Origin of the sequence: Lentzea sp. CC55 (genome assembly GCF_021056325.1) — a bacterium.
Taxonomy (GTDB): domain Bacteria; phylum Actinomycetota; class Actinomycetes; order Mycobacteriales; family Pseudonocardiaceae; genus Lentzea; species Lentzea jiangxiensis.
In genome coordinates, this window is sequence record NZ_JAJCXE010000033.1 from 1 (window position 1) to 57671 (window position 57671).

General features: G+C 70.7%; 42 protein-coding genes and 1 pseudogene. 19 read left to right on the plus strand and 24 right to left on the minus strand.

Going from position 1 to position 57671, the window contains the following annotated elements; translation table 11 throughout:
* Positions 1-173: 173 nt before the first annotated feature.
* Both L6E10_RS25370 and L6E10_RS25375 read right to left on the minus strand, forming a co-directional pair.
* Positions 174-1085 (minus strand): DNA-3-methyladenine glycosylase, encoded by a 912-nt coding sequence (locus L6E10_RS25370; RefSeq protein WP_236222080.1) that lies wholly within the window; start codon positions 1083-1085, stop codon positions 174-176.
* A 95-nt stretch (positions 1086-1180) separates the two neighbouring features.
* The gene (locus L6E10_RS25375) at positions 1181-1894 is read right to left on the minus strand and encodes a response regulator transcription factor (protein WP_236222082.1); all 714 of its coding nucleotides are present in this window, start codon (positions 1892-1894) and stop codon (positions 1181-1183) included.
* A 204-nt stretch (positions 1895-2098) separates the two neighbouring features.
* Between L6E10_RS25375 and L6E10_RS25380 the strand changes: the two genes are divergently transcribed.
* Positions 2099-4507: an AAA family ATPase gene (locus L6E10_RS25380; protein WP_236222084.1), complete on the plus strand. Its 2409-nt coding sequence runs from the start codon at positions 2099-2101 to the stop codon at positions 4505-4507.
* On the opposite strand, the gene L6E10_RS25385 is transcribed toward L6E10_RS25380, so the two are convergent.
* Positions 4497-5030, minus strand: coding sequence for an HAD family phosphatase (locus tag L6E10_RS25385; RefSeq protein WP_236222085.1), 534 nt, complete (start codon positions 5028-5030; stop codon positions 4497-4499). The two genes, L6E10_RS25380 and L6E10_RS25385, sit on opposite strands and share 11 nt — an antisense overlap.
* A gap of 281 nt (positions 5031-5311) precedes the next feature.
* Here L6E10_RS25385 and L6E10_RS25390 point away from each other — a divergent pair, with 281 nt between their 5' ends.
* The gene (locus tag L6E10_RS25390; protein ID WP_236222086.1) at positions 5312-6940 is read left to right on the plus strand and encodes a glycosyl hydrolase family 18 protein; all 1629 of its coding nucleotides are present in this window, start codon (positions 5312-5314) and stop codon (positions 6938-6940) included.
* A gap of 74 nt (positions 6941-7014) precedes the next feature.
* On the opposite strand, the gene L6E10_RS25395 is transcribed toward L6E10_RS25390, so the two are convergent.
* The 4 genes from L6E10_RS25395 to L6E10_RS25410 form a co-directional block, all read right to left on the minus strand.
* A complete protein-coding gene (locus L6E10_RS25395) occupies positions 7015-8106 on the minus strand; it encodes a serine hydrolase (RefSeq protein WP_236222088.1) in 1092 nt (363 codons plus the stop codon).
* Positions 8107-8187: 81 nt separating this feature from the next.
* Positions 8188-9267: a serine hydrolase gene (locus L6E10_RS25400; protein WP_236222090.1), complete on the minus strand. Its 1080-nt coding sequence runs from the start codon at positions 9265-9267 to the stop codon at positions 8188-8190.
* 14 nt (positions 9268-9281) lie between these two features.
* Positions 9282-10562, minus strand: a complete 1281-nt coding sequence (locus L6E10_RS25405) for a M14 family zinc carboxypeptidase (protein WP_236222092.1) — start codon at positions 10560-10562, stop codon at positions 9282-9284.
* Between the two features lie 347 nt (positions 10563-10909).
* Positions 10910-13081, minus strand: a complete 2172-nt coding sequence (locus L6E10_RS25410) for an ATP-dependent RecD-like DNA helicase (protein ID WP_236222094.1) — start codon at positions 13079-13081, stop codon at positions 10910-10912.
* Between the two features lie 83 nt (positions 13082-13164).
* Here L6E10_RS25410 and L6E10_RS25415 point away from each other — a divergent pair, with 83 nt between their 5' ends.
* The 5 genes from L6E10_RS25415 to L6E10_RS25435 all read left to right on the plus strand — a co-directional run bounded on the left by L6E10_RS25415 (position 13165) and on the right by L6E10_RS25435 (position 22541).
* Positions 13165-13854, plus strand: a complete 690-nt coding sequence (locus L6E10_RS25415) for a response regulator transcription factor (RefSeq protein ID WP_236222096.1) — start codon at positions 13165-13167, stop codon at positions 13852-13854.
* 23 nt (positions 13855-13877) lie between these two features.
* Positions 13878-14849 carry a HAMP domain-containing sensor histidine kinase gene (locus L6E10_RS25420; RefSeq protein WP_236222173.1) on the plus strand — a complete coding sequence of 324 codons (972 nt, stop codon included), beginning with the start codon at positions 13878-13880 and terminating at the stop codon, positions 14847-14849.
* 86 nt (positions 14850-14935) lie between these two features.
* A complete protein-coding gene (locus L6E10_RS25425) occupies positions 14936-17509 on the plus strand; it encodes a DUF4153 domain-containing protein (protein WP_236222098.1) in 2574 nt (857 codons plus the stop codon).
* Between the two features lie 101 nt (positions 17510-17610).
* Entirely contained in the window at positions 17611-21348 is a 3738-nt protein-coding gene (locus L6E10_RS25430) for a Pls/PosA family non-ribosomal peptide synthetase (protein ID WP_236222100.1), read from the plus strand.
* Positions 21345-22541 (plus strand): M1 family metallopeptidase, encoded by a 1197-nt coding sequence (locus tag L6E10_RS25435; RefSeq protein ID WP_236222101.1) that lies wholly within the window; start codon positions 21345-21347, stop codon positions 22539-22541. Before L6E10_RS25430 ends, L6E10_RS25435 begins: the two co-directional genes overlap by 4 nt.
* Here the strand turns inward: L6E10_RS25435 and L6E10_RS25440 are convergent.
* The 4 genes from L6E10_RS25440 to L6E10_RS25455 are packed head-to-tail and all read right to left on the minus strand — an operon-like array spanning position 22538 to position 26342.
* Positions 22538-23167, minus strand: coding sequence for an NUDIX hydrolase (locus L6E10_RS25440; RefSeq protein WP_236222103.1), 630 nt, complete (start codon positions 23165-23167; stop codon positions 22538-22540). The two genes, L6E10_RS25435 and L6E10_RS25440, sit on opposite strands and share 4 nt — an antisense overlap.
* Positions 23118-24350 (minus strand): adenylosuccinate synthetase, encoded by a 1233-nt coding sequence (locus L6E10_RS25445; protein ID WP_236222104.1) that lies wholly within the window; start codon positions 24348-24350, stop codon positions 23118-23120. Before L6E10_RS25445 ends, L6E10_RS25440 begins: the two co-directional genes overlap by 50 nt.
* Position 24351: 1 nt before the next feature.
* Complete coding sequence (locus L6E10_RS25450) at positions 24352-25332, minus strand: hypothetical protein (RefSeq protein ID WP_236222106.1); 981 nt, start codon at positions 25330-25332, stop codon at positions 24352-24354.
* A gap of 2 nt (positions 25333-25334) precedes the next feature.
* Positions 25335-26342, minus strand: coding sequence for an adenylate cyclase (locus tag L6E10_RS25455; RefSeq protein WP_236222107.1), 1008 nt, complete (start codon positions 26340-26342; stop codon positions 25335-25337).
* A 115-nt stretch (positions 26343-26457) separates the two neighbouring features.
* Here L6E10_RS25455 and L6E10_RS25460 point away from each other — a divergent pair, with 115 nt between their 5' ends.
* Positions 26458-27540 (plus strand): mechanosensitive ion channel family protein, encoded by a 1083-nt coding sequence (locus tag L6E10_RS25460; RefSeq protein WP_236222109.1) that lies wholly within the window; start codon positions 26458-26460, stop codon positions 27538-27540.
* A 156-nt stretch (positions 27541-27696) separates the two neighbouring features.
* Complete coding sequence (locus L6E10_RS25465; RefSeq protein ID WP_143022508.1) at positions 27697-27972, plus strand: hypothetical protein; 276 nt, start codon at positions 27697-27699, stop codon at positions 27970-27972.
* Positions 27973-28023: 51 nt separating this feature from the next.
* On the opposite strand, the gene L6E10_RS25470 is transcribed toward L6E10_RS25465, so the two are convergent.
* Positions 28024-31257: a S8 family serine peptidase gene (locus L6E10_RS25470; protein ID WP_236222111.1), complete on the minus strand. Its 3234-nt coding sequence runs from the start codon at positions 31255-31257 to the stop codon at positions 28024-28026.
* Between the two features lie 251 nt (positions 31258-31508).
* Complete coding sequence (locus tag L6E10_RS25475) at positions 31509-32051, minus strand: hypothetical protein (RefSeq protein WP_236222113.1); 543 nt, start codon at positions 32049-32051, stop codon at positions 31509-31511.
* Positions 32052-32163: 112 nt separating this feature from the next.
* On the opposite strand from L6E10_RS25475, the gene L6E10_RS25480 reads away from it, so the two are divergent.
* On the plus strand, positions 32164-32853 hold the full coding sequence (locus L6E10_RS25480; RefSeq protein WP_236222115.1) for a hypothetical protein: 690 nt from the start codon (positions 32164-32166) through the stop codon (positions 32851-32853).
* Here L6E10_RS25480 and L6E10_RS25485 read toward each other — a convergent pair.
* Positions 32837-33280, minus strand: a complete 444-nt coding sequence (locus L6E10_RS25485; protein ID WP_236222116.1) for a DUF6098 family protein — start codon at positions 33278-33280, stop codon at positions 32837-32839. The genes L6E10_RS25480 and L6E10_RS25485 overlap by 17 nt on opposite strands.
* Positions 33281-33796: 516 nt before the next feature.
* Here L6E10_RS25485 and L6E10_RS25490 point away from each other — a divergent pair.
* From L6E10_RS25490 to L6E10_RS25500, 3 genes and pseudogenes are all read left to right on the plus strand, one after another.
* Positions 33797-35452 carry an FAD-binding dehydrogenase gene (locus tag L6E10_RS25490; protein ID WP_236222118.1) on the plus strand — a complete coding sequence of 552 codons (1656 nt, stop codon included), beginning with the start codon at positions 33797-33799 and terminating at the stop codon, positions 35450-35452.
* A gap of 43 nt (positions 35453-35495) precedes the next feature.
* The gene (locus L6E10_RS40440) at positions 35496-36008 is read left to right on the plus strand and encodes an NADPH-dependent FMN reductase (protein ID WP_275677030.1); all 513 of its coding nucleotides are present in this window, start codon (positions 35496-35498) and stop codon (positions 36006-36008) included.
* A pseudogene (locus L6E10_RS25500) lies at positions 35981-36382 on the plus strand (flavin reductase family protein); the annotation flags it as partial. The gene L6E10_RS40440 and the pseudogene L6E10_RS25500, both read left to right, overlap by 28 nt.
* A 54-nt stretch (positions 36383-36436) precedes the next feature.
* Here the strand turns inward: L6E10_RS25500 and L6E10_RS25505 are convergent.
* Complete coding sequence (locus L6E10_RS25505; protein ID WP_236222122.1) at positions 36437-38131, minus strand: FAD/NAD(P)-binding domain-containing protein; 1695 nt, start codon at positions 38129-38131, stop codon at positions 36437-36439.
* Positions 38132-38321: 190 nt separating this feature from the next.
* On the opposite strand from L6E10_RS25505, the gene L6E10_RS25510 reads away from it, so the two are divergent.
* The 4 genes from L6E10_RS25510 to L6E10_RS25525 all read left to right on the plus strand — a co-directional run bounded on the left by L6E10_RS25510 (position 38322) and on the right by L6E10_RS25525 (position 42962).
* Positions 38322-39422 (plus strand): LLM class flavin-dependent oxidoreductase, encoded by a 1101-nt coding sequence (locus tag L6E10_RS25510; protein ID WP_236222124.1) that lies wholly within the window; start codon positions 38322-38324, stop codon positions 39420-39422.
* Complete coding sequence (locus L6E10_RS25515) at positions 39419-39886, plus strand: GNAT family N-acetyltransferase (protein ID WP_236222125.1); 468 nt, start codon at positions 39419-39421, stop codon at positions 39884-39886. The genes L6E10_RS25510 and L6E10_RS25515 overlap by 4 nt, the downstream gene beginning before the upstream one ends.
* Positions 39887-40034: 148 nt before the next feature.
* Positions 40035-42068 (plus strand): EAL domain-containing protein, encoded by a 2034-nt coding sequence (locus L6E10_RS25520; RefSeq protein ID WP_236222127.1) that lies wholly within the window; start codon positions 40035-40037, stop codon positions 42066-42068.
* A gap of 66 nt (positions 42069-42134) precedes the next feature.
* Complete coding sequence (locus L6E10_RS25525) at positions 42135-42962, plus strand: S1C family serine protease (protein ID WP_236222129.1); 828 nt, start codon at positions 42135-42137, stop codon at positions 42960-42962.
* A gap of 15 nt (positions 42963-42977) precedes the next feature.
* Here L6E10_RS25525 and L6E10_RS25530 read toward each other — a convergent pair whose 3' ends face one another.
* The 4 genes from L6E10_RS25530 to L6E10_RS25545 form a co-directional block, all read right to left on the minus strand.
* The gene (locus L6E10_RS25530; protein ID WP_236222130.1) at positions 42978-43379 is read right to left on the minus strand and encodes a type II toxin-antitoxin system VapC family toxin; all 402 of its coding nucleotides are present in this window, start codon (positions 43377-43379) and stop codon (positions 42978-42980) included.
* A complete protein-coding gene (locus L6E10_RS25535; protein WP_236222131.1) occupies positions 43376-43597 on the minus strand; it encodes a type II toxin-antitoxin system HicB family antitoxin in 222 nt (73 codons plus the stop codon). Before L6E10_RS25535 ends, L6E10_RS25530 begins: the two co-directional genes overlap by 4 nt.
* Before the next feature lie 125 nt (positions 43598-43722).
* On the minus strand, positions 43723-44955 hold the full coding sequence (locus L6E10_RS25540) for a cyclopropane-fatty-acyl-phospholipid synthase family protein (RefSeq protein ID WP_236222133.1): 1233 nt from the start codon (positions 44953-44955) through the stop codon (positions 43723-43725).
* A complete protein-coding gene (locus tag L6E10_RS25545) occupies positions 44956-46206 on the minus strand; it encodes an FAD-binding oxidoreductase (protein ID WP_236222175.1) in 1251 nt (416 codons plus the stop codon).
* Between the two features lie 170 nt (positions 46207-46376).
* On the opposite strand from L6E10_RS25545, the gene L6E10_RS25550 reads away from it, so the two are divergent.
* Positions 46377-47912 (plus strand): acyl-CoA dehydrogenase family protein, encoded by a 1536-nt coding sequence (locus L6E10_RS25550; RefSeq protein ID WP_236222135.1) that lies wholly within the window; start codon positions 46377-46379, stop codon positions 47910-47912.
* Here the strand turns inward: L6E10_RS25550 and L6E10_RS25555 are convergent.
* The 5 genes from L6E10_RS25555 to L6E10_RS25575 all read right to left on the minus strand — a co-directional run bounded on the left by L6E10_RS25555 (position 47909) and on the right by L6E10_RS25575 (position 56357).
* Positions 47909-50557 (minus strand): hypothetical protein, encoded by a 2649-nt coding sequence (locus tag L6E10_RS25555; protein WP_236222136.1) that lies wholly within the window; start codon positions 50555-50557, stop codon positions 47909-47911. The two genes, L6E10_RS25550 and L6E10_RS25555, sit on opposite strands and share 4 nt — an antisense overlap.
* Before the next feature lie 206 nt (positions 50558-50763).
* The gene (locus L6E10_RS25560; RefSeq protein ID WP_236222176.1) at positions 50764-51918 is read right to left on the minus strand and encodes an acyl-CoA dehydrogenase family protein; all 1155 of its coding nucleotides are present in this window, start codon (positions 51916-51918) and stop codon (positions 50764-50766) included.
* Between the two features lie 5 nt (positions 51919-51923).
* Positions 51924-53837 (minus strand): acetyl/propionyl/methylcrotonyl-CoA carboxylase subunit alpha, encoded by a 1914-nt coding sequence (locus L6E10_RS25565; protein ID WP_240011316.1) that lies wholly within the window; start codon positions 53835-53837, stop codon positions 51924-51926.
* A 2-nt stretch (positions 53838-53839) separates the two neighbouring features.
* Positions 53840-55432, minus strand: a complete 1593-nt coding sequence (locus L6E10_RS25570) for a carboxyl transferase domain-containing protein (protein WP_236222140.1) — start codon at positions 55430-55432, stop codon at positions 53840-53842.
* 139 nt (positions 55433-55571) lie between these two features.
* Entirely contained in the window at positions 55572-56357 is a 786-nt protein-coding gene (locus L6E10_RS25575; RefSeq protein WP_236222142.1) for an SGNH/GDSL hydrolase family protein, read from the minus strand.
* A 485-nt stretch (positions 56358-56842) separates the two neighbouring features.
* Between L6E10_RS25575 and L6E10_RS25580 the strand changes: the two genes are divergently transcribed.
* Positions 56843-57415, plus strand: a complete 573-nt coding sequence (locus L6E10_RS25580; protein ID WP_090095041.1) for a TetR/AcrR family transcriptional regulator — start codon at positions 56843-56845, stop codon at positions 57413-57415.
* Positions 57416-57671 lie beyond the last annotated feature (256 nt).

The following is a 57671-nucleotide window of genomic DNA, read 5'->3' on the forward strand; positions in this document are numbered from 1 at the left end:
GCGACGCGGTCAACCGGTGTGCGGAGGCGGGCTGGAGTCGGCCCGAACGCCACGATCAGATCCGGCTGCGACGAGCGGGCGCTGCGAAAGCGATCAACGCCGAGCAGTCAGCGAACCGGTGCGCCACAACAGTTGTCAACGCCGGCCTCGACCACACCACCAACCTCGCCAAGTCACGCCGGAATGCGGTTCACCTCGTGATCCCCGGTGGCCCACAGGTGCTGCACGACGTAAGACCGCCAAGGCCGCCACGCCTCCGACCGCCGCACCAGGGCGGCGGGGGTGGTCGGCAGTCCCAGAGCCTCCGCCGCCACCCTGATCCCCAGGTCCGTCGGCAGGAACGCGTCCGGGTCCCCCAGCGCGCGCATCAGGATCGTCTCCACCGTCCAGGGACCGAAGCCCGGCAGGGACGAGAGCCAGGAACGCGCGGCTGAGCGGTCGGCGTGAGGGGACAGGTCGAGGCCCTCGTCCAGGGCGGCGAGCAGGGCGGCCATCGTGCGGCGGCGCGACTGCGGGACGGCGAGGGTTGCCGGGTCGAAGGAGTGCGGGAACAGGTACAGGTCGCCCACCGGGGTGCCGTGGGCGGCGACCAGGCGGGCGGCGTGGGTTCGGGCCGCCTTCGTCGAGACCTGCTGGCCCAGGACCGCCCGGATGGCGAACTCGGCGCCGTCGGTCGTGCGCGGGACACGGCGGCCCGGGGCGGCGGAAACCAACGGGGCCAAAAGGGGGTCTTCGGACAAAGCCTCATCCACTGTCAATGGATTGGTGTCGAGGTCGAGAAGGAAGCGGCAAAGGTCTAGAGCAGTGTTCGAATCGCGGGAGTCGGACAGTTCCAGGGTGCAGGCGACGTGGTCCGGGAACGGGCGCAAAGCCGCGATGCCGAATCCGTGCGGAAGGCGCAGGGTTCGTCGGTAGACGCCGTCGCGCCACTCCTCCACTCCCGGTACGGCGGTGGCGATGAGGTGGCCGAACAGGTTGTCGGGGTACAGAGGTGATTGAAAGTGCAACCGTTCCGAGAACGTGTTCAACCGCATACCGCCAAGCATGACGCCATTCCAACCGAGACGCTGGCGGGAAAGCGACATCATTCCGGACGGGGCCAACCGGGTGACCTGCTTCGCGGCGGGAAAATCCGTGGCTAGGCTGGTTGGTGCGCCGCTGCAGGAGTTGTTGTGGGTTTTCAGCAGGGAAGGGCGGCGTCGCGTGCGATGAGGGCGGCTTGGACGCGGTTGTCGCAGCGGAGTTTCGTCAGCAGTCGGCTGACGTGGGCCTTGATCGCCCCTTCCGAGAGGTACATGAGCCTTGCGATGCGCGCGTTAGCCATGCCCTGCGCCAGGTACACCAGCACCTCCTGCTCGCGTCGCGTGAGCAGGCTGATGCGGCTGCGCGCGGCGTCGCGGCGTTCCGAGTCGGCGCCGGTGAAGTGGTCGACCAGCGCTCGGGTGGCGGACGGCGACAGGATCGCTTCGCCGGCGGCGACGGCGCGCACGGCGGTCACGAGGGTGTCGGCCTCGCCGTTCTTGAACAGGAACCCCGCCGCGCCGGCGCGCAGGGCCGGGAAGAGCATCTCCTCGGTCCGCGGCGTGCACAGCACGACCACCTGGGTGCCGGGGACGCTCCTGCGCACCATGCGGACGGCGGCGAGGCCTTCCATGCCGGGCATCGAGGCGTCCATGAGCAGCACCTGGGGGCGGTGGCGGCGCACCATCTCGACGGCACCGGAGCCGTCGCCCGCCTCGCCGATGACGACGATGCCGCCGGAGCGCTCCAGCACGCCGCGCACTCCCGTGCGGACCAGGACCTGGTCGTCGGCGATGCCGACGGTGATCGTGCGCGGCTTGTTCACCAGCTGCAGACCTCCGCTCGCCCACGAGGTGCTCGTCGTCAACGCCATGACTTCTCCCTGTCAGACCGGACCAGTCACCAGTTTGTTCCCGAACGAGCACCACGGGAAGGCAGGCATAACGACCAGGTTGCGCACCGTCTCGCGCGCACGCAGGTGTAACGGGTTGCACGGCGACGCCCACCACCCACCACCTGCGGGAACGTTTGAACGAGACGGGGACGGCCTGCCGTTACGGCTTGAGGAGAAGGACTCATGACCAGCACCGGACGTTGTGCTTCGTGCGACGGCGCGCTGCCTCCCGCCACCTCCGAGCAACGCAGGTCCTACTGCTCCAACGCGTGCCGTCAACGGGCGTACCGCCGCCGGGTCACCGTGACGACGGCGGCGCCCGCGACCAGGCAGAACCTGCGCGTGCTGTCGAACCTGCCCGCCGCGCGCGACACGTTCGTCGGCCGCCAGCAGGAGCTGTCGAAGCTCGACCAGCTGTTGCGCCGGCATCGTCTCGTCACGCTCGTGGGCAGTGCGGGTGCGGGCAAGACGCGTCTCGCGCTGGAGAGCGCGGGCCGGTTGCGGCGCGGCCGGACCGACAGGGTCGTGCTCGTCGAGCTCGGCGCCGTCACCGCCCCGGCGGACGTCCTGCCCGCCCTCGCCCGGGCGCTGGAGGTGGCTGAGCGGCCGGACGAGCCGTTGCGCGACACCGTCGTCGAGACGCTCGTGAACATGAAGGTCGTCGTGGTCCTCGACAACTGCGAGCACCTCCTCGACACGTGTGCCGAGCTCACCGACATGTTGCTGAGCCGCTGTCCCGGCGTGCGGGTGCTGGCGACGTCCCGCGAGGCGCTGTGGATCACCGGGGAGGTCAGCTTCCACGTCGAGGGGCTGCCGGTGTCCTCGACGGACCGGGACCTGGTCACGACGGCGGCGCCGCGGTCGGAGGCGGTGAAGCTGTTCGTGGACAGGGCCCGCGAGCGCAAGCCCGACTTCCGGCTGACGGCCGGGAACACCGCCGCGGTCGCGTTGTTGTGCGCACGGCTGGAGGGCATGCCGCTCGCCATCGAGCTCGCGGCGCGCTGGGTGCAGCTGCTGCCGGTCACGGACATCTGCGACCGCATGGACGAGCCGCTCGAACTGCTGACGCTCGGCTGCCGGAAGTCGCCGTCGCGCCAGAGCTCGCTGCGCGAGGCCATCGACTGGAGCTACCGGCTGCTGCGGCCGGACGAGCAGTTCGCGCTGCGCAGGCTGAGCGTGTTCGACGGCGGCTTCGACCTGGCGGCGGCCACGGAGGTGTGCTCGTCGGAGCGGTCGGCGGAACCGGTGCTCGACGTGCTGTCGCGGCTGCAGGCGAAGTCGTTGCTGGCGGCCATCCCCGGCACGACCCGGTTCCGGCAGCTGGAGACCGTCCGCCTGCACGCCAGGGAGAAGCTGCTGGCCGCGGGCGAGGCCGACATCGCCTACGAGGCGCTCGCCCGGTGGTTCACGGACCTCTCGGACGTGCTGATCACCTCGCCGCTGTCGGTGCCCGCGCAGGTGCAGCACAAGCTCGACGACCACGTCGACAGCCTGCTCGGCACGGTCGAGTGGGCGGCAGGCCGCGGCGACGAACGGTTGCTGCTCCTCACCTCCGCGCTGGCCGACTGCGCCGCGCGGCGCGGACGGCTCGGCCAGGCGCGGGTGATGCTGCGCGACGCGTTGCGGCGACCGTCCCCCCGCGACGACTACCGGTGCGTGGCCCTGAGCCACGCCGCCCGGTTCGCGGCCGAGCAGGGCGATCACGACGAGGCCGCCGGCCTGTCCCGCGAGGCCCTGCGCCTGGCGGCGGCCAGCGGGCTGCCGGCGCTGGTCATGAGCTGCCGCAGCACGCTGGCGGCGGTGCAGCAGTCGTCCGGCGAGTGGGAGGCGTCGGACCAGAACGGCACCGAGTGCCTGCGCGTCGCGGAGCTCTTGGGCGAGCCTCTCGCCCGTGCGGCGTGCTTGGTCGATCTCGCGCGCACGGCGTTGTCGCTCGGCAAGCACGAACGTGCCGAGAAGAACGTCATGAAGGCGTTGCCCATCTCGCGCACGTCGGGCGTTCCCGCGCGCATCGCCTCCGCTCTGAACACACGCGGCGCGGTCGCGTTGGTGCAGGACGAGCTCGACGAGGCCACGCACGCGTTCCAGGAGGCGTTGCGGATGGACGGCCTCAACCCGCTGACCGCACCGGACGCCCTGGAGGGCTTGGCCGTGGTCGCCGTGACGCGGGGTCAGGCCGAGCGCGCGCTACGGCTGGAAGCCACTGGACGGGCCATGCGCCGGTCCGTCGGCGTGGTGCCGAACCCGTTCTGGAGGGAGAAGGTCGCCGGCGCGATGCGCACCGCACGGCTGATGCTGCCCGTTGCGCGCGCAGACGCCGCTGCCACGCCGTTGACCGCTGCCGAAACCGAGGCGGTCATCCACGACGAGGTGTGGCTGGACCGCACGGAGGCGGCCTTCGACGCGCTGGACGACCACGAACGGCGCGTGATCGCGCTGCTCGCGACAGGGCTGACGAACCAGCAAATCGCGAACCGGCTGAACGTGTCGCTGCGGACTGTCGCATCGCGGCTGCACCGGCTGCGGGACAAGCTCGGCCTGCGCAGCCGGGAGGACATCGCCGCCTGGGGCGCGGAACGGGCTATCGGCTGAGCGCGTAGACGTCGACCCACAGCCGGCACATCGCCTTGGCGGCGGCCCGCGGGTCGGCGGCCCGGCAGGCGGCCAGCCCGAGCGCGTCGAGGTCGGCGGAGGCGCCGGGGATCGCGAGCACCGTCATCCCGGCCGCGTGGGCCGAGCGGATGCCGGGACCGGAGTCCTCGACCGCGAGGCACTGCGCGGGGCCGAGGCCCAGCCTGCGCGCGGCGGCCAGGTAGGGGTCCGGCGCCGGTTTGCCGTTCGCCACGTCCTCGCCGCTCACGACGACCTGCACGTGCCGCAGGATGCCGGACGCCGAGGCGGCGGCCCGCACGTACCGGCGCGGTGCCTCCGACACCAGCCCGACGGCTCCGAGCTCCCCCGCCAGGGCGACGAGGTCCGCCGCACCCGGCCGCAGCCCGAACGTGCCACGTGCGATCGCGTCGGCCATGCCGTCCACGCACTCCGACAGCACGCGCGTCGCCGCGCTGTCCACGAGGGCGCCGTCGAGGTCGAAGACGGTGGCGAGGAGCGTCATGTCGATCATGGTCGGGGCACCGCCGCCGGGTACGCGCGGCAGAGGGACGGGTGTGACCCGATGGTGCGAACTCGGCCGTGGGAAAGCTTTGGTCTTGAACGAGATGGAGGGCTCCGTCTCGTGGGCCCACCGCGCGTTCGCCTACCGGACAGAAATCGGTCAACCAGCATCTCGGAACCGTTTTCGGACTGCTCCGTTCGAGTGACGGAAGAGGTCTAGACCTTGACCTTCGAGTGGTCTGGACCACATCGTTCCGGTACCCCCTGCAACTGAGGAGACCGATGTCCAAGTTCCGATGGCATCTAGCTGCTCTCTTCGCGGCAGTCGCCGCGATGGTCCTCGGAATCGTCGTCGTGCCCGCTGCCAGCGGCGCCGGTGGCGTTTCCGCCACGTTCTCCAAGGGTTCGGACTGGGGAACGGGCTTCGAGGGCAAGTACACGATCACGAACAACAGCGCGGCGGCCCTGACGTCGTGGACCGTCGAGTTCACGCTCCCGGCGAACCACCGCGTCACGTCGCTGTGGGACGGCTCCTACACGACGAGCGGCCAGACCGTCACGGTCAAGAACACCTGGAACGGCAACATCGGTGTCGGCGGGTCGGTGAGCTTCGGCTTCAACGGCTCGTACACCGGCACGTTCGGTGCGCCGACCAACTGCAAGCTCAACGGCGGCTCGTGCGAGGCGGGCGGGACCAACCCGACCACCACGACCACGACGTCGACGACCACCACCACCACGACGACCACGACGACGACCACGACGACGACCACCACCGGTCCGCCGCCGCCTCCCGGGAAGATCAACCTGGGCTACTTCGCCGAGTGGGGTGTGTACCCGGCGCGCAACTACCAGGTGAAGAACATCGACACCTCGGGTTCGGCGTCGAAGCTCACGCACATCAACTACTCGTTCGGCAACGTGGTCGGCGGCAAGTGCACCATCGGTGAGGCCTTCCCCGCGATCGAGAAGGCGATGACCGCGGCGGAGAGCGTCGACGGCGTCGCGGACACGTGGGACGCGCCGGTGCGCGGCAACTTCAACCAGCTGCTCAAGCTGAAGAAGAAGTACCCGCACATCAAGGTGCTGTACTCGTTCGGTGGCTGGACCTGGTCCGGCGGCTTCGGAGAGGCGTCGCGGAACCTGCCCGCGTTCGTCGACTCCTGCTACAACCTGCTCAAGGACCCGCGCTGGGCCGGCCTGTTCGACGGCATCGACATCGACTGGGAGTACCCGAACGCGTGTGGCCTGTCGTGCGACACGAGCGGCCCGGCGGCGTTCAAGAACATGGCGCAGGCGCTGCGCACCAAGTTCGGCCAGAACTTCCTCGTCACCGCTGCGATCACCGCTGACGGCTCCGCCGGCGGCAAGATCGACGCGGCCGACTACGGCGGCGCGTCGCAGTACCTCGACTGGTACAACGTCATGACGTACGACTACTTCGGTGCGTGGGCGGCTCAGGGCCCGACGGCTCCGCACTCCCCGCTGACGTCGTACCCCGGCATCCCGACCGCCGGCTTCAACTCCGAGGCCGCGATCTCGAAGCTGCGCGGCAAGGGCGTTCCGGCGAGCAAGCTCCTGCTCGGCATCGGCTTCTACGGCCGCGGCTGGACGGGCGTCACGCAGGCCGCCCCCGGCGGTACCGCGACGGGTCCGGCTCCCGGCACGTTCGAGCAGGGCATCGAGGACTACAAGGTCCTGAAGACGAAGTGCCCCGCCACCGGCACCATCGCCGGCACGGCCTACGCGTTCTGCAACGGCCAGTGGTGGAGCTACGACACCCCGCAGACGATCACCAGCAAGATCCAGTGGGCACGCAGCCAGGGTCTCGGCGGCGCGTTCTTCTGGGAGCTCACGGGTGACACCGCGAACGGAGAGTTGATCACCGCGATGAAGAACGCCCTCGGGTAGTCCACCCGGGTCGTCCTTCATGAACGCCGGGAGGGGAGCTGGTCAGCCCAGCTCCCCTTTCGTTCGCCCGAAAATCAGCAGAAAACCTCGTTCAGGATCTTGCCCAACGCGTCACCGGGATCGCCCGGGGTGGGCGTGCTCGTGGCCGAGAGCTCCAGGCGCTTCTTGGTGTCCGGCGTCGACAGCAGCTCCGTCGAGTAGCCGGGGATGCCGCCGCCGTGGCCCCAGACCTTCGTGCCGCACGGCGCGGTCTGCACGGCCAGGCCGAGACCGTAGTTCGGGCTGACCTCGGTGGTCTTGGCGATCTCCTGCTGCTGCGCCGGCTTGAGCAGCTTCCCGCTCGACAGCGCGACGATGAACGTGTCCAGGTCGCGGGTCGTCGAGATCATCTCACCGGCCGCCCACGCGACGGACGGGTTGATGCGGGTGATGTCGGACGGCTTGCCGTTCGCCGTCCAGTAGCCGTGCGCGTGCGGGCCCTTGATGGTCGGCCTGTCGCCCGGGACCTCGGTGTCGCCGAGGCGCAACGGCTTGATGATCCGCTGTTCGACCGCCTTCTCGTACGGCTTGCCCGTCAGCTCCTCGACGAGCAGGCCCGCGACGACGTAGTTGGTGTTGGAGTAGTTCCACTTCGTGCCCGGCTCGAAGTCGAGCGGCTTGGCCGTGGCGATCGCGAGCAGCTCCTGCGGCGACCAGTGCTTGTAGCGGATCTTCTCGAACTCGTCCGGGCTGAGCGGCAACGCCTCGGTGTAGTTGTAGAGGCCGCTCGTGTGCTGCAGGACCTGCCGGACGGTGATGCGCCCGTCGACCAGGCCGGGCAGGTAGCGCACGACCGGTGCGTCCAGGTCGACCCTGCCCTCGCCCGCGAGCTGCAGCAGCACGGTCGAGACGAACGTCTTGGTGATGCTGCCGACCCGGAACCGGCCGTCGAGCGGAACCGGTTTGTCGCTGCCGAGCTCGGCCTTGCCCGCACGGGCGGTGAAGTGCTGCCGCCCGTTCGTCACGCGCGCCTGCACGCCGAGGGCTCCCCCGCCCTGGGCGATCTGGTCCAGGGCCTGCTGGACGACCTCGCGGTCGGTGCCCGTGGTGTCCGCCGAAGCGACCCCCGCGGTGGTCAGGGCCAGCAGGCTCGTTGCGGTAACCGTTGCTACCAGTCGAATCCCCATGCCCCCACCATGCCGGGAAAGGTGGGCGCCCGCATCCACCCCAGGTCGCGCGGCGTCTCAGGGTTTGCCCTGGTGTCCCGATCAACAGAAGATCTCGTCGAGCACGCGGAAGTAGGCCTCGGTCGGGTCGCCGGTGCCCAGGCCCGTGGTGCCGGAGAACTCCGCCCGGACCTTCCGGTCCGGGCTCGAGTAGGCGTAGCTCGAGAAGCCCGGCACGCTGCCGGTGTGGCCGATGATCGTCGCGCCGCACGAGACCTCGTCGAGGAACAGTCCGAGGCCGTAGCCGGGGCTCACGGCCGTGGTCCGCGTCAGCTCGCGCTGCTGCTCGGGCTCGAGGAGGGCACCGCCCAGCAGGGCGTTGTAGAAGGTGTCGAGGTCCTTCGTGGTCGAGACGACGTCACCGGCGGCCCAGAAGACCGTGGTGTTCCACCGGGTCGTGTCGGCCGGCCGGCCGTCGACCAGGCCGTACGAGCGGGCGTGGGGGCCGTGGATGTCCGGGCTGTCGCCGGGGAACGTCGTGTCGACGAGGCGCAACGGCCTCAGGACGCGCTGCGAGACGGCCTCCGCGTAGTCCTGACCGGTGATCTTCTCGATCAGCAGGCCGAGGACGACGTAGCCGGTGTTGCCGTACCGCCACCTCGTGCCGGGTTCGGACTCCAGCGGACGGCTCGTGGCCAGCGCGACGAGCTCCTCCGGCTCCCAGTGCCGGTACCGGATCGGCTCGAAGCCCGGGGGGTCGAAGTCGAGGGCGTCCGTGTAGTTGAACAGCCCGCTCGTGTGCTGCAGCAGCTGGCGCACGGTGATCCGGTCGTCGACGAGGCCCGGCAGGTGACGGGTGACGGGCGCGTCCAGGTCGACCTCGCCCTCCCCGGCGAGCTGGAGCACGACGGCGGAGGTGAACGACTTGGTGGTGCTGCCCGCGCGGAACCGCCCGTTCGCCGGGACCGGACGCGGGTCGCGGAGTCCCGCGGTGCCGGACCGCGCGGTGAAGCGGGTCCGGCCGTCCGTCACGCGCAGCTGGACGCCCTGCGCGGCGGTGCGGACGATCTCGTCCAGCCCCTCCTGGACGATCTCGCGGTCGATCCTCGGGGTGTCGGCGGCGGCGGTGCCGGTGAAGAGCAGCGTGCAGGCGGTGGCGATGGCCAGTGATCGTGTCCCCATGCCTCCCCAACGCCTCAATACGGGCGCTTCGCTGCCTTCATGGCCGAAACGAGCATGGGACGCACTTTCGGCCAGTGCACCTCCTGCTGGCACGAGAACGGCGGCAGGAAGCCCCCGCACCGGCCGGAGCTCGCGCCGATCTCCCACACGAAGCTCGGCACGCCCAGGTCGCCGTACACCCAGTCGTCCGTGGCGCCGGAGGCGTTGTAGAGGAGCTCTCCCGGCTGGCCGGCGCGGAAACCCGACAGGGCGGCCATGTCCTGCGCCATCTTGCGCAACGCGGCGTCGTTGCCGGTCTTCTGCGTGCTCCAGCCCCACGGGAACAGCACGTAGTCGCCGTAGCTGTGCATGGAGATCACGGCGCCGGTGGTGTCCTGCGTGGCGGCCTCGGTGTCGCCGGGTGCACGGGTGTCGCGGTAGAGCTTGCGCCACAACGACTCCAGCGCCTGCACCTCCACCTCGGAGTCGGCGCGCGTGCCGCGGTACACCTCGCTGCACTGGTTCGCGGACGAGCCGGCCTCGCCCCAGTGCGAGCCCGCGTTGCGGTTGAGGTCGACGCCGCGCGAGCCGGAGGCGCAGGTGCCGTTGGCGTTCTTGCGCTGCAGCACCGGGGTGTCGCCGCCGGACTCGACGATGTCGACGCCGTCCGGGTTGGCGATCGGGACGACCCACACCTCCAGCTCGTCGAGCAGCGCGGTGAGGTCGGCCGATCCGACCAGGTCGTCGATGAACCGCCACGCCATGTCGCCGGTGGTGATCTCGCGGGCGTGGAGCTGCCCCATCACGAACAGGCGCGGCTTGGGGGCGGTCGGCGTCAACTCGCAGTCGCCGGGCTTCTTCCGGGTGATGCAGACGGCTTTCAGGTCGTGACCACCGCTGCCCCGCGTCTTGCGCCAGGAATCGCCGTAGTCGACGACCGTCGCGAGTCCGGGGTGCGCGGCCGAGACCTGGTCGAGGTGGGCCAGGTGTGCCGTGACGGTCCGATAGCCGCCGTAATAGGTCGTGTCCCCGGCAGAGCGCGGCGCTCGGCGGGACGGGGGCAGGACCGTCTCGACAGCCGGCCGGTAGCCGTCCGCGCGGAGCTCGTCCGCGGTGGTCCGGTCGCCCGTGACGAACAGGTCGTCGCCGTCGCGCTGCTCCAGCACGTCGTAGCCGAGTCCCAGCAGGCGTTGCGCGGAGTCCCCCAGCGGGGCGGGCACACGCAGCACGTACGTCGCTTGTGGACCGTCCGCGGGAGCCGGTGCGGGGCTCAGGAGGAAGGCCAGGCAGGCGATCAGGGCGACGGCGGTCCGCATGGTCGACGATCATGGGCCGTTCGGCCGATCACCGCCACTCCGTTCGACCGACCGGATGATTACCGTCCGGTGCTTGAGACGCCGAAAGGCGCCACTTGGCACGATGTGACGAAAATCAATATCATCAGGCTCAGCACCGCAGCGGTTATTGCGCAGTGAAGCCGAAACCGACTCGACGGACAGCGAGGTTCGCCCACCACCAGTCTCAGGAAGAAGCGGGAGAGCATGCCATGGACCACCTCTACGACGACGGTGTCGCCGAGATCTCCTTCCCCTGGCGCGGCTCTCTCACCGACGACGACGAGGGACTGGAACCGACCATCGTGCGCAGCGTCGACTGACGAAACTCAGAGCGCCTGCGCGGTCCTCAGGCGGTGAGCCAGCGCCGTGTGGCGACGGCCCGCCCCCACCGTGCGCACGGCCTGGCCGATGGCCCGCTTGCTGCCCACGAGCACGACGAGCTTCTTCGCCCGCGTGACGGCGGTGTAGAGCAGGTTGCGCTGCAGCATCATCCACGCGCTGGTCGTGATCGGGATGACCACGCACGGGTACTCGCTGCCCTGGGAGCGGTGGATGGTCATCGCGTAGGCGTGGCTGAGCTCGTCGAGCTCGGAGAACTCGTAGTCGACCTCTTCGTCCTCGTCGGTGCGGATGGTCAGCTTCTGCTCGACGGTGTCCAGGCCGATGACGACGCCGAGAGTGCCGTTGAAGACGCCGTTGCGGCCCTTGTCGTAGTTGTTGCGGATCTGGGTGACCTTGTCGCCGAGCTTGAACACCCTGCCGCCGAAGCGCTTCTCGGGCAGGTTGTCGCGCGACGGCGTGAGGGCTTCCTGCAGCACCGCGTTGAGCGCGCCGGCGCCGGCCGGGCCGCGGTGCATCGGCGCGAGGACCTGGATGTCCTTGCGCGGGTCGAGGCGGAACTTGCGCGGGATGCGGTTCGCGACGACGTCCACGGTCAGCGCCGCCGCGTCCTCGGCCTCGTCGGCGCTGAAGAGGAAGAAGTCGGGCATCCCCTGCACGATCGGGTAGTCGCCGCTGTTGATGCGGTGGGCGTTCGTGACGACGCCGGACTCCTGGGCCTGCCGGAAGATGTGCGTGAGCCGGACGTTCGGGATCGGGCTGCCCTGCGCCAGCACGTCGCGGAGCACCTCCCCCGCCCCGACGCTCGGCAGCTGGTCGACGTCGCCGACGAGCAGCAGGTGGGCACCCGGCGGGACGGCCTTCACGAGCTTGTTGGCCAGCAGCAGGTCGAGCATCGAGGCCTCGTCGACGACCACGAGGTCGGCGTCGAGCGGGTGGTCGCGGTCGTAGGCCGCGTCGCCGCCGGGCCGCAGCTCCAGCAACCGGTGGACCGTGCGGGCCTCGTGGCCGGTCAGCTCGGTGAGGCGCTTCGCGGCACGCCCGGTCGGCGCGGCGAGGACGATCTTGGCGCGCTTGGCCTGGGCGAGGCGGACGATCGAGCGCACGGTGAAGCTCTTGCCGCAGCCGGGGCCGCCGGTCAGCACCGCGACCTTCTGCGTGAGGGCCAGTCTGACCGCCTCGGCCTGGTGCTGTTCGAGCTCGGTGCCGAGCCACGCGAACGCCTTGTCCCAGTCGACGGCGGCGAAGCTCGGCATGCGGTCGGTGTCGGCGTGCAGCAGGCGTTTGAGCTGCGCGGCCATCGAGATCTCGGCGCGGTGGAACGGGACCAGGTAGATCGCGATCTCGTCGTCCGGCAGCTCCTCGCGGACGACGCCCTCCTCCTCGACGAGCTCCGCGAGGCAGTCGATGACGAGGCCCGTGTCGACCTGGAGGATCTTGATCGCCTCGGCGATCAGCGCCTGTTCCGGCAGGTAGCAGTTGCCGTCGGTGGTGGCCTCGGACAGCGTGAACTGCAGGCCGGCCTTCACGCGCTGGGGGCTGTCGTGCGGGATGCCGACGGCCTTCGCGATGACGTCGGCGGTCTTGAAGCCGATGCCCCAGACGTCGCTCGCCAGCCGGTACGGCTCCTCCCTCACCACGTCGATGGCCTTGTCCGCGTACTGCTTGTAGACGCGGACGGCGAGGCTGGTGGAGACGCCGACGCCCTGCAGGAAGACCATGACCTCCTTGATGGCCTTCTGCTCCTCCCAGGCGTCCGCGATGAGCTTGGTGCGCTTCGGGCCGAGCTTCGGGACCTCGACCAGCCGCTCGGGCGTGTGCTCGATGACGTCGAGGGCGTCGACGCCGAAGTGCGTGACGATCTTGTCGGCGAGCACCGGGCCGATGCCCTTGATCAGGCCGGAACCGAGGTAGCGGCGGATGCCCTGGATCGTCGCGGGCAGGACGGTCGTGTAGTCGTCGACGTGGAACTGCTTGCCGTACTGCGGGTGCGAACCCCAGTGGCCGCGCATGCGGATCGACTCGCCGGGCTGCGCGCCGAGCAACGCGCCGACGACCGTGACCAGGTCACCTCTGCCGGTGTCGACCTTGGCGACGGTGTAGCCGTTGTCCTCGTTGGCGTAGGTGATCCTCTCCAGGACCGCTTCGAGGACGTTCATGCCCCGAACCTACCCGCAGGTCTGCACACGATCTTCACAACTCGTCCCGGTGTCCTCCACGACATGCCCATAGAGTCGCCGCCATGACAGGTCAGCGCCGGGTGCTCGTCGTGGAGGACGACATCACGATCGCCGAGTCCGTGGCCGCGCGGCTGCGGGCGGAGGGGTTCGTGGTGTCGGTGGCCCACGACGGGCCGTCGGGGGTTGCGCAGGCGGCGTCGTTCCTGCCCGACCTGGTGGTTCTGGACGTGATGCTGCCGGGGTTCGACGGCCTCGAGGTGTGCCGGCGGATCCAGGCGTCGCGGTCGGTGCCGGTGCTGATGCTGACCGCGCGGGGGGACGAGACCGACCTGCTGGTCGGGCTCGCCGTGGGGGCCGACGACTACCTGACGAAGCCGTTCTCGATGCGCGAGCTGGCGGCACGGGTGCACGTGCTGCTGCGGCGCGTGTCGCGGGCGGTGTCGTCGCGGTCGCTGGAGCTCGGGGACCTGGTGATCGACCTCGCCGCCCGCCGGGTTCGCCGCGCGGGTGTCGAGGCGCACCTGACGCCCACCGAGTACGACCTGCTGGTGTTCCTCGCGGAACGCCCCTCCGCCGTGCAGGCGCGGGAGCGCCTGCTGGCGGAGGCGTGCGGGTGGCACGAGGGGGCGTCGTCGCGGACGGTCGACAGCCACGTGAAGGCGCTGCGGCGCAAGCTCGGCGCCGACCTGATCAGGACCGTGCACGGGGTGGGGTACGCGCTGGAGGTCCCCCGCCAGGAGGTGTCTCCGTGAAAACGGTCCTGGGCTGGCTCGACATGCTGCCGCGCCCGCTCGACTCGGTGCGGTCGATCAAGCTCAAGCTCGGGATCGTGATCGTGGTGTCGGGGTGCGTGTCGTTCGCGTACTTCCGCTACGTGACGGGGTGGCTGCCGCCGCGGACCACCCTGATCGCACTGGGGCTGGGCCTGCTGACGTCGCAACTGCTCGCGCACGGCATGACGTCGCCGTTGCGGGAGATGACGTCGGCGGCCCGCTCGATGGCGTCCGGCGACTACACGCGCTCGGTGCGCGCCACGTCGTCGGACGAGGTGGGCCAGCTGGCGGAGGCGTTCACGGTCATGGCCGCCGACCTCGCCGCCGCCGACCGGCAACGACGCGAGCTGATCGCGAACGTGTCGCACGAGCTGCGGACGCCGATCTCGGCGCTGCAGGCCGTGCTGGAGAACGTGGTCGACGGCGTGGCGGTCGCCGACGCCGCGACCATGAGGACAGCTCTGGCGCAGACCGAACGGCTCGGACGGCTGGTCACCGAGCTGCTCGACCTGTCGAAGATCGACGCCGGCGTCCTCTCGCTGAACCGCGAGGAGCTGTCGGTGTCCTCGCTGGTCGCCGACGTGGTGGCCGAGGCGGCCGTGGCGGCACCCGCGGCGTCGTTCTCGATCGACGTCGCGGGAGACCTGACCGTGCTCGCCGACGGGGAGCGCCTGCACCAGGTGCTGGTGAACCTCGTGGACAACGCGGCCCGGCACGGACCCACCGGGGGAAAGGTGTCCGTGTCCGGGTACGCGAGCGCGGGATCCGTGGTGCTGGAGGTGCGCGACGAGGGACCGGGCATCGCCCTGGCCGACCGTTCGCGGATCTTCGAGCGGTTCACCCGCGGGGAGAGGGCGGGCGGCGGCGGGACCGGGCTCGGTCTCGCCATCGCCCGGTGGGTGGTGGACCTGCACGGCGGCACGATCGCCGTGGTCGACCCCGGGTCGTGCATCCGGGTGACCCTGCCCCGCTGAGCTCCACCTGACGACCTGACTTCGACCACCGCCGTCTGGTTGGTGTGGCGGTGACGCACGCCCTTTTCCGGGCTTGGGAGAGAGACATGACTGACTTTGGCTCTGACTCGACGCGTTCGGGGGACTCCGCGGAGTCGCCCCGGGAGAAGGCCGCGAGGCTGCGCGGGTACCGGCAGTTCCGCCGGGTCCGGTACCGGCCCGTTGCCGGGGGGCCGGCGGGTTCTGGGGGCTCGCCGGACCCCGTGGGGGGTGTGGGTGGGGAGGCGGTGGGGGCGGCCGGCCAGGGGGAGGCCGCCCCCGCCGCCAACCTCAACGCCAACGCCGAGGCTGCGGGGGCGGTGGCCGCGGAGGCGGTTGGTGACGGGGCGAGGGCGGCGTCGGGTGGCGGCGAGGCCAAGACAGCGACGTCGAGTGGCGACCAGGCGAAGGCGACGCCGGCCGGCGACCAGGCCAAGACAGCGACGCCGGGTGGCGACCAGGCGAAGGCGACGCCGGCCGGCGACCAGGCCAAGACAGCGACGCCGGGTGGCGACCAGGCGAAGGCGACGCCGGCCGGCGACCAGGCCAAGACAGCGACGCCGGCCGGCGACCAGGCCAAGACAGCGACGCCGGGTGGCGACCAGGCGAAGGCGACGCCGGCCGGCGACCAGGCCAAGACAGCGACGCCGGGTGGCGACCAGGCGAAGGCGACGCCGGCCGGCGACCAGGCCAAGACAGCGACGCCGGCCGGCGACGAGGCGGAGGCTTCGAAGGCCGCCGGCGGCGCTGCGGCAGGCTCTCGCAGGGGTACCCCCGAACCGGGAACCCCCGCGACCCAACCTACTCACCAGGTCCGACAAGATCGCGTCGCGAGCGATAGGGCCGTGGATGACGAGGCTGTGAGCGAGAAGGCCGCGAGCGGCGAAGCCGGGGCGCTCGGAGCCGCCGCAGTGTCCGACCCTGCCGCAGTGTCCGACCCCGCCGCACTGTCCGACCCCGCCGCCGTGTCCGACCCCGCCGCACTGTCCGACCCCGCCGTGTCCGACCCCGCCGCACTGTCCGACCCCGCCGCCGTGTCCGACCCCGCCGCAAAGCCGGGGTTCGCCGACAAGCCCAGGCCAACGACCCCCGCCCCCAACACCCTCGCGCAACCCGCCCAGGTGGCCACCGCGACCCTGCCCCCGCCCTCCGCCTGGCAGGCCCAACCCCGTCACCTCGCCACCCCGGCGGTGGTCGCGGCACCGGGTGTCCCCTTCATGCCCTGGTGGAAGCCGCCCACGACGGGCGCGCCGGGTCAGGTGATGGTCGTCGGGCTCGTCGCCGGTCTCGCGGGCGCGCTGCTCGCGCCGCCCGGCAACGGCGTCGGCTGGTTCCTGGCCGGGCTGTTCGGCGTCGGCGCCGTGCTGTTCCACGCGGGCAGGCCGAGCGTTGAACGCGCGCTGTGGCTGGCGGGGGCGTTGGCGTTCCTCGCCATGGGCTTCCTGAGGGCCGCGGAGTGGGTCTTCCCGTTGTGCGTGATGGCGTCGATGTTGTGCGGTTCGATCGCCATGGCCGGTGGCAGGACGGTGCGCGGGCTCGTCTTCGGTGCGCTCGGTGTCGGGTTGGCGGCGTTCCGCTCGATTCCCTGGGTGGCCAAGGGGATCAGCAGGCGGGGGCCGATCGGGATCAGGCCGTTCGCGTCCGTCGGTGTGGCTGTGGTGCTGTTGCTGGTCTTCGGGTCGTTGCTGGCCGGGGCGGACAAGGGGTTCAACGACTTCCTCGAGGGCCTGGTGCCGGACCTGGAGGTCGGCGGCTTCGTGCGGATGGTGTTCTTCGGGGTCGTGGCCGCCGCCGGTGCGGTCGGGGCGTGCTACCTCGTCGTGGCGCCGCCGGAGATCAAGGAGGACGCCGAGGCGAAGCCCGGGTCGTTGCGGCTCAAGGACTACGGGTTGCCGGTCGGTGTGCTCGTGTTGCTGTTCACCGGTTTCGTGGGGACGCAGCTCGCGGTTCTGTTCGGTGGCGAGGCCTACGTGATGCGGACGGCGGGCGTGACGTTCGCCGAGTACGCGCGGTCCGGTTTCTGGCAGCTGCTGTGGGTCACGATCCTGACGCTCGGCGTCATCGCCGGGGTGGCGCGGTTCGCGGTCAGGAAGACGGCGCGGGACCAGTTGTGGCTGCGGGTTCTCCTGGGTTCATTGGCTGTTCTCACACTTGTCATCGTGGCGAGTGCCTTGAGCCGCATGTGGTTCTACCAGCAGGCGTACGGGTGGACGGTGCTGCGGCTGCTCGTCGCGTCGTGCGAGCTGTGGCTGGCCGTCGTGTACCTGATGGTGATCGCGAGCGGGATCTCGTTGCGCGCCAACTGGTTGCCGAAGGCGATCGTCGCGACCGGGGCGGCGTTCTTCCTCGCCGTGGTGGTGCTGAACCCCGAGCGGGTGGTGGCCGACTACAACGTGACGCGGTTCGAGGCGACGCGGAAGATCGACACGGTTTACCTGTCGCGGCTGTCGGAGGACGCGGTGCCGGCGCTCACGAGGTTGCCCGAGCCGCAGAGGTCGTGTGCCTTGCGGTGGTTGAAGAACAGGGGCGTCGAACAGGACTGGCGCGAGTTCAACCTCGCCCGGTACACCGCTGCGAAGTCACTCGAAAGCGTTGCGGTGACTGAGGTCACCTGTGAGTCCACCTACTCCGGAGAGCGGTAATCCGTTAAGCGCAGGTAAAGTAGCAGGTCTGCAAGTTTGCCGAGAGGGTGAGAAGTGACGCTCAAGTGACCATTGCGGCTGAACCCGTTGTCCTTCGATCGATGTTCACCGCGGGAGAGGCGCCCACACCGCGCACCCTGATGGACATCCTGCGCGCGAGTGCCGAGGAGCACCCGGACGCGCTGGCCGTCGACGACGGCACCACCGCGCTGAGTTACCGCGCACTGGTCTCGGAAGTACTGCAGCTCAAGGAAAAGCTGGCCGCCGAGGGCGTCGGGGCCGGCGACCGGGTCGGCATCCGCGTGCCGTCCGGCACCGCCGACCTCTACGTCTCGATCCTCGCGACCCTCGCGGCGGGCGCGGCCTACGTGCCCGTCGACTTCGAGGACCCGGACGAGCGCGCCGAACTCGTCTTCGGCGAGGCCGGGGTGAGCGCCGTGCTCGGCGAGGGCCGATCCCTGGTGCCGCACGGCACCGCGCTCGGCGTGCCGGGCGAGCCGGGTCCCGACGACGACGCGTGGATCATCTTCACGTCCGGTTCCACCGGCAAGCCCAAGGGCGTCGCCGTGACGCACCGCAGCGCGGCCGCGTTCGTCGACGCCGAGGCGCGGCTGTTCCTGCGGGACGAGCCGATCGGGCCCGAGGACCGGGTGCTGGCGGGTCTCTCCGTCGCGTTCGACGCCTCCTGCGAGGAGATGTGGCTCGCGTGGCGGCACGGCGCCTGCCTGGTGCCCGCGCCGCGCTCGCTGGTGCGCACCGGCATGGACCTGGGTCCGTGGCTGGTCGAGCAGGAGATCACCGTCGTGTCGACGGTGCCGACGCTGGCCGCGCTGTGGCCGGTCGAGGCGCTCGACGACGTGCGGCTGCTGATCTTCGGCGGCGAGGCCTGCCCGCCCGAGCTGGCCGAACGCCTCGCCGTGCCCGGCCGCGAGGTCTGGAACACCTACGGGCCGACGGAGGCGACGGTCGTCGCCTGCGCCGCGCGGATGACCGGCGAGGGTCCCGTGCGCATCGGCCTGCCGCTGGACGGCTGGGACCTCGTCGTGGTCGACCCGCACGGCGAGGTCGTGCCGATGGGTGAACCGGGCGAACTGGTCATCGGCGGCGTCGGCCTGGCGCGCTACCTCGACGCCGAGAAGGACGCCCAGAAGTACGCGCCGCTGCCCTCGATGGGCTGGGACCGCGCGTACCGCAGCGGTGACGTGGTCCGCGCCGAACCGGAGGGGCTCGTCTTCCTCGGCCGCGCGGACGAGCAGATCAAGCTCGGTGGCCGCCGCATCGAGCTGGGCGAGGTCGACGCGGCCCTGCTCGCGCTCGACGGCGTGGCCGGTGCCGCCGCCGCCGTGCGCACGACGCGGGGCGGCAACCAGATCCTCGTCGGCTACGTGGTGACCGACGGCGAGTTCGACCAGGCCGCGGCTGTGGAGCAGCTGCGGGCCGAGCTGCCCGCCGCGCTCGTCCCGCTGATCGCCGTGGTCGGGACGCTGCCGACGCGCACGTCCGGCAAGGTCGACCGCGCCGCGCTGCCGTGGCCGCTCGAGTCGCTCGACACCGCCGGCGCGGTGTTCTCGGGTCTCGAAGGCTGGCTGGCCGAGCAGTGGGCGGCCGTGCTGGGCTCCGGCCCGGCCTCCGAGGACGCGGACTTCTTCGCGTCCGGCGGCAGCTCGCTGTCCGCGGCGCAGCTCGTCTCGATGATCCGCACCCGCTACCCGAGCACGTCGGTGTCGGACGTCTACCAGAACACGACGCTGCACGGGCTCGCGAAGCGCCTGGAGTCCTACGGCCAGGCGGCCGAGGTGCACGAGGTCGCGCCGACGCCGCGGTGGACCGGGGTCGTCCAGACGCTGCTGATGATCCCGCTGATGACCGTCGCCGGAGCGCGGTGGGCCGTGGCGCTGACGGCGCTGTCGAACGTCCTGGGCTGGACGTCGGTGTCGTGGTGGTGGATCGCCGCCGGGTTCGCGGTCTTCCTGAGCCCCGCCGGACGTCTCGCGATCTCCGCCGGCGGCGCGCGGTTGCTGCTGCGCGGCGTGAAGCCCGGCGAGTACCCGCGCGGCGGGTCCGTCCACCTGCGGCTGTGGACCTCCGAGGTGCTGGCGCAGGTGTCGCGCGCCACCGACCTCTCCGGCTCCTGGGTCACGCACTACGCGCGGGCGCTGGGCGCCAAGATCGCTCCCGGCGTCGACCTGCACTCGTTGCCGCCGGTCACGGGCATGCTGAAGGTCGGGCGCGGTGCCGCCGTCGAACCCGAGGTCGACCTGTCCGGCTGGTGGCTCGACGGCGACCGGCTGCGCATCGGGCGCATCCGGATCGGCGCGGGTGCGACCGTGGGGGCGCGCAGCACGCTGTTCCCCGGCGCGAAGATCGGCAAGCGGGCCGAGGTGGCGCCCGGTTCGGGCGTCGTCGGCTCCGTGCCCACCGGGCAGCGCTGGGCGGGCGTCCCGGCGATCCGCGAGGGCAAGGCGGCGCGGTCGTTCCCGTCCCGCCGCCCGGAGCGGTCGCGCCGGTGGAGCTTCATGTACGGCGTCTCGTCCGGCCTGATGGCCGCACTGCCGCTGCTGGCGGCGGCTCCGGCCCTGCTGTTCGTGCTGAGGCGGCCCGTGACGCTGACGTCGGCGCTGTGGGACGTCCCGGCCGCCGCGGCGATCTGGTTCGGCTCCTACGCGCTGCTGGTGCTCGTCGCGGTGCGGTTGCTCGGCATCGGCATGCGCGAGGGCCACTACCCCGTGCACAGCCGCGTCGCGTGGGCGGCGTGGACGACCGAGCGGCTGATGAACCACGCGCGCTCGGCCCTGTTCCCGCTGTACGCGTCGCTGTTCACGCCGGTGTGGCTGCGGCTGCTCGGCATGAAGGTCGGCCGCCGCGTCGAGGCGTCGACGGTGGTCGCGCTGCCGAAGATGACCCGGGTCGGCGACGGCGCGTTCCTGGCCGACGACACGATGGTCGCCTCCTACGAGCTCGGCGGCGGCTGGCTGCGCATCGCCACCGCACGCGTGGGCAAGCGGGCGTTCCTGGGCAACTCGGGCATGACCGCGCCCGGCCGGAACGTCCCCAAGGGCGGGCTCGTCGGGGTGCTGTCCGCGGCTCCGAAGCGGGCCAAGGCCGGGTCGTCGTACCTGGGCATGCCGCCGATGAAGCTGCCGCGGGCGGCCGAGGTGTCGGACCAGTCGCGCACGTTCGACCCGCCGAAGCACCTGATGTGGGCGCGGGCGCTGGTCGAGCTGTGCCGGTTCGTCCCGGTGGTGCTGAACGTCGCGCTGGTCGTGCTCGTGCTGTTCGCGCTGAAGGAGTTCGGCGTCTGGTGGTCCGGCGTCGTGCTGCTGGGCGCCGGCGTGGCCGCGTGCCTGGTGGCCGTGGCCGCCAAGTGGGTGCTCGTGGGCCGCTTCAAGACGCGCGAGTACCCGCTGTGGTCGGCGTTCGTGTGGCGCAACGAGCTGGCGGACACGTTCGTCGAGGTGCTCGCGGTGCCGTGGCTGATCGGGTTCGCCGGCGGCACGCCGGTCATGAACCTCTGGCTGCGCTCGCTGGGCGCGTCGGTGGGCCGCGGCGTGTGGTGCGAGTCGTACTGGCTGCCCGAGGCCGACCTGGTGGGGCTGGGTGCGGGAGCGACGGTGAACCGCGGCTGCGTCGTGCAGACGCACCTGTTCCACGACCGCATCCTGCGCATGGACCGCGTGGAGCTGGGCGCGGGATCCACCCTGGGCCCGCACGGCATCGTGCTGCCCGGCGCGTCGGTCGGCGCGAACACCACCATCGGACCCGCCTCGCTCGTCATGCGCGGAGAAGATGTACCGTCGGGCACCCGTTGGCTGGGCAACCCGATCTCCGCGTGGACATGAGCTTCTCCGTACACCACTACGCACTCGAGCTGGACTACAAGCCGCACTCCGCACGCCTGTCCGGGCGTGCGGTGCTGCAGGCTTCCTGCACGTCGCTGAGCTCGTTCTCGCTGTCCTTCGGCTCGTTGCGGGTCTCGAAGGTGCTCGTGAACGGCAGGCCGGCGCGGTACGCCCACGCGGGCGGCGTGCTGAACGTCCGCGCGGCCGTGCGCGGGTCGTTCTCGGTCGAGGTCCGGTACTCGGGCACGCCGGTGCCGATCTCGACGCCCGAGTGGGGCGACCTCGGCTGGGACCAGCTGACGGACGGCTCGATCGTGGCGTCGCAGCCGATCGGGGCGCCGTCGTGGTTCCCGTGCCTGGACGAGCCCTCCTCGAAGGCCTCCTACCACCTGGAGGTCACCGCGCCCTCGCCGTACACCGTGGTGTGCAACGGGGTCCTGGTGGACGGCAAGGTCTCCGGCAGCACGACGCGGTGGACCTACTCGATGGCCTCACCGATGGCGACGTACCTCGCGACCGTCCAAATCGGACAGTACGTTGAAGCGCTGCCGGGCGTCTGGGCGCCGTCGAGGCTGAAGCGGCTGGTGGCGCACGACTTCGGCCGGCAGGACCAGATGGTCGAGCTGTTCTCGTCGCTCTTCGGGCCGTACCCGTTCCCGCGGTACTCGGTAGTGGTGACGGACGACGCGCTGGACGTCCCGGTCGAGGCGCAGGGGTTGTCGACGTTCGGCGCGAACCACGTGGACGGCCGCCGCGGTTCGGAACGGCTGGTGGCGCACGAGCTGGCACACCAGTGGTTCGGCAACTCGGTGGGCATCGCCGCGTGGGAGCACATCTGGCTCAACGAGGGCTTCGCCAGCTACTCGGAGTGGCTGTGGTCCGAGGCTTCGGGCGGCCGGTCCGCGGACGCGTGCGCGGCCGGGGCGCGGGACCTCCTTCGGCGGCTGCCCCAGGACGTCGTGATCGGACGGCCCGGCCGGGCCGAGTGGTTCGACGACAGGGTCTACAAGCGCGGAGCGCTGACGTTGCACGCGCTGCGCCGCGAGATGGGCGACGACTCGTTCTTCGCGCTGCTGCGGGAGTGGTGCGCGCGCAACCGGCACGGCGTGGTGACGACCGAGGACTTCCTCGCCCTCGCCGGGCACCGGGACCTGCTGACCCGCTGGCTGTTCGAGACCGAGCTGCCCCGCTAGGCGGTCCACTTCCACACCAGCGGCGGACGGCCTCCCTTGGGCAGCGCCGCGGCGTGCTCGCTGGTGCGTTCGAGGCCCGGCACGCGGTCCATCGTGCGCCCCAGGTTGGCCGGGTACGGCCTGTCCCCGGTCAGCGACTCCGTCACGTCGAGCGCCTGCGCCGTCGTGAACTCCCGCCCGAGCAGGCCCGCGGTGAACGGCACGTCGCGCCACAGCTTGTCCGCGAGCAACGGCCGGCAGTCGGCGACGATCCGGTCGTGGTCGAAGGCCAGCGGCGGCACCTCGCCCAGGCGGCTCCAGACGGCCACGTCGCCGCTCGGGCGGGTCACCGTGGCCCACAGCGCGATCGACAGCGTCGGGCCGCGCGGGTCGCGCGACGGCTCGTCGAACGTGGCCAGCTGACCGGTCGCCGTCACGGACTCCTCGGCGAGACCGAGCTTGCCGGTGACCGCCCTGGTGGTCGCGTCGCGCAGGCGCTCCCCCTTGCCCAGCAGGACACCGGGAAGAGCCAGCTCGCCGGCGAACGGCTCCTGGGCGCGCGGTGCCACCCCCACGAGCACCGCGCGCGCCTCCGGGTCAAACCGGAGCACGATCACGTCCACCGACACCAACGTCGACTCGATCATGTCGTGGATTCTCCCGCACCGCGTAGTCCGCCCTGGACGGGCCCGCCCCGGTCACCAGCACCTCGACGCCGAGCAGTTCTCGCAGGTACGCCAGCGGATCCGGCATCTCCTCCAGCACCGGACCGGAGGCGACCTCCAGGCCGCGGGCGTCCAGGTGCGTCACGGCCAGGCCGTCGATCCCGCCGCAGCACCGCACCGAGTAGCGCAGCAGATCGGCGTCCAGGTGGCCCGCCCGCCACGCGCCCTGGAACTCCCCCGTGCCGTTGTGCGCCTCCGGGAACCGCTCGAGCACGGCGGGGTCCTCCGTCGGCAGCGGGCCCGCGCCGTGCCGCGTCTGGTACGTCCTGGTCACGCCGATCACGCGGGCGGGACGGCCGTCGAGCAGCTCCCGCGCGTTGCGGGGCGTGACCGTGGACCACGTCGTGTGCGGGTGGAAGCCGTACGTCTCGTCGAGCAGGACGCCCTGGGCCCCCTCGAAGACGAGCCGTCCGGCGTCGGCGAGCCGCCCGGCCTCGTCCCCCGTCGTGATCCGGACGGCGTCCGCGAACGAGGTGTAGAGATCGACCAGCTCGTCCACGCGGCCGACGTCGCCGGTCAGCGGCTCGTAGAACCGGGCGAGCAGGTCGAGCTTGCGCCGCAGCGCCCTCGGGTCCAGGCAGTCGCCGACCCTCGGTGCGGGGCCGGGGTCGCCGAGCACCCGCTGCTCCTCGACCACCTCGCCCCGCACCGCCCCCCGGTCGCCGAGGAGCCCGTACCAGACGGTCTCCCCGATCCCCTTGCCGCACGACCCGTGCCGGTCGGCGCCCCTGGCGATCTCCCGCGCCCTGTTCGCGGCCACGTGGAACGGGGTCGTGAGCAGGGCGCCGGCGTCGATCGACACCAGCGACAACGGGTCGGCGACGCCGATCGCCTCCAGCTCGCGCGACTCGGTCGCGAGGGCGATCGGCTCGACGAGCACGTGGCGCGAGAGCCAGGTCGGCACGCCCGCGAGCGTGCCGGACCCGAACTGGCTGAACGTGTGGTGCCGGCCGTCGGCCACCACGTTGTGCGCGGCCTGCGCTCCCCCGTTGAACCGCACCACCGCCGACACCGGCCCGTCCGCGCACAGCGCGTCGACCACGGCTCCCTTGCCCTCGTCGCCGAACCCCAGTCCGACGACGATGACGTGCTCGTCGTGCCTCATGTCAGCTCAGCCTCACGTCGTCGGGGCCGTCGATGCCGAGCGGCGTGGCCGACGCGGTGAGCGAGCGCGCGCCGACCGTGGCCAGCGCCTTGCCGACGGCCTCGCTCTCGGCGGCCGAGCCGATCTCGGCGAGGTCGGCCAGGGCCTGGCCGAGGTCCACGACGCTCTCCTCGACGCCGATCGTGGCGGCGATCAGCTCGCACACCGCGCCGGGGTCGTCGAGCTTGAGGAAGTTCTGCCCGAGGATCGACCGCCAGTGCTCGCCGATGCTGTCGTCGTGGAAGTACGACGACTGGTTGGGCAGGATGAAGTAGACGTGCCACCTGCGGGCGAGCTCGCGGTACACCGACACCGGGTCGATGTCCTGGTTCACCTCGTCGCCGATGACCCTGCGGATGTGCCTGGCCTCCAGCCGCGGCTTGTTCAGCTCGTCGCCGATGATGAACAGGTAGCCCTTGCGGCCGCGCTTCTGCCAGGCGTCGGTGACGACGTGCCGCGCGATGAAGTACGCGGCCAGCTCGTACGACTCGCTCTTCTGCCCGCCGCCGCCGCCCTCGAGGAAGATGTCCCGCAGCTGCTCGTCCATGCGGTTGTCCGACTCGAACTGCCCGACCTGCAGCGGCACGCGGTCGCTGTCGGCGTCACCGATGCCGCCGAACATCAGCTGCGGGTCGGCCAGATATCCCTTGCGCTGCAACAGGCCGTGCAGCTTGCCGAGTTTGCCCTGCATGATCCGCGGCACCGCGCCCATCGACCCGGTCACGTCGAACAGCACCGCGATCGGTGTCGAGTCGGCGTGGTCGGGCGAGTCGCGGCACTCGCGGAAGCCGACGCCCAGCGGGTCGAGCGACGGCGCGGCCTTCCAGCTCGCGGCGGGCGTCGCCCTCAGCGAGGCGGTGTAGCCGAAGTCGGCGATCCCCTTGGCCGCGCGGAAGGTCTTCGCCGCGGCGTAGGCGTTGTCGTCCCACCTGCCGTGTCCCATGGTCATTCTCCTGTCTGGGGGAGGGCGAACGGGCGGAAGCGCCGTGCGCCGTAGAGGTCTTCGAGGAGGTCGTCGTATTCCCGGATCAGGTCGACGGCGTCGGGCCGCCGCTCCGGGCGTTCCTGCAGGCAGCCGCGAGCGAAGGCGCGCTGCCGGTGTTCGTTGTCCGCCAACAGGTCGAGCATCATCCTGTGTGCCATGTGGACGTCCGTCGCGGCGGTGACCGGCTGCTGCGCGACGACTTCCGGTGGGTAGGTGATGGTGCCGCTGGTCGCGAGGAGCCGTTGTCCTTCCTCGACGGCGAACGACCAGCCGGCCAGCACGATCCCGTGCTGCTCCGGGTGCACCATGACGTTCTCGGCGGTGACGGCCCCGTGCACCAGTCCGCTCTGATGTGCGCCGGCCAGCGCCTTGAGCAGCCTGCGGTGCATCCACGCCCAGTCGCGGCCGTCGAGGCCGGACGGGTAGGCGCGCCGGACGTCCGCGAGCGTCACGAAGCCGTCCAGCAGCGGGTCGAGCACCGTGAAGGCGCGCGACCCCTTCGCGACGTCACCCGAGGTGTCGAGCAGCCGCGGGTAGAACGGGCGCAGCCACGGGTTGTGGTCCGTGAAGGACTCCAGCGTCCGCAGCGCGTGCCATTCCGCGTGCAGCAACGGGTTGAGGGCCGGGTTGCGCACCACCTTGACCACGTGCGGACCGTCCGCTTCGTACAGGTTGGCGATGCTGCCGACCGCGAACGGCTCCCCGACGCGGTAGACGGCGGTCTTGGTCCTCAGCTCGACGACCGCGCCGTGCGACCACTCGTGGTGCAGGCGGGTCAGCTCGGCGGACGCCGCGTGCGCCCTCGTGTCGTGCGGCCCGACCACGTCGGGGTGCAGCACCGAGGCCAGCGCGCGGTACCGGCGCCGTACCTGCTTGCGCAGGCCGGAGTCGGTGGTGCGCGGCCCGAAGAGCGCTTCGGGGGACGTGGCGCGTTCCACCAGTTCCAGGGCCTCGGCTGTCGTGAACATGGTTTGAGTCTATGTAACTCAAACCCGGTTGGCAACGGGGTTCTCCGTGACCCGGCTCATGGTGTCCCCGTCGCGAGACGCCGGGTATCCCGTCCCGATACCGGAAGGAGGAAACGTGCTGTTCGTCGTCATGGGCTTTTCCGTGGCTTTCGCCCTGCTCGTGGTGGAGGTGGTCCACCGGCTGGTGCGCCGCTTCACCCACAGCGGGAAGATGTACCGGCCAGGCCAGTTGTTCGGAGCGCTGCTGGCCGCTCAGATAAGCCTGAGCGCCTACCCGGTCGACGTGCCGATCACCCTGCACGCCCTGGGCATCGCGCTGATCCTGGCCGGGGCGTGGCTGCTGGCGGCGCTGATCAGCACGCTCGTCGACATCTCGCTGTCCCGCATCCGCACGGACGTCACGGACAACCGGCACGCCCGGCGCGTGCACACCCAGGTCATGCTGGTGCGGCGGCTGGTCCTGGTGGTCATCGGCGTGCTCGCCGTGGGCGCCATCCTGATGACGTTCCCCGGCGCGCGGGCGGTCGGGTCGACCGTGCTGGCATCCGCGGCGGTCATCGGCGCGGTGGCGGCGTTCTCCGCACAATCGTTGCTGGGCAACCTGATCTCGGGCCTGCAGATCGCGTTCAGCGACGCCGTGCGGCTCGACGACGTCGTGGTGGTCGAGGGCGAGTGGGGCCGGGTCGAGGACATCACGCTGACGTACGTGGTGCTGCACCTCTGGGACGACCGCCGGCTGGTGCTGCCCACCTCGTACTTCCTCAAGACCCCGTTCGAGAACTGGACGCGCACGCAGTCGGCGCTGCTCGGCACCGTGGAGCTCGATCTGGACTGGACGGTGCCGGTCGAGGCGATGCGGCAGGAGATGCGGTCCATGCTGGAGGGCAGCGACCTCTGGGACGGGCGGGTGTCCGTCCTGCAGGTCACGCAGGCCACCAACGGGTTCGTGCGGGTGCGTGCGCTCGTGAGCGCGTCCGACGCCGGAAAGCTGTGGGACCTGCGCTGCCTCACCAGGGAGCACCTCGTGGACTGGGTCCACCGCCGGCACAACGGCGCACTGCCGCAGGTCAGGACGCGGACGGTCACCGGCGTCAACAGGGCACAACCCGCCTCGGACCAGCACACGGACGCGCGCGTGTTCGGCGAGAGCGCGGACGGCGCACTACGGGAGCAAGCGTTTGCGGGTCCCCGGCAGTAGGACCGCCCGAAAATCCGGTGCAACCGCCCGCGACGGGCGTTCCGTCCTCCGAGCATGAGAAGACCGCTCGCCGTCGCGTTTTGCGCGCTGGCTCTCGGCAGCTGTGGTACGAACGGGTCCCTCGCGCCGACTGTGTCGTCCTCGGAGGTGCCTGTCGTGTCATCGGCCAAACCGGACAAGAACCGGATCGAGCAGGCGAAGCGCGACGGCCACCTCACAGTGCCACTGATGATCTCCGTGCAGCCGGGACGCGACGAGGAGGTCGAGCAGGCACTGACGGAGCTGGGCGCGACCGTCGAGTCGCGCGATCCCAGGATCGGCTACCTGCGCGCCGAAATGCCCGTGGACAAGGTGGAAGACGCGTACCTGGTCGCCGGCGTGTCCAAGGTGGACGTGGACGAGCCGCTCGGGAACAGGCTGCCCGAACCGTAGAAAGCCCCAGGACCTCGTGGATCCTGGGGCTTTCTACGTACTACCGGACTGCTAGCTGACTGCCTGGATGATCACGGCACCGCGACCGACGACGTTCTCGTCCGCCGTGCGCACCTCGAGCTCACCGCGCAGCACGCGGCCGGCACCGGGCTGGCCCAGCGGCGTGATGACGCCCGTGACGTTCCACGACGCACCGGCGGCGCGTTCGGCGTTGGTGTCGCTCACGGTCAGCGTGCCGAGAGCGGCCGAGGTGTAGACGTCGAAGTAGTCGTACGCCGTGGTGCCCGCGGGCACCGCGTAGCCGTCGACCTGGACGCGCCACAGACCCGCGGCCGGGTTGCTCAGCGTCACCGACTCCTCGGAGTCCGCGTCAGCCGACTGACCGGCGACGACGCACGTGCCGCTGGTGCAGTTCAGCAGGAACAGGTCGAGGTCGGCGCCCTGGTCGGCGGTGTTGCCGATCGTGGCGGTGAGGCTCGACGAGCCCGGCGCGACCTGGATGTCGAAGAACTTGGTCTCCAGGTTCGCGATGGTCGGGCGGTCCTGCTTCGCGCTGCCGACCGCACCCGCCGCGAGCCGGCCGTTGAAGACGGCCTGCGTGTTCGTGACGGTGTAGCTGCGCTCGACCGGGGTGCCGAGGGCCGCGGACGGGATGACGTCCGGGTTCGGGCTGACCGACGTGCCGAGCACGGACGCGGTCACCGAGTACGGCGCCACGTCGGCGTCGGAGGTGCGGCGCGCCTCGACCACGATCTCCCACACACCGGCCATCGGGTTGGCCACCGTGCGGCTGGTGGGGGTGCCACCGGCACATCCGGCGCCCGCGTCCGGGTTGTAGCAGTTGGTCGAGCTGGTCACGTCCAGCGGCACACCCTGCGGGGTGAAGCGCAGGAAGCGCACCTGGCCCTTGCCGGCCTCGGCGCCACCGGCGGCCATGTCGACCTTCAGCGCGCTCGTGCCCGCGGGCACGTTCACGAAGAGGCTGGTCGACTGGTTGCGCGCGATCGTGCCCGTCTTGGTGACCGAGAACTTGTTGGCGGCGTTGAAGTTCTCCGCCGCGAAGACCGCGTTCAGCGTCTGCACGTCGACGCCGGGGGTCTCCGGGTTGTCGAGCTGCAGCACGGCGCTGTGCACGCCCGCCGTCTTGGCCTTGACCTTGACCGGGAACAGCACCGGCGTGTTCAGCGGCAGGCGGACCTTCTTCGCCGCCGTGAACGTGCCGTCGTTGCCCTTCCACGACACGTTGTACGTCTCGTCGTCGTGGCCCGTGGTGCGGGTCAGGGTGTAGGTGCGGGTGTACTCCTGGCCCGCGGTCACGCCCTCGCGGTCGTGGATGCCGACACCGACGCCCGGGGTGGCCAGCAGGCCGCTGAGGACGGTGTTGACCGGGACGGCCGTGGTGACCTTGTCCGGCGTGGAGTGCTTGTCCAGCAGCGACCACGCGGCGTTGGTGTTGAACAGGCCGGCACCCTGCTCGTAGGCACCGAGGGTGCTCACGAAGCTCGCGCTGCGCTGGATCGCGTAGCGCAGCTCGGCGCTGGTCGGGCGCTGGCCGTTGTGCGTGGCCTTGTAGGCGCTCACGAGGAGAGCCGCGGCACCGGTCGCCTGCGGGGCGGCCATCGAGGTGCCGTTGAACTGCGAGTAGCCGGCCGGGAGGGCGTAGGTGCCCGCCACGGGGCCACCCGGCTGCCAGCGCGGCGTGGTGGAGATCGCCGAGCCGGGCGCGACGATGTTCGGCTTGAAGCCGCCGTCCTCGGCCGGGCCGCGCGACGAGAAGCCGTGCAGGTTCTGCTTCTGCGCGGTCTTCGAGCCGTAGTTGGAGAGCCAGGTCTCCTTGGTGATGTACGAGCCGACGCTCACCGCGTTCGTGGCGACCGACGGGTCACCGACGGTGTTGGCGCCCGCACCCGAGTTGCCCGCCGAGATGAACAGCTGGACGTTGTACTCGTCGATGGTGCGGTTGTAGAGCTCGGCGCGCGCGTTGTTGCCGTCGTTGAGCGCCGGGAGGCCACCGATGGAGATGTTCACGACGTCGGCGCCGTTGCGCGCGGCGTAGAGGACACCGTCGATGAGGCCGGAGCTGGTGCAGGACGGCGTGGAGAGGCAGGCCTTGATGGCGATCAGCTTCGCGCCGGGCGCGGCACCGGCCATTTTGCCGTCGAACATCTTGTGCGCGGCGGTGATGCCGGCGACGTGGGTGCCGTGCGCGGCGCCCGAGATGCCCAGGTTGACGTACGGGGTGCCCGCGTTGTCGTAGACCGAGCGGTCGGTCTGCACGACGAACGCGACGCGGTCGACGACGGGGGTCGCGGGGTTGTCGGTGCCGAAGAAGCCGACGTCCTGCTTGACCTTGTAGTCGATCATGCGCTTGTTGTTGGTGAAGTTGCCGTCGCCGTCGGTGTCGACGAAGACTTCCTTCGTCGTGATGTCCTGGATGACACCGAAGGAGTCGACGCGGTCACCGTCGCGGTTGATGTCGCCGCCGGTCTCGCTGTTCGCGAGGTTCAGGTCGCCCGCGGTCTCGCGGAAGAGGCCGAACGAGTAGGGGCCGCCGGTGGCGGGCGCGGTCCACTCGCGGCCGCCGTTGGTGAACTTGCCGGTGACGCCGGTCTTGGTCATCGAGACCCAGGTGCCGTCGCCGGAGTTCGTGGCGTTCGCGTTGTACCAGTCGATGATCTTGCGCTCACCGGTGCTGGTGGTCTGCAGGGCCGGGGTGTCGAGGTCGATGCCGGAGTCGATCACGGCGATCGTGGTGCCGCGGCCGTCCCACTTCGGGTGCGCGGTGGCGAACTGCGCCGCCTGCGTGTCCTGCGTCGGCATGTACGGGTTCGTGCGCGGGGTCTTCGCGTCCGGCGCCTTCTGCGGGGCCGGCTGCTCCACGCCCTGCGGACGCGGGTCGTCGAGCGCGATGAGCCCGTCGACGTCCACGGTGCTGACCGAGGCCAGCTTGGCGGCCTTCTCCGCGTTGTCGCGCGGGATGGTCACCTTGACGTAGTCGACGTCCTTCTCGGTCTTCTGGACCGTGGCGCCGAGCGCCACGAGCTCGGCGACGGCGGCGTCGGTCTTGCCGTCCTCGGCGGCGACCAGCAGGTCGACGGTCGGCTTGCCCTCGCGGGCGGCCTGGTCGACGAGCTCGCGGTCCTTCTTGTCCAGCTGCTTGTCAGCGGCCGGCTGCTCCTGAGGAGCGTTCTGCGCGATGGCAGGGGTGGCGGCGAAGCCGAACCCGGCAGTGCCCAACACCGCGGTCAGCAAGACCGTTCCGGTGCGGCGTCTCCAGTTCTTCACGGCGCATGTGCCCTTCGTGGGGTAAAGAGTGCTCCGAAGCACATCTCTTCACCTGACGAGGGGCAATCGTCTGCCCGGAGCATTCTTCATATCCACATTGGACTGTTCAGCGGCTTGTCCGAGCAGCGTTTCAGTGCTGCGCGTTTCTTTGTCGCCGTGGAACGAGCAGATGCCCTCCAGTCAAGGGCTGATGGAGGGGAATGTCAAGCCTGTGTCAACGGTGAACGGTGTTGCCGTGTAACAGGATCCCGTCACCGGACGATGCTCCGACCACCATTTCCGCGCAATAGCGAACGCAATCGTGAACGCACCCTCGCACCGAGGCCGAGGCCCGCCGCGACCGCTTTCGGCCGCGCCCCGCACCTCGGGCAGTCGGCACGATGTGCTTTCAGGGCCTGCTGGAGTTCCGTCACGTGCCGCCGCGTGCGTTCGGGCACCACGTCCTTTTTGATCGACAGCAGGCTCAGCTCGGTGAGCACCTCTTTGCCGCGGTCGTGCCGGACGACCGGGGCGACGGTGTGGAAGAAGATCAGGTTCCGGCGCCGGGAGGACTCCACGGCCCGCACGTCGCACCACTCGACCGTCGTCTGCCGGTCGAGGCTGTTCGACGTGATGCCCTGCGGCGTGAGCTTCGTGCCCATGCCGAAGCTGCGCCACGCCACCGTGCCGCCCATCAGGCACCACAGGCCGCCGAAGACGTAGCCGTACCACGGGCCGCCCGCCATCGCGATCGGTCCGCCGGCGGCCACGGCGGCGCCGAGACCGAACAGAACCCATCTCCACCTGGTGTGCATTTCCCCGTCCTGTTCACCCGGTTCCGGGCGTCACGCTCCTCCAACGCCCGAGACGTCCCGCCCGTTGAGCGTTCCGCAGGACTGGAGGCTGATCAGGCGCTACCTTGCGCCCATGGACCTGAAGCCGGTCGCCGACGAGCTCTACGGGCTGCCCCCGAAGGAGTTCACCGCGGCCCGCAACGCCGCGGCCAAGCAGACCGACGACAAGGACCTCGCGAAGGCCATCGCCGACCTGCGCAAGCCGACCGTGAGCGCCTGGGCGGTGAACCGGCTGGTGCGCGACGCCCCCGAGGGCCTGGAGGAGGCGCTGGGGCTCTCCACGGCGCAGCTGACCATGCGGGAGCTGGGCCGCAAGCGCAAGGAGCTCGTGGAGGCCCTGGTCTACCGCACCCTGGAGCTCACCGGCCCGCTCGCGGACGACGCCGTCACGCAGGTGCGCAACACGCTGACGGCCGCGATGGCCGACCCGGAGTCCGCCGAGCAGGTGCGGGCGGGGCACCTCACGAAGCCGCTGGAGTACTCGGGCTTCGGGTTCACCCTCCCCGTCCCCGAGCCGCCGTCGGTCGACGGCGAGGACGCGCTGGCCCGCAAGCGGCGCGAGCGGCAGGAGAAGAAGCGGGCCGAGGCGCAGCAGGCGCTGGACGAGGCCGAGCAGGCCCTCGGGGAGGCCCAGGCCGACCAGCTGGCGGCACAGCGGGCGTTCGACCGCGCGGCGGAACGGCTGGAGGACGCCAAGCGGATCACCGCGGCCGCCGAGAAGGCCCGCAAATCCGCGGAGCGCAAGCTCACCGACCTGAGCTAGAGCGGTCGAGCGACCCCCACTCCTCGGAGTGCTGGGCGTTGACCAACTCCTCGCACTCGAGCAGTGCCTCGTCGGCGACCCACGCCAGGGGGTCGAGGCAGCGGACCAGCGGCTCGTTGTCGGGCCCCCTGCCCACCTCGTCGCCCCGCAGGACCCAGGCGCGCACGTCGGGCCCGCGCAGGTCGCGCAGGTGCCGGTAGTCGAACAGGCGGCGTGCCACCCACAGCTCGAGGGAGCGGTCGGCCCACCACGGCTCGATCCGCAGCGGGCTCGCCGAGAGGCCGGGCAGTTCCACGCCGGTCAGCGAGTCGCGCGACGTCGAGGCGGCGTCCGCGTCCGGGCCCTTCGACCACCGCACGTAGACGTCGTCTCCCACGTAGCCGACCAGCTCGGCGATGCTCGTGATCGTCGGGAGTTCATCTGTCACGCCCAGTGACCTACCCGGCCGAACCTGAAGGAAACCTGAAGGAATTGAGCCTGGTCACAGTGAAAGCCGACCGGAACACAGCAGACCGGTTGTACGTTCAACAAGTGGTTGGCCGCCGGCGCTCGAGCTGCGCGCCGGGGCGATCCGACACCCCCAGGTCGGAAGTGCCCTTCCGCAGGCGCGCGTGCTCGCGCCGCGGTCAACCCGCCGTCGACCGGCACTCCGGAAACCCCCCTCACCGGTAGTGGCGGTCGGCGGCACCCCTCCCGACCGGCCGGGCCTTCCGAGGTCGTATCGGCCGTGCCGCTCGCAGAACGCCCTGAGGTGGTCCGGGTCGAGCCCCTTCGCCCGCCCCACCTCGAGGGCAGGCCGGACTCGCCGGTGGTGACGGAGCCGGGTGCCGCGAAACGGGTGGTCTTGGGCTGAAGCCCACCTCGGAACGACGTCGAGCACTCCCCAGAAAGTGAAATTGACTCAGGTCTCGTGCGTGACCAGCGGCCGATCTAGACTCGCCCGATGGCACATGACGCGGATGTCATCGTCGTCGGCGCGGGCCTCGCAGGTCTCGTCGCGACCGCAGAGCTCGCGGACGCGGGCCGCAAGGTCATCCTCCTCGACCAGGAGCCGGAAGCGTCGCTCGGCGGCCAGGCGTGGTGGTCGTTCGGCGGGTTGTTCATGGTGGACACCCCCGAGCAGCGCAGGCTGCGGGTCAAGGACTCGCACGACCTGGCGTTGCAGGACTGGATGGGCTCGGCGGCGTTCGACCGGGACGAGGACCACTGGCCACGGCTGTGGGCGCAGGCCTATGTGGACTTCGCCGCCGGGGAGAAGCGCTCCTGGCTGCACGACATGGGCGTCCGCTGGTTCCCCTTCGTGCAGTGGGCCGAGCGCGGCGGCTACCTGGCCGACGGGCACGGCAACTCGGTGCCGCGCTTCCACGTCACGTGGGGCACGGGGCCCGGCATCGTCGAGCCGTTCGAGCGGCGGGTGCGGGAGGGTGTCGCGAAGGGGCTCGTCACGCTCAGGTTCCGCCACAAGGTCACGAGCCTCAACGTCACCGACGGCGTGTGCGACGGCGTGTCCGGTGACGTGCTGGAGCCGTCGTCGAACGGCAGGGCCGAACCGAGCTCGCGCACGGTGGCCGGCGAGTTCTCGCTCAGCGCGCAGGCCGTGGTCGTCACGTCCGGCGGCATCGGCGGCAACCACGACCTGGTGCGCAGGAACTGGCCGGAGCGGATGGGCACGCCGCCGAAGTTCATGCTCGCGGGCGTGCCGGACTTCGTCGACGGCTCGATGATGGAGATCACCCAGAAGGCCGGCGGCGCGATCATCAACGCCGACCGCATGTGGCACTACCCCGAGGGCATCGCGAACTACGCGCCGGTCTGGTCGCGGCACGGCATCCGCATCCTGCCCGGCCCGTCGCCGCTGTGGCTCGACGCCGACGGCAGGCGCCTGCCGATCCCGCTGTTCCCCGGCTTCGACGCGCTGGGTGCGTTGCAGCACATCACCACCCACGGCCACGAGCACTCGTGGTTCGTGCTGAACAAGAAGATCATCGGCAAGGAGTTCGCGCTGTCGGGCTCCGAGCAGAACCCGGACCTGACCGGCAAGGACACGAGGGCGGTCCTCAAGCGCGCGCTGCCGGGCGCGGTCGCGCCGGTCGAGGCGTTCGCGCGGAGGTCCGAGGAGTTCATCCAGGCGCGCACGGTCGCGGACCTCGCCCGCGGCATGAACGCCCTCACCGGCGACGGCAGGATCGACGCCGCCGAGCTCGAGAAGACGATCGTCGAGCGCGACCGCCAGGTCACCGCGGGGCTGAGCAAGGACATGCAGGTCAACGCGATCCGCTCGGCGCGGCAGTTCCTCACGGACAAGCTGATCCGGGTCGTCGAGCCGCACCGGCTGCTCGACCCGAAGGCCGGTCCGCTGATCGCCGTGCGGCTCTCGGTGATCACCCGCAAGACGCTGGGCGGCCTGCACACCGACCTGTCGTCGCGGGTGCTCGACACCTCCGGCCAGGTGCTGCCGGGGCTCTACGCCGCCGGGGAGGCCGCGGGGTTCGGCGGTGGTGGCGTGCACGGCTACCGGGCGCTGGAGGGCACGTTCCTCGGCGGCTGCCTGTTCTCCGGACGTGTCGCGGGCCGCTCGGCGGCGGAGGCCGTCAAGTAGTTCTCGCGTGGTGGACGCGGGTTGACCGTCCCCTGCCCTGCGGCTGTGCCGGGAGCATGACGCAGATCGGTGTTCTGGTCGGCAACCCGCGGCCCGCCTCACGCACGCTGCAGGCGGCCCTGGCGCTGCGCGAGGCGCTCGCCGCGACGCTGGGCGTGCCCGTCGAAGGGCCCGTCGAGGCGGCGGAACTGGCTCCCGCCGTGTCACCGAACCGGACACGATCAAGGCCGCGCTGCAGGCGCTCGGGCAGGCCGACGTCCTCGTGGTCGCCACGCCCACGTACAAGGCCGCCTACACCGGCCTGCTGAAGGCCGTGCTGGACCAGGCACCGCCGGGCTGGCTGAAGGGCAAGCTCGTCGTCCCGCTGCAGATCGCCGCGGCCGACAGGCACGCGCTGGCCGTCGAGGTCCACCTGCGGCCCGTGCTCGCCGAACTGGGCGCCGTCGTGCCGCGGGCGTTGTTCCTCAACGAGGCCGCGCTTCCCGCCGCCCCCGCCGACTTCGACCTCGACGCGCTGAAGGTGCTGCGGTGGAGGAGCAACTGCGCAACGCCCTGAAGCACCACGCCCAGGCCGTCACGATCGTCACGGCCAGCGACCAGGAGGGCCCCGTCGGCACCACGGTGTCCTCGTTCACCTCGGTCTCGTTCGAACCGCCGCTGGTCGTCGTGTGGATCGGCGAGGGCGCGTCGGTGTGGCCGGTGCTGCGGACGGCGCCGCTGTTCGCCGTGCACCTGCTGGACGTCACGCAGACCGCGCTCGCGGACCTGTTCGCCACCAGGGGTGCCGACCGGTTCGGCCCCGGCACGCGGTGGAGGGCGGACGAGGACGACGTGCCGTCGCTGCTGGACGCGCCGGTCCGCCTGCGGTGCAGGACCTCGCGGCGGATCGTGGTCGGCGACCACGTGGCGCTGGTCGGCGAACCGCTGGACATCACGCACTCCGGCAGCGCGACGCCCCTGGTGCGGTACCAGGGGCGCTACACCTCAGTCGCCCAACGTCCGCAGGACCTCGCGCGCCAGCACGTCGTTCTGCCGGAAGGCCGGGGCGTTCGTGCCGGGCCGCGCGAACGCCGCGAACGCCTTCCCGGTCGTGCAGGGCCCCACGGCGAACCGGACGGGGTCCTCCGCGCCCCGCTCGTCGACCAGGCGTCCCACCGGCGACACCCGCACGAGCCCGGCGGCGTCCTCGGAGACGTCGCCGACCGCGCGCAACGACCGCAGCACCGGATCCGCCGTGCGGGACAACGAGTGCGTGGGCAGCCGCGCCTCGATCAACCCGTTGGCGCGCACCACGTCCGGTGTCGTCGCGCTGCCGGCCGCGAAGGCGCCCTCCACGGCCTCGACCCACATGTCGGCGCCGAGGAACCGCACGATCCCCGCGCGCGACAACGCCAGCAGCTCCTCCAGCCGGTCCGGCGGCGGACCGGAGGCGAGGTAGCTGAAGTAGCCGTGCCACCACCCGTCGAACGGCATGAGCCCCGCCAGCTGGCCGTAGACCGACAGCAGCGCCAGGAACGCCCCGAGATCGGCGCTGTAGCGGGGATCCGACCGCCGTGCGACGTCCGCCTCGACGTAGGAGCGCAGGTGCTCCTGGAACTCCTCCGCCGTCGCGAACGTCACGCCGGCGAGCGGCCGGTCGAGCCGTTCGAAGTCGATGCGGTCGGCGGGATCGGGCACGGCGAGCGCCTCGAGCTCGCGCATCTCCTCGCTGTACCAGGGCAGGGCGCTGAACGAGGCGGCGAACTCGGCGAACGGCATGCCCACCAGGCCGGGGTGGCCGGTGAACAGCTCGTGGTAGTGGCCCCAGGCGATCTCCTTGGCCATCAACGGCCACACGTCGTCCCGGAAGTCGAGATCCCGGTCTTTCAAGGCGTCCGCGACGAAGAAGTGCGGCAGCGACGGACGTGTCCCCTGCAACCGGTAGCCGGTCTTCGAGTGGTACGGCACACCTCGCCGCGACCCCACGTACAGGGTCGGTTCCGCACCTGAGGGCAGGTAGGTGAGCCGGCCCTCGGACCGCACGTACCGGCCGCCGCGGCCCTCGGTCAGCAGCACCACGAGGTCGATGAACGCGAGCCCGAACCCGCGCAGCACCACGTCACCGGTGACGGCCGAGAGGTCCGCGTCGGCGGAGTACAGCGGGGGCACGTAGACCAGCCCGTGCTCCGAGGCGTGCTCGGCGAGCTTGCGGTGCTCCGGCTCGGGTTCGGCGTCGAGGTGGCCGAGGGCGAGCACGACGACGTCGGCGTTCAGGGACGTCCCGTCGTCGAGCCACACGCACGTGCCGACGACCTTCAGAGCCGTCGCCCGATGCACGGTCACCGAGATGTTCGGGGGCAGAGATTTCCTTACGTGCTCGAAGAACCAGGACAGGTAGCCGCTCTGCACCTGCCGTGACGGGAACGACGTCGGGTCGACGTCGATCCACTCCGCGAGCGACGGACCCGGACGGACCGGGCCCTCTCCGTCGAAGGAGTCGTCGGTGAACACCGTGACGTCCTCGGCCATGGAGTTCATGCGCAGCAACGGGGACTGGGCGTGCCGCCAGACCCGGCCCGCTCCGGGCGGGTGCGGGTCGACGACGTGCACCGCGAGCTCGAGGGAGGGCGACTGGGCGGCGATCCGTTCCAGCAGGCCGGCGGCGCGTGGGCCGCCGCCGATGACGACGAGTGAGCGCATGCGCGTCTTTCCGTTGGAGGACAACGAGAAACGAGCCGCGCCCCTCAACGCGAACACCACCACGGTACCCAGCGTGTGCAAGCAAATCCCGCTCTGTGGACGTCGTTGCGACGAGCGGGGCCGAGGTGTGCACTCGAAGGGCGTCCCCCTCAACGCACCCCAATCCCACTACAGCTCTGGGGAATCGGTCATGCCAGTCGAGTTTCTCGGGATCGCCGCCACGAACGACGGGTCGGAGACGACGCCTCGGTCGTCCGCCGGCGCGTTCGACAAGGACTACACGCTCAGGCTCGCCCGCGCGCACGAGGAGCACGGCTGGGACCGCGTGCTCTTCGCGTACGGCTCGGGAGCGCCGGAACCCTCCGCCGCGGCCGCCTTCCTGGCCTCCGAGCTCGACAGGCTGCAGATCCTGCTGGCGCACCGGCCGAACGTGTCCTACCCGACGTTCGCCGCCAAGACGTTCGCGACGCTCGACCAGATCAGCGACGGCCGGCTGACGGTGCACTTCATCACCGGCGGCACCGATCACGAGCAGCAGCGCGAGGGCGACTACCTCACCAAGGACCAGCGCTACGGCCGCACGCGCGAGTACATCCAGATCGTCAAGAAGGCGTGGCTCAGCCGGGAGGCCTTCGACCACGACGGTGAGCACTACCACTTCGCCGACTTCGTGAGCGACGTCTTCCCCGTGCAGCAGCCACGCCCGAACGTCTCGTTCGGCGGCTCCTCCCCCGCGGCCTACGCGGCGGGCGGGGCGGAGGCGGACATCTTCTGCCTGTGGGGTGAGCCGCTCGCCGAGACCGCGCAGCAGATCGAGTCGGTGAAGCAGGCGGCGAAGGCGGCGGGGCGCACGGACGTGCCGCGGATCCAGGTCGCGTTCCGGCCGATCATCGCGCCGACCGAGGAACTGGCCTGGGAGAAGGCGTACCGGACCGTGGACAGGATCGAGGCGAGGAAGGCGAACGGGCCGTTGAGCCGCCGGCACTCGCTCACCAACCCGGAGAACACCGGCTCGCAGCGCCTCCTGGCGGTCGCGGAGCGCGGCGAACGGTTCGACCGCGCCCTGTGGACGCCCACGGCGAAGGCGACGGGTGGCGCGGGCAACTCCAACGCGCTGGTCGGCACCCCGGAGACGGTGGCGCAGGCGTTGCTGGACTACTACGACCTCGGCGTGGACATCCTCTCGGCCCGCGGCTACGACCTGCTCGACGACGCGATCGACTTCGGCCGGTACGTGATCCCGCTGGTGCGCGAGGAGGTCGCGAAGCGCGATCGGGCCAAGGCCGCATGACGACGCTCGAGGTGCGCCGCGTCCGGCAGTCCGACCCGGAAGCGGCGCCGTTGGTCGCGGAACTCACGTACGAGTACACGTCTCGCTACGGGTCATCGGGCGCGGAGGAGATGCAACGACCGGCGGATGTGTTCGAACCCCCGAACGGCCAGTTCCTCCTGCTGGTGGAAGGCGGCGTGGCCGTGGCGGGCGGCGCGTTCCAGCGCTACGACGAGGAAACCGCCGAGATGAAACGCATTTGGACCCATTCACAACACCGCCGCCGCGGATTGGCGCGGCGGGTGCTCGTCGAACTCGAGAACGAGGCGAGAACGTTTGGGTACGGCAGGATCCACCTCACCACGGGGCCGCGCCAGCCGGAGGCGAAAGGGCTGTACCTCGCGACCGGTTACACACCGTTGTTCGACGTGGAGGCGGATCCCCTGACAATCGGTCCGCTGGCCTTCAGCAAGGTGATTCATTAGGTCGAACGAGTGAATTCGTGGTGGATTCGCCGAATCCCGACCGGGATTCGAGGTTCGGTTGGACAGGGTGTGACCGATCAGTGAGCATGTCCGTCGGACCTCCCGCGGATCACCCGGTCCCCACGAATGGCCACCGAGCTGGATGAACATGGTCGACCTCCGCGAGTCCGCCGTGCAGTGGGCGGCGGCGATCTCCACCACGCTCGTCGCGAACTTCACGCGCGAGAAGCTGGCGCGACTGCTCGGCGGCTACGTCGAGCAGTTGCTCCGCGGTGGCGTGGACGAGGCCAGGCGGGTCGGCCGGTCGATGGTCGAGCACGGCTTCATCTCCTCGGCGACGCTGGAGCGGTCGCTCGCGCACCTCGGTGAGCACACCCCGGTCACACCCGCTCAGCTGGCCGCACTCGCCGCCGGGTACGCCGAGGGCCTGCGCGACCTCACACTCGCCCAGCAGGAACTCAGCCGCACGGCCGCCATCAACGCGATGCGCAGGGCCGAGAGCGCGGTCAGGGCGAGCGAGACCAAGTTCCGGGCGGTCTTCTCCAGCGCGGCGTTCGGGATCGTCGTGAGCGGCCTCAAGGGTGAGATCATCGACGTCAACGACGCGTTGCTGACGATGCTCGACTACAGGCACGAGGACGTGCGGCGGATGAGCGGCCGCGACCTCGTGCACCCCGACGACAGGGAAGACCTGCGGCAGCTCACCATGCGGCTGGTCGCGTCCGAGCACGACAACGTGCGCGTCGAGAAGCGGATGGTCCGCAGCGACGGCGAGACCATCCAGACGCACATGGCGATCTCGCTGGTGCGCGAGGAGGACGGCACGCCGCCGTACCTCGTCACGATGGTCGAGAACATGAACGAGATGCGCGCGCTGCAGTCGCAACTCGTCCGGCAGAGCCTCAACGACGTGCAGACGGGCCTGCCGAACCGGGCGCAGTTCCTCGGCTGGCTCGAGGGCGCGACCGGGTCGAAGGGCCCGGAGAGCCTCGCGCTGGTCCAGATCGACGTCGACGGGTTCCGCGGCATGAACGACGCCTTCGGCCACGACGTCGGCAACCGGGTGCTCGTGCACGTCGCCCGGCACCTGCGGGAGGTGTTCACCGAAGACGTCGGCAAGGTCGCGCGCATCGGCGAGGACGAGTTCGGCGTGCTGGTCACGGACCCGCGCGACACGGCCTCGGTGATCGCCCTGGTCGAGGAGTTCACGCGGCGCCTGGAGGAGGCGACCTGGATCGACGGCCACGGCGTCGGCGTGACGACCAGCGTCGGCGTCGTCCCGCGCGCCGCCCGCGGCGGTGACGCGGCGGACCTGCTGCGCGCGGCGGACGTGACGGTCGCCTGGGCCAAGCGCGACGGCAAGGCGCAATGGGCGCTGTACGACCCGGAGAGGGACGCACGCGACAAGGAGCAGTACGCGCTCGCGGCGTCGATCCCGGGTGCGTTGGAGGAAAACCAGTTCCGCGTCGACTACCTGCCGGTCCACTCGCTCGCCGACGGTTCCGTGCTCGCGCTCGAAGCGAGGATCGTGTGGGACCACCCCGAGCTGGGCGTGCTGTGCCCCGAGGTGTTCCTGGGCCGGGCCACCGGCAACGGCATGGTCGTCCGCCTCGTGCGGTGGGCGGTCGAGGAGGCGTGTGCGCAGGTGAGCGCGTGGCACGGCGAACTGGGTCCCCGGACGCCCGTGCTGACGATCGACCTGCCCCTGCGGCTGTGCCAGGAGCCCGAGCTCGTCGCCGAGGTCCTCCGCGTGCTGGAGCGCACGGGCCTCCCCGCGTCGTTGCTGCGCTTCGAACTGCACGAGCACGTGCCGGCGTCGCTGAACGACGACCAGCTCGAAGAGCTCACGATCCTCACCGAGCGCGGCGTCGGCCTCGTGGTCGGCCAGGTCAGCGGGGGCAACGTCGGCGTGGGCCGGCTGCGGGTGCTGCCGTGGAGCGGCGTGAAGTTCAACAGCGCCGTCGCGCACGCCTTCGGCCCGGACGCGATCCGCATGGAGGAGACGGCCGCGGTGGCCCTGCTGCGGTGGGCGGCGGTGCTGCGGCTGCCGCTGTACGCCGACGGCGTGCGGACCGCCGGTGAGGCGGCGCGGCTGGCGGAGCTGGGCGTGACGGGCGCGCAGGGCCCGCACTTCGGTCCGGCGTTATCGGCCTCAGAGGTCTCCTCGCTGCTTCTCAGCTAGTTCTTATCAGGGTTTTCCCGGGTTCCGGCACAGGTTGCTCACAAGGTCGGGGTCCATCGTGGAGCCATGACCGAGCAGAGCTTCCCCGCGATGAGCGGGTCACTGGTGGAACCGCGGCCCGTCGCCGCGCCGAAGTTCTGGCGCCGGACGGCCCCCGCGCTCACGGCCGCGGCACTCGTCGCCGGCCTGTTCGGAGGCGTCACCGGAGCGGTGGTCGCCTCGTCGGACGCGCCCGCCGCCTCGTCGCCCGTCGCGGCGAGGACGATCGCGAACACGTCCACACCGGACTGGAGCGCCGTCGCCGCGCAGGTGCTGCCCTCCGTCGTGCAGGTGAACGTCGGCAACGGCCTCGGCTCCGGCGTGGTCCTCTCCGCCGACGGCAGGATCCTCACCAACGACCACGTCGTCGCCTCCGCGGGCGGCCAGGTGACGGTGAAGTTCAACGACGGCCGCGAGGTGCCCGCCACCGTCGTCTCCACCGACCCCACCTCCGACCTCGCGGTGCTGCAGGCGTCCGGCGTCTCGGGCCTCACGCCGGTCAAGTGGGCGGACTCGGGCTCGGTGGAGGTCGGCGACGCCGTGATGGCCATCGGCTCGCCGTCGGGCCTGCAGGGCACCGTGACCACCGGCATCGTCTCGGCACTGGACCGCAAGGTGACCGTGCCAGCCGAGACGCGCCGCTCGCAACCCGTGTCGTACCAGGCGATCCAGACCGACGCGTCGATCAACCCCGGCAACTCCGGCGGCGCGCTGGTGAACGCCGCCGGCGAGCTGGTCGGGATCAACTCGGCGATCTACTCGCCCGCTTCGAGCAGCGGAGAGGCCGGGAGCGTGGGGATCGGGTTCGCGATCCCGTCGAACACCGCCAAGCAGATCGTGGACCGGCTGAGCTAGTGGTGCATCGCACCGCTAGGAGATCACGTCGAACGTGCACTTGGCGCCGGGAGCGGACGCCAAGCGCACGTCGCACGTGATCAGCGTTGCGCGCAGCTGCTCGGCCAGGGCGACGTACGCGGCGTCGTACGGGGTGATGTTGTCGCGCAGCTCCCACATGCGGGACAGCAACGGCGCCAACGGCATCCGGCGCACAGGCAGTCCGGCCAGGTGTTGCAGCGCGGACGGAACCGCGGTGGCGAGTGCGGGGTTGCCCCTGGCCATCGTGCGCAACGCCGAAACCACCTCCACGTCGAGGTGAGCGGGAGCGAACAAGCCGTGCCCGGCGGACATGCGGGTGACCGTCTGCTGACGCCTCGGGTCATCAGCCGCGTAGAACGTGGCCAGCACGGAAGCGTCGACCACAGCCAGGCTCACGAAGCGTCCCGTGCTTCACGCACAGCGGCCGTGGCGTGCTCCAACGCCAGCCCGGTACCGGCGGGCGGCTCGTACGTCGCCAGGTAGTCGCCGATGTTCAGGACGCGGGCGGCTTCGGTCAGCCGTTCCACCACGAAGGCGTTCAGCGACTGGTGGTGCGCGGCGGCGCCGTCCGCGAGAGCCGTGTAGACCTCGTCCGGCACATCCCTCAGGTTCATCCGCTTCATGGTGCCATTATGGCACCACTTGCCCCGATCGGGGGATCGGCTGGTGCGGCGAAAGCGCCTCACCAGCCGCCTTTCCGCCGATCACCCGACCGCGGATCCGCCGGGTTCGCCGAAGCTCAGGACAGCCAGTCCGGCCGCAGCGGCATGTGCGACGTCGTCCCGTCCAGCTTCACGCCGAGCACCTGGTGCAGCTGGATGTTGTTGCGGTCGAACCCGAGCCGCGACGCCGCCAGGTAGAGCCGCCACACGCGGGCGCGGGCCTCCCCGACCTCCTCGACGGCCTCGTCCCAGTGCTGCTCGAGGTTGCGGCCCCAGGCGGCGAGCGTGAGGGCGTAGTGCTCGCGGATGTTCTCCTCGTGCCGCACCTCGAAGCCGGTGTCGTGCATCAGCGACACCAGGTGTCCCGGGCCGACCAGTTCGCCGTCCGGGAACACGTACCGGTCTATGAACGGGCCGGACAGCGCCCGCTGCTTGTTGTCCGGGCGGGTGATGCAGTGGTTGAGCAGGCGCCCGCCGGGCTTGAGCTTGCGGTGCAGCGACGCGAAGTAGCCGGGCAGCTTGGCCTTGCCGATGTGCTCGGTGAGGCCGATGGACGACACCGCGTCGAAGCCCGTCTCGCGGACGTCGCGGTAGTCGAGGTGGCGCACCTCGGCCAGGTCCGACAGGCCCGCCTCGACGATGGCCTTCTGCGCGTACTCCGCCTGGTTGCGCGAGAGCGTCACGCCGATCGCCCGCACGCCGTACTCGCGGGCGGCGTGCATCACCATGCCGCCCCAGCCGCAGCCGACGTCCAGCAGCCTCATGCCGGGCTTCAGGCCGAGCTTGCGGGCCACCAGGTCGTGCTTCTCGAACTGGGCTTCCTCCAAAGTGGACTCGGCGGAGGGGTAGACCGCGCAGGTGTAGGCCATCGACGGGCCTAGAACCCACTCGTAGAACTGGTTCGAGACGTCGTAGTGGTGGGCGATGGCCTGCCGGTCGCGGGCCTTGGAGTGGCGCAGACCGCGCAGCCGGGTTTCCTGCGGCGGCGGGGACACCTTGTGCGACAACCGGATGCCGCCGAGGAACTTGAGCAGTTCCACGCGTTGCAGCCACGGGAGCCCGCGCAGGGAGAACTCCGAGAGCCGGGAGAGGCCGGCGTGCACGTCGCCGAGGATCTCCAGGTGTCCCGTCACGTAGGCGCGGGCGAGGCCCAGCTCCCCCGGCGCGGAGGCGAGGTAGGACAGGGCCTCGGGAGTCTTGATCTCGATGGACACCGGCGCGGCCGCCGGGCCGGCGGTGCTGCCGTCGTAGGCCTGGAAGCGAACGTCGCCGCCACCGGTGATGCGCTGGAAAACGGAGGCCAACCGCATTCATCGTCCCCTGACACACTTGGCGTACAGATCAGGCAGGCGGTTCGTCTGGTCGTACCGGGCCTTCACCGCCCGGTAGTGCGAACCGTTGTAGTGCCGCCAGAACTCGTCCTCGGTGTAGTACGAGTCGGAGTACAGCGACTTGTGGCCGCCCAGCCGCGCCACCTCGCGCTCGATCAGCCGGTTGCGGTCACCCATCTTCTCCCCCGGACGCACCGGGACCTCCGACCAGAACCCGACGTTCACGTACAACGTGTCCGCGTCCATCGGGTACAGCGGCCAGCCCGTGGTGTCGCGCAGGCGAACCGGGCACAGCCACACCGGCGAGATGCCGATCTCGCGGTCGAAGAAGTCGAGGAACTCGGCCAGGCCGGCGACCGGGATCTCCACGTCCTGGATCACCGGCTCGACGTCCACCCGCGGCCGCAGCCGCCGGTGCTTCGCCAGCAGCCCGCGGTACACGTCCGACCGCAGGTAGCGCTTCGGCCACAGGCGGCGCACGACCGGGTTCTGCGCCCCGAACGCCCGCGAGCACCAGAACCAGTCGGTGTCCCAGCGCCACAGGTAGTCGTGGATCGTCAGGTGGTCCGTGCGGCGGTTCTGGATGGACCGGTAGTAGATCTGGTTGCCCGTGTAGTCCGACGTGTAGGGCGCGATGTCGGCGTAGTGGCCCAGCGTCAGGTACATCTCGCCGCGGGAGAAGACCGTGCCGTCGACGAAGTCCGCCGAGCCGTCCGCGCAGACCTCCTCGATGACGGCGGCGCACTCCTCGAAGGAGCCGAACGGCACGTGCCGCAGCCGCACGTACCGGCGCACCGGCTCCAGCTCGATCTCCAGCCGCAGCGCGTAGCCGAGCGTGCCGTAGGAGTTCGGGAAGGCGCGGAAGAGGTCGTCGTCCGGTTTGGAGACGACCACGTCGCCGTCGCCGGTGAGGATCTCCAGCTCCCGCACGGACTCGTGCGGGAGGCCGTTGCGGAAGGACGTGGACTCGATGCCGAGTCCCGCGACCGCACCGCCGATGGTGATGGTCTTGAGCTGCGGCACCACCAGCGGCATCAAGCCGTGGCGCAGTGTCGCGGCGACGAGGTTCTCGTAGGTGGTCATGCCCTGCACCTGTGCGGTGCGTCCGACCGGGTCCACGGACAGGACCTGGTCGAACCTGCCGACGTCGAGGCCGCCGGCCTGGTCGGCCCGGAACCGGAAGAGGTTCGACGTCTTCTTCGCGAGCCGCACCGGCGCACCTTCGCGCATCGCGGCGTACTGCGCGCTCAACGCAGCCACGGCCGAGCTGTGCCCATGGTCACTCACGCCGACGACGTTATTCCTCGTCAGCGCCGTTGGCACGCCCAAAAGCCGGAATGACCCAGCGGTCTTCCGGCGCACCCTGCCCAAAGTTACCCGCGAGTAGTACCGTGCCGGGCATGGCTACGCACGAGGTGACCAACCAGGTCCCGCCGCTGAGCGGTCACGACGTCGCGGACGACCCCGCCCTGCTCAGCTGGGTCGACGACGCCGAACTGCACTCCCTCGGCAGGCTCGCGGGCAGCCACGAGTGGCAGGAGCGCGGCCGCCTCGCCAACGCCCACCCGCCCGTGCTGCACACGCACGACCGGTACGGCAACCGGATCGACGAGGTCGAGTTCCACCCCGCCTGGCACGATCTGATGAACGTCGCCGTTTCGCACGGTTTGCACGCCTTCGTCGACGGTGGGCACCTGGAGCGCGCGGCGCGTTTCTACGTGTGGTCCCAGGCCGAGGCCGGTCATGGTTGTCCGATTTCGATGACCTACGCGGCCGTGCCCGCTCTGCGCGTGGCGCCGGACCTGGCCGCGGCCTACGAACCCCTTCTCACCGCACGGACCTACGACTTCGGCCTCCGCCCGCCGCTCGCGAAGCGGGGCCTGGTCGCCGGCATGTCGATGACCGAGAAGCAGGGCGGGTCGGACGTCCGGGCGAACACCACCGTCGCGAAGCCCGTGCAGGACGGCTACGTGCTCACGGGGCACAAGTGGTTCACCTCGGCGCCGATGTCGGACGTGTTCCTGACGCTCGCACAGGCCCCCGGCGGGCTGACGTGCTTCCTGGTGCCGCGGGTGCTCCCGGACGGCACGCGCAACCGGTTCTTCCTGCAACGCCTGAAGGACAAGCTGGGGAACAAGTCCAACGCCTCCGCCGAGATCGAGTACGACGGGGCGTTCGCGCACCGGGTCGGCGACGAGGGCCGCGGGGTTCGCACGATCATCGAGATGGTCAACACGACGAGGCTCGACTGCGTGCTCGGCACCGCGGCAGGCATGCGGCTCGGGCTGCGGCAGGCAGCGCACCACGCCGCGCACCGCAAGGCGTTCGGCAGCTACCTGGTCGACCAGCCCGCCATGCGCAACGTGCTGGCGGACCTCGCGATCGAGTCCGAGGCGGCGACCACGACCGCGATGTGGCTCGCCCGGCACAGGCCCCGGCTCGGCCTCGCGGTCACGAAGTACTGGGTCTGCAAGCGCGGCCCGGTGCACGCGGCCGAGGCCCTGGAGTGCCTGGGCGGCAACGGCTACGTCGAGGACAGCGGGATGCCGCGGTTGTTCCGCGAGTCGCCGCTCATGTCGATCTGGGAGGGCTCGGGCAACGTCGCCGCGCTCGACGTCCTGCGCGCCATGCACAAGGAACCCGAGTCCGTGCAGGAGTTCCTCGCCGCCGTCACCGGCGTCGACCCGCGGATCGACAGGGCGGTGGGCGAACTGGGCACCGCGCTGTCCGACGTGGACCAGTCGCAGGCGCGCCGGGTCGTCGAGAAGATGGCGCTGGTCCTCCAGGGCGCCCTGCTCGTGCGGCACGGGCACCCCGCCGTGGCGGACGCGTTCCTCGCCTCGCGGCTGGGCGGTGACTGGGGAGTCGCGTTCGGCACGCTCCCCCGCTCGACCGACTTCGCCGCGATCATCGACCGGGCGGTGCCGAAGATCTAGGCGGGACACCCGTTGGCCTGCCGCGGCGAGTCCGGCCCGTACAGGTCGCCGGTCAGGAACACGCACGTCGGCTGCTGGTCGAACTCGTAGATGTCGGCGATCTCGAGGATGGTGAAGTTCCTGGTCTCGCCGACCCGCGACACCGCGAAGTCCGTGCGTCCGGTGGCGCCGAAGAACTCCAGCTCGCGCAGCTCGCCGCCGATCGCACCGCGGTGCGGGGTGTGCCCGGCCAGGCGCGCCTGGGCGTTGCGGACGGCGTCGAGGAAGAGCCCCGCCGCGTCGTAGGCGACCGCCATGTGCTCGCCGGGCCACGGCTTGGGGGGCTTGTCCTCGCGGGGCAGCGAGGAGGCCTGGACCTCCCCGGCCAGCTTGCTGTAGCCGGCGCAGAAGGCGTCGAGGGGCAGGCCGCCGCGCGTCCTCTCGTCCGGCCTGCCCTCCACGCAGGGCTTGCCGGCGAGCACGACGAGGCCCGCCATGCTCACGTAGGACACGCGCATGCCGGCCAGCGAGTCGCGCTTGCGGCTGGCCTCCTGCGCGATGAACCGGATGATCGCGTCGTCCGCGAGGATGCGCGGCAGGCGGTTCTTGTCGTAGCAGTTCCTGCCGACGGCCTGGAGGAACTCGCCGAAGTGCTCCTCGCGGCCCGCGAAGAACACCAGCTCGCCGGAATGGTCCTCGACGCACTGCGACGGCACCTCCTGCGGGCCGCCCGCCCACTCGCGCGCCTCGTAGTTCACGCCCGACCTGGCGAGCTCCTGCCCCAGGACGGCGACCAGGTTGTCGAGGTAGACGTCGTCCTGCCGCAGCTTCGGGTGGTGGATCGTCACCTTGGTCGCGCGGATGTGCTGGGCGTAGCGCCGGACCAGGTCGGCCTGCCGCACGTTGCCGGGGATCAGCTGGAAGTACATCGTGGAGAGCTTCGGCAGCGACGCCTCGGTGAGCGTGGTGCCGATGGTCGGCACGCCGAGCGACCCGAGCGAGGTGATGACCTTCCTGGTCTGCTCGACGCTGCGGTCGAGCCCGACCACGCCGATGATGCTCGGGTCCCGCTCCAGCAACGGGGTCAGCATCTCGGTCAGCACGTCGTGCGCGCGGTCCATCTTCGCGCCGCCGTTCGCGACCACGACGCGCAGCAGCGGTCCCGAACTCGACCTGTCGTTCTGCTGCCGCTGCCGCAGCAGCATGCCCTCGAGCTCCTCCGCCCTGGAGTGGTCGGCGTCGGGGTTGCTGTCCCTGTGGGTGAGGCTCGAGAAGTAGAGCACCGTCACGAGCGGGCGCGTGGAGCCGGCGCGCAGCCGTTCCGCCTCGTCGTTCTGCGTGAAGACCGCCCGCTGCGTCCACCGCAGCCGCTCGTTCGCGCCGAACACCTGGCCGCTGTTGTCGCTGTAGCCGAGGCACTCGACGTTGCCCTCGACGTCCATCAGCCTCGTCGACACGCCGGGCGAGACCGCGGAGCCGACGATGGAGCAGTTGGCCTCGAAGTGGTTCTGCACGGTCACGAACCCCGGCACCAGCAGCACCAGGACCACCGCCGCGATGATGGCCTCCAGCCGCCGCGACTTCGCGAGCCACCGCACCGGCGGGGCGTGGAACGAGGGCGCGCCCTTCCACTTCTTCTTGTCCGGGTCCGGGAACGGCAGCCTGATCATGAGGTAGCGGGCGTCGGGCGCGAGCATCTGCCGTTTGCGCGGCAGCTCCTCCCGCCACGTCGCCAGCGCCTCCGCGGTCTCGTCCGGCACGACCGGCGCGGTTCCGAGCCGCCGCGACAGGGCCGGCTGCACCGAGCTGGCCGCGATCACCAGCAGCGGGTCGAGCTCGCCCGTCTCGTTGCGGACGTCGTTGATCAGCTCCAGCAGCTCCCAGCCGCCGTTGTCCTCCGTGACGCCGTCGAGCAGCACGGGGATGTAGGCGGTGCGCCGCCACCCGGCCCTGCGCGGCAGGAAGCGGGAGCGCCGCCGGTACGCGATCCGCAGGTCCTCCAGGAACGCGTGCACGAGCAGCAGCTTGATCTGCCCGGTGTTCTCCGACTCGCGCCGGCCGAGGGTGAGCCGCTCGGCGAACCCGAGGAACTCGATGGAGTGGTGGGGCAGCGCGAAGTTCTGCCCCTTCATGAACCACCGGGACTCGCGCCGCAGCCCCGGCACGCGCTTGCCGAGCCAGCGGAACCCCGCCTTGCTGCCGACCCACGCGACGAGCCCGAGTCCCAGCCGCGTGACGAGGTTCGGGATGAACGCGTCGACGGCCCGGTTGAGCTCGTCGCCGCCGCCCCCGGTCCTGCCGGTCCACTGCCGCAGCAGCTCGATGACGCTCGCCCGGTCGTCGCGGCCCGGCTTGCGCGGCAGCCGCTTGCTCGTGAGCCAGTCGACGAGCCGGTAGTGGTCGAACCGCGTCAGCCGCTCGCTGCCGACGTGGACCTCCGACAACCGGTGGCTCAGCACGTCGAGCAACGGCAGCAGCGGCTCGGTCTCCCGCGCCTCCGGCGGCCACCTCTTGGCGACCTCCGCCCCGACCGCGGACACGTCGACGTAGGCGTGCGGGATCGGCGGGCGCCCTTCGTCGAGCTTGCGCCCGAGTGCGAGCAGGAAGTCCGCCGGACTGGCTTCGCCCTCCAGGTAGAGCAGCGGGAGCGGCTGGTCGCCGACCACTTCCTCGGTCCTGCTCCGGTAGAAGAACCCGGGCCGGTCGCACAGGCCGCGAATGACCTCGAGGAGAACGTTCGAACCCGGGAAAACGGGTTCTGTCCGGCTACCTGTCATCTGCTCCCTCACACTCGTGCGGAGGGAAACGACGGTAGCCGGACAGAACGGGCCGAACCGGTGGTTTGGAGTTATTCGGCTGGAACGGACCAGCGTCAGTGCAGGCCGAGCTCGCGGGCGATCAGCATCTTCTGCACCTCGGACGTGCCCTCGCCGATCTCCAGGATCTTGGCGTCGCGGTAGAAGCGGCCCACCGGGTACTCGTTCATGAAGCCGTAGCCGCCGAAGATCTGCGTGGCGTCGCGGGCGTTGTCCATCGCCGCCTCGGACGACACGAGCTTCGCGATGGCCGCCTGCTTCTTGAACGGCTCGCCGCGCAGCATCCTCGACGCCGCCTCGTAGTACGCGAGGCGCGCGGTGTGGACGCGGGCCTCCATCTCGGCGATCTTGAACTGGATCGCCTGGTAGGTTCCGATCTTCGCGCCGAACGTCTCGCGTTCGTGGGCGTAGCGGACCGACTCGTCCACGCAGCCCTGCGCGAGGCCGACGGACAGCGCGGCGATGGCGACGCGGCCCTCGTCCAGCGTGCGCAGGAACTGGGCGAAACCGCGGCCGCGCTCGCCGAGGAGGTTCGCGGCGGGCACGCGGCAGTCGGCGAAGGACAGCTCACGGGTGTCGGAGGCGTTCCAGCCGACCTTGGAGTACTTCTTCGACACCGTGAAGCCCGGGGTGCCGGACGGGACGATGATCGAGGAGATCTCCTTGCGGCCGTCCGGGAGGGTGCCCGTGACGGCGGCGACGGTGACGAGGCCGGTGATGTCGGTGCCGGAGTTCGTGATGAACGCCTTGGTGCCGTTGATGACCCACTCGTCGCCTTCGAGGCGCGCGGTGGTGGTCAGGCCGCCCGCGTCGGAGCCGGAGCCCGGTTCGGTGAGGCCGAACGCGCCGAGCTTCTCACCCGAGGTGAGCGAGGGCAGCCACCGCGCCTTCTGCTCGTCGGTGCCGAAGCGGTAGATCGGCATCGCGCCGAGCGACGTGGCCGCCTCGACCGTGATCGCGACCGACGAGTCGACGCGCGCGAGCTCCTCCAGCGTGACGCACAGGGCGAAGTAGTCGCCGCCCATGCCGCCGTGCTCCTCGGGGAACGGCAGGCCGAACAGGCCCATCTGCCCCATCTTCGCGACGATCGGGTACGGGAACTCGCAGCGCTCGTAGTAGTCGCCGATGACCGGCGCCACCTCCTCGCGGGCGAACTCCTCGACGGTCTTGCGCAGGTCCTCGTACTCGCTCGGGAGCCTGAAGTCCAACACCACTGTCACTCCTCGTGAGAGACGACGAGGGCCAGCACCTGGTCGAGTGCGACCTGCTGGCCTGCCTGAACGTTCACTTCGGCGAGCACGCCGTCGACCGGTGCGGTCACGGTGTGCTCCATCTTCATGGCCTCGACCACGAACAACGCTTGACCGGCGGTCACTTCCTCGCCCTGCTCCGCGCGCACGACCAGCACGGTGCCGGGCATCGGCGACTTCACCGGGCCACCGGAGGCGGCGGCGCCACCGGAGGCGCCGAGGAGGAACTCGGCCTCGACCAACGCCCAGGAGGCGCCGTCGCGGCCCAGCCACAGCACGTCGCCGTCGCGGGCCATCGAGTAGCGGCGCGAACCGACGAGCAGGTCGGCGCCTTCCCTGCGAGCGCGCGCCCTGACCGGTTCTCCGGCACCCACGACGACCTCGTCGCCGCGCACGCGCACGTCGACGTCGTTGATCCGCCAGGTCGTCCAGGCGTGCTCGCCGACGCGCCAGCCGGTCAGCTGGTCCCACGGGTCGTCGCCGTGCGGCTGCAGCGAGCGCTCCAGGCCGGCCGCGACGTAGACCTCGTCCGGGACCTCGGCCGTCGTCAGCGCGTCCAGCTTCCGCTCGACCAGGCCGGTGTCCAGGGCGCCGGCGCGGACGTCCTCGTCGCGCAGGAGTGCGCGCAGGAACGGGATGTTCGTCGTGACGCCGAGCAGCACCATCTCGCCGAGCGCGTGGTCGAGGCGCCGCAGCGCCTCCTCGCGGGTCCGGCCGTGCGCGATCACCTTGGCCAGCATCGGGTCGTAGTCCGAACCGACGACGAGTCCTTCGTACAGACCGGAGTCCACGCGGACGTCGGTGGGTTCGCTCAGCGCCAGCACCCGGCCGCCGGTCGGCAGGAAGCCGCGCGACGGGTCCTCGGCGTAGACGCGCGCCTCGACCGAGTGGCCGCGCAGCTCGACGGTCAGGTCGAGGGCCTCTCCCGACGCCACGCGGAGCTGCCACTCGACGAGGTCGACGCCCGTCACCATCTCGGTCACCGGGTGCTCGACCTGCAGCCGGGTGTTCATCTCCATGAAGAAGTAGTCGCCGGACGCACCGTCCACGATGAACTCGACGGTGCCCGCGCCGACGTACCCGACGGCCTTCGCGGCGTCGACCGCGGCGGACCCCATGGCCTCGCGCATCTCGGGCGTGAGGAACGGCGACGGGGCCTCCTCGATGATCTTCTGGTGCCTGCGCTGCAGGCTGCACTCGCGTTCGCCGAGGTGGACCACGTTGCCGTGCGCGTCGCCGAGGACCTGGATCTCGATGTGACGCGGGTTCGTGATGAACCGCTCGATCAGCAGCGTGTCGTCACCGAACGACCCGCGCGCCTCGCGCCGTGCCGACTCGATCGCCTCGCGCAGCGCCGATTCCTCGTGCACCAGCCGCATGCCCTTGCCTCCACCGCCCGCGGAAGGCTTGAGCAGCACCGGAAAGCCGATCTCCAGGGCGGCGTCGACGATCTCGTCGTCGGACATGCCCGCGCGGGTGCGGCCCGGCACGACGGGCACGCCCGCCGCCGACACGGTCAGCTTCGCGCGGATCTTGTCGCCCATCGCCTCGATCGCCGACGCGGGCGGGCCGACGAACACGATCCCCGCCTCGTCGCAGGCCGCCGCGAACGCGGTGTTCTCCGCGAGGAAGCCGTAACCGGGGTGGATCGCCTGCGCGCCGGTCTGGACGGCCGCCCCGACGATCTTCTCGATGGACAGGTAGCTCTCCCGGGCCGCGGCGGGCCCGATCCGCACGGCCTCGTCGGCCAGCCTGACGTGCAACGCCTCGGCGTCCGCGTCGGAGTAGACGGCGACGGAACGGATCCCGAGCGACCGCAGCGCGCGGATCACCCTGACCGCGATCTCCCCGCGGTTCGCCACCAGAACGCTGTCGAACATGATCACATCCGGAAGACGCCGTAGGAAACATCGTCGATGGGGGCGTTGGCCGCGCTGGACAACGCGAGGCCGAGCACCGTGCGGGTGTCCCGCGGGTCGATCACGCCGTCGTCCCACAGCCGCGCGGTCGAGTAGTACGGGTTGCCCTGGTCCTCGTACTGCCGGCGGATCGGCGCCTTGAACGCCTCCTCGTCCTCAGCGGACCACTCGTCACCGAGCTGGTCGCGGCGGACCGTCGCGAGCACGGACGCCGCCTGCTCCCCGCCCATCACGGAGATGCGGGCGTTGGGCCACATCCACAGGAACCGCGGCGAGTACGCCCGGCCGCACATCGAGTAGTTGCCGGCGCCGAAGCTGCCGCCGATGATCACGGTGAACTTCGGGACGCGCGCGCAGGCCACCGCCGTCACCATCTTGGCGCCGTGCTTGGCGATGCCGCCCGCCTCGTACTCGCGGCCGACCATGAAGCCGGTGATGTTCTGCAGGAACACCAGCGGGATGGACCGCTTGTCGCACAGCTGGATGAAGTGCGCGCCCTTGACCGCGGACTCGCCGAACAGGATGCCGTTGTTCGCGACGATGCCGACCGGGTGGCCGTGGATGCGCGCGAAGCCGGTGACCAGCGTCTGCCCGTACTCCTTCTTGAACTCCTGGAACTTCGAGCCGTCGACGATCCGCGCGATCACCTCGCGCACGTCGTAGGGCGTCCGGGAGTCCGTCGGCACTACGCCGTAGAGGTCGTCGGGGTCGACCACGGGCGCCTCGGTCTTCGCTACTTCCCACGGCCGCCGGGCGCGCGGGCCGAGCGTCGAGATGATCGAGCGGACCATCCTCAGCGCGTGCGCGTCGTTCTCCGCCAGGTGGTCGGTGACGCCGGACGTGCGCGAGTGCAGGTCGCCGCCGCCGAGGTCCTCGGCGCTGACCACCTCACCGGTCGCGGCCTTCACCAGCGGCGGACCGCCGAGGAAGATCGTGCCCTGGTTCCTGACGATGATCGCCTCGTCGCTCATCGCCGGCACGTACGCGCCACCGGCGGTGCACGAGCCGAGCACGGCGGCGATCTGCGGGATGCCCCTGGCCGACATGGTGGCCTGGTTGTAGAAGATCCGGCCGAAGTGCTCGCGGTCGGGGAACACGTCGTCCTGCTTGGGCAGGAACGCGCCGCCGGAGTCGACGAGGTAGATGCACGGGAGGTTGTTCTGCAGCGCGACTTCCTGTGCGCGCAGGTGCTTCTTGACCGTGATCGGGTAGTACGTGCCGCCCTTGACCGTGGCGTCGTTCGCGACGATCACGCACTCGCGCCCGGAGACCCGCCCGACGCCGGTGATGATGCCCGCGGCCGGCGCCTCGTCGCCGTACATGCCGTTCGCGGCCAGCGGCGACAGCTCGAGGAACGGCGAACCGGGGTCGACCAGCGTGTCCACGCGTTCGCGGGGCAACAGCTTGCCGCGGTCGACGTGGCGCTGACGTGCCTTCTCGGGACCGCCTAGCGCGGCGGTGGCGAGCTTGCTCCGCAGCTCGTCGACGAGCGCGGTGTGCTCCTTGGCGTAGCGCTCCGACGGCTCGGCGGCGCTGCGCAGGACAGGTGCGTCCATGCTCCCCAGACCTCAAGGTTAGCGGGCGTTAACAAGGCCATGTTAACGCCCGCTCACCTGACGGTCCACCGAAGCGGCCGGAGAGTGACCTGATCGCAGGTCAGCCATCTGATCAGGCACTCCCACGTTCCGGAATTCCCTAGCCGACGACACCCCGCAGCGCGGGCAGGTAGCCGCTGGCGTGCCCGGCGCGGTTCGGGTGGTACGACTCCTCGACCGGCCAGCTCAGGCTGTTGAGCCACCAGCTCGACGAGCAGATCTCGTGCCCGCTGAACACCCCGCGCACGTCGACGTAGGTGAACCCGGCCGCACCCGCCCGCGCGCTGATGGTGCTGTGCAGGGCGTCGGACCCGGAGTTGATCGCGGCGCGCTTGGTGTCGCTCAGGCCGACGTTGCAGGTGCCCGGCACCTTGTACATGCGCGGGTAGCCGAGCACGACCACGCGCGCCGACGGGGCCTTCGACCTGATGGTGCCGTAGACGTTGTTCAGCAGCCCGGGAAGCGTGTTCGCGGCGTAGTTCTTGGCCGTGTTCACCCGGTTGACGCAGTCCTGATCCGAGCCGAACGTGCACGTGGTGATCACGTCGGTGAAGCCGGCGTCGTTGCCGCCGACCTGGACGGTCACCAGGTTCGTGGCACTCGTGAGGGCGCCGGCCTGGGTGACCACGTCACCTGTTCGCGCACCGGAGCAGGCCACGGACTTGAAGGTGGCCGGGGCTGTCGCCGCGGCGTACAGGGCCGGGTAGGCGTACGGGCCGCGCTTGCAGCTGCCGCTGGTGCCGTCGTAGCTGCCGGTGCCGAGGCCCGAGGCGTAGGAGTCGCCGAGAGCCACGTAGTTGACGGGGGCCGCGCTCGCCGGGTTGGCGAGGGCGATGACCGCCGCGGCGGCGGTGACCACCGAGGCGAGGAAGTGAGCAGAACGCATCGAAGACTCCCGAAGGGGCCGCAGGGGTTGATGCAGTGCGGGTTCATCGTTACCCACGGGTAAGACCTGTGTGAAGTATTGGTCAATAGTCAACATTTGGGGCTTGTACCTGCGGAAATTCCACCCATCGGACGACGGGGGTTTGGGGCTGGATCGCCTTCGGCGCGGTTCGGGGGGCGGCTTGCGTTGGTTGGTGCGATTCCAGCGGGGTGGGTCGCGATTTGTTGGTCGGGTTGCGTTGCGAGGGTGTTGCGCGGGTCGGGACGAAGCGCCGGGGTTGCGATTGCGACTGTCCGGTTGAGTGCGCGCGCCTGGCTTGAGTGCGTGGTTGGTTTGCGTTGGCGGGTGCGGATGATTGCAACGTGCGTGCGGTTCGAATGGTGGTTGCCCTGCATTGGCGACCGCTGCCGGCACCTCGCGCGTGCCCGTAGGGCGGCCCGATCGCAGGGACACGACGTCAGGTAAACGCCTGCTAACCTGCGCGTGTGGCTGAGAAACCCTCACGTCGGGACCAGATCCTCAACGCCGCGGCCGAGCTCTTCGCGCGGCACGGCTTCCACGGCGTGGGCATCGACGACATCGGTGCCGCTGTGGGGATCTCCGGGCCCGCGCTGTACCGGCACTTCCGCAGCAAGGACGCGATGCTCGGGGAGATGCTGACGTCCATCTCCGAGCGGTTGCTCGACGGCGGACAGGCCAGGGTGGACGCCGCGACGAGTGCCGATGAGGCGTTGCGGGAGCTCATCGGGTGGCACGTCGACTTCGCGCTGGACGATCCCGCGCTCATCACGGTGCAGATGCGCAACCTCGCGAACCTCACGGATCCGGACCGGCGGCGGGTGCGCGCGTTGCAACGCCGCTACGTCGAGGTGTGGGTGGAGACGATCCGGCACACGGTTCCGGACTTCGACGAGCCGACGGCTCGTGCTGCCGCGCACGCCGTGTTCGGGCTCATCAACTCGACGCCGCACAGCGCCCACCTCGACCGCGACCAGATGGCGGCGCTGTTGTCGCGCATGGCGCTCGCCTCGCTGACGCCCGCCGTCGTGAGGTCCTGAAGCAGGCCGCGCCGGTGGGCTGCGCTGTCCTCGGCCCGCATCCGCCGATCGACCGATGGCACGGCGCTGACCTGGCGAACTGGCGGTCGGCCGAGACCCTTCCGTAACCTGCCCGGCGATGGGTGCGCGCAAACTCCTCCTCCGGCTCCCGGCCTGGTTCCGGTTCACGGTGATCACGCTCGCGGTGTTCGTCTGCGGGGTGATCGCCTCCCGTCCCGCCACCGGTGACGGCGGGACACCGCCGACCGCCGACGTG

Coding starts and splice junctions, on each gene's coding strand:
- L6E10_RS25370 (WP_236222080.1), bottom strand. CDS start 1,085: ATGTCGCTTTCCCGCCAGCGTCTCGGTTGGAATGGCGTCATGCTTGGC.
- L6E10_RS25375 (WP_236222082.1), bottom strand. CDS start 1,894: ATGGCGTTGACGACGAGCACCTCGTGGGCGAGCGGAGGTCTGCAGCTG.
- L6E10_RS25380 (WP_236222084.1), top strand. CDS start 2,099: ATGACCAGCACCGGACGTTGTGCTTCGTGCGACGGCGCGCTGCCTCCC.
- L6E10_RS25385 (WP_236222085.1), bottom strand. CDS start 5,030: ATGACGCTCCTCGCCACCGTCTTCGACCTCGACGGCGCCCTCGTGGAC.
- L6E10_RS25390 (WP_236222086.1), top strand. CDS start 5,312: ATGTCCAAGTTCCGATGGCATCTAGCTGCTCTCTTCGCGGCAGTCGCC.
- L6E10_RS25395 (WP_236222088.1), bottom strand. CDS start 8,106: ATGGGGATTCGACTGGTAGCAACGGTTACCGCAACGAGCCTGCTGGCC.
- L6E10_RS25400 (WP_236222090.1), bottom strand. CDS start 9,267: ATGGGGACACGATCACTGGCCATCGCCACCGCCTGCACGCTGCTCTTC.
- L6E10_RS25405 (WP_236222092.1), bottom strand. CDS start 10,562: ATGCGGACCGCCGTCGCCCTGATCGCCTGCCTGGCCTTCCTCCTGAGC.
- L6E10_RS25410 (WP_236222094.1), bottom strand. CDS start 13,081: ATGAACGTCCTCGAAGCGGTCCTGGAGAGGATCACCTACGCCAACGAG.
- L6E10_RS25415 (WP_236222096.1), top strand. CDS start 13,165: ATGACAGGTCAGCGCCGGGTGCTCGTCGTGGAGGACGACATCACGATC.
- L6E10_RS25420 (WP_236222173.1), top strand. CDS start 13,878: ATGCTGCCGCGCCCGCTCGACTCGGTGCGGTCGATCAAGCTCAAGCTC.
- L6E10_RS25425 (WP_236222098.1), top strand. CDS start 14,936: ATGACTGACTTTGGCTCTGACTCGACGCGTTCGGGGGACTCCGCGGAG.
- L6E10_RS25430 (WP_236222100.1), top strand. CDS start 17,611: ATGTTCACCGCGGGAGAGGCGCCCACACCGCGCACCCTGATGGACATC.
- L6E10_RS25435 (WP_236222101.1), top strand. CDS start 21,345: ATGAGCTTCTCCGTACACCACTACGCACTCGAGCTGGACTACAAGCCG.
- L6E10_RS25440 (WP_236222103.1), bottom strand. CDS start 23,167: ATGATCGAGTCGACGTTGGTGTCGGTGGACGTGATCGTGCTCCGGTTT.
- L6E10_RS25445 (WP_236222104.1), bottom strand. CDS start 24,350: ATGAGGCACGACGAGCACGTCATCGTCGTCGGACTGGGGTTCGGCGAC.
- L6E10_RS25450 (WP_236222106.1), bottom strand. CDS start 25,332: ATGGGACACGGCAGGTGGGACGACAACGCCTACGCCGCGGCGAAGACC.
- L6E10_RS25455 (WP_236222107.1), bottom strand. CDS start 26,342: ATGTTCACGACAGCCGAGGCCCTGGAACTGGTGGAACGCGCCACGTCC.
- L6E10_RS25475 (WP_236222113.1), bottom strand. CDS start 32,051: ATGCACACCAGGTGGAGATGGGTTCTGTTCGGTCTCGGCGCCGCCGTG.
- L6E10_RS25480 (WP_236222115.1), top strand. CDS start 32,164: ATGGACCTGAAGCCGGTCGCCGACGAGCTCTACGGGCTGCCCCCGAAG.
- L6E10_RS25490 (WP_236222118.1), top strand. CDS start 33,797: ATGGCACATGACGCGGATGTCATCGTCGTCGGCGCGGGCCTCGCAGGT.
- L6E10_RS25505 (WP_236222122.1), bottom strand. CDS start 38,131: ATGCGCTCACTCGTCGTCATCGGCGGCGGCCCACGCGCCGCCGGCCTG.
- L6E10_RS25510 (WP_236222124.1), top strand. CDS start 38,322: ATGCCAGTCGAGTTTCTCGGGATCGCCGCCACGAACGACGGGTCGGAG.
- L6E10_RS25515 (WP_236222125.1), top strand. CDS start 39,419: ATGACGACGCTCGAGGTGCGCCGCGTCCGGCAGTCCGACCCGGAAGCG.
- L6E10_RS25520 (WP_236222127.1), top strand. CDS start 40,035: ATGGTCGACCTCCGCGAGTCCGCCGTGCAGTGGGCGGCGGCGATCTCC.
- L6E10_RS25525 (WP_236222129.1), top strand. CDS start 42,135: ATGACCGAGCAGAGCTTCCCCGCGATGAGCGGGTCACTGGTGGAACCG.
- L6E10_RS25535 (WP_236222131.1), bottom strand. CDS start 43,597: ATGAACCTGAGGGATGTGCCGGACGAGGTCTACACGGCTCTCGCGGAC.
- L6E10_RS25540 (WP_236222133.1), bottom strand. CDS start 44,955: ATGCGGTTGGCCTCCGTTTTCCAGCGCATCACCGGTGGCGGCGACGTT.
- L6E10_RS25545 (WP_236222175.1), bottom strand. CDS start 46,206: ATGCGCGAAGGTGCGCCGGTGCGGCTCGCGAAGAAGACGTCGAACCTC.
- L6E10_RS25550 (WP_236222135.1), top strand. CDS start 46,377: ATGGCTACGCACGAGGTGACCAACCAGGTCCCGCCGCTGAGCGGTCAC.
- L6E10_RS25565 (WP_240011316.1), bottom strand. CDS start 53,837: ATGTTCGACAGCGTTCTGGTGGCGAACCGCGGGGAGATCGCGGTCAGG.
- L6E10_RS25570 (WP_236222140.1), bottom strand. CDS start 55,432: ATGGACGCACCTGTCCTGCGCAGCGCCGCCGAGCCGTCGGAGCGCTAC.
- L6E10_RS25575 (WP_236222142.1), bottom strand. CDS start 56,357: ATGCGTTCTGCTCACTTCCTCGCCTCGGTGGTCACCGCCGCCGCGGCG.